The organism is Halogranum rubrum (assembly GCF_900114455.1).
Classification (GTDB): domain Archaea; phylum Halobacteriota; class Halobacteria; order Halobacteriales; family Haloferacaceae; genus Halogranum; species Halogranum rubrum.
Genome location: NZ_FOTC01000002.1, coordinates 447,166 through 503,725, shown reverse-complemented (window position 1 = coordinate 503,725; position 56,560 = coordinate 447,166). Strand labels below are relative to the sequence as shown.

55 protein-coding genes, 2 tRNA genes and 1 pseudogene (2 of these 58 running past the window's edge) are annotated in these 56,560 nt (G+C 62.4%); 25 read left to right on the top strand and 33 right to left on the bottom strand.

Going from position 1 to position 56,560, the window contains the following annotated elements; translation table 11 throughout:
- Nucleotides 1-1,047 carry the 5' portion of a bifunctional phosphoribosylaminoimidazolecarboxamide formyltransferase/IMP cyclohydrolase gene (gene purH, locus BM083_RS10835; RefSeq protein ID WP_089869340.1) on the bottom strand. Its footprint begins 531 nt before the window's first position, so 1,047 of the gene's 1,578 nt are visible here — the first part of the coding sequence; it begins with the start codon at nt 1,045-1,047; its stop codon lies off the left edge, out of view.
- A gap of 168 nt (nt 1,048-1,215) precedes the next feature.
- Here purH and purB point away from each other — a divergent pair, with 168 nt between their 5' ends.
- The 4 genes from purB to BM083_RS10815 all read left to right on the top strand — a co-directional run bounded on the left by purB (nt 1,216) and on the right by BM083_RS10815 (nt 5,210).
- Nucleotides 1,216-2,604 (top strand): adenylosuccinate lyase, encoded by a 1,389-nt coding sequence (gene purB / locus BM083_RS10830; RefSeq protein WP_089869337.1) that lies wholly within the window; start codon nt 1,216-1,218, stop codon nt 2,602-2,604.
- 111 nt (nt 2,605-2,715) lie between these two features.
- Nucleotides 2,716-3,864 carry a multicopper oxidase domain-containing protein gene (locus tag BM083_RS10825; protein ID WP_049893634.1) on the top strand — a complete coding sequence of 383 codons (1,149 nt, stop codon included), beginning with the start codon at nt 2,716-2,718 and terminating at the stop codon, nt 3,862-3,864.
- Nucleotides 3,861-4,922, top strand: coding sequence for a halocyanin domain-containing protein (locus BM083_RS10820; protein WP_089869335.1), 1,062 nt, complete (start codon nt 3,861-3,863; stop codon nt 4,920-4,922). The genes BM083_RS10825 and BM083_RS10820 overlap by 4 nt, the downstream gene beginning before the upstream one ends.
- 45 nt (nt 4,923-4,967) lie before the next feature.
- On the top strand, nt 4,968-5,210 hold the full coding sequence (locus BM083_RS10815; RefSeq protein ID WP_089869333.1) for a zinc ribbon domain-containing protein: 243 nt from the start codon (nt 4,968-4,970) through the stop codon (nt 5,208-5,210).
- A 51-nt stretch (nt 5,211-5,261) separates the two neighbouring features.
- Here BM083_RS10815 and BM083_RS10810 read toward each other — a convergent pair whose 3' ends face one another.
- The 7 genes from BM083_RS10810 to BM083_RS10780 all read right to left on the bottom strand — a co-directional run bounded on the left by BM083_RS10810 (nt 5,262) and on the right by BM083_RS10780 (nt 12,551).
- Nucleotides 5,262-6,359 (bottom strand): M20 family metallopeptidase, encoded by a 1,098-nt coding sequence (locus BM083_RS10810; protein WP_089869331.1) that lies wholly within the window; start codon nt 6,357-6,359, stop codon nt 5,262-5,264.
- Nucleotides 6,356-7,243, bottom strand: coding sequence for a diaminopimelate epimerase (gene dapF / locus BM083_RS10805; RefSeq protein ID WP_089869329.1), 888 nt, complete (start codon nt 7,241-7,243; stop codon nt 6,356-6,358). Before dapF ends, BM083_RS10810 begins: the two co-directional genes overlap by 4 nt.
- Nucleotides 7,240-8,487 carry a diaminopimelate decarboxylase gene (gene lysA, locus BM083_RS10800; RefSeq protein WP_089869326.1) on the bottom strand — a complete coding sequence of 416 codons (1,248 nt, stop codon included), beginning with the start codon at nt 8,485-8,487 and terminating at the stop codon, nt 7,240-7,242. Before lysA ends, dapF begins: the two co-directional genes overlap by 4 nt.
- Nucleotides 8,488-8,494: 7 nt before the next feature.
- Nucleotides 8,495-9,340 carry a 2,3,4,5-tetrahydropyridine-2,6-dicarboxylate N-succinyltransferase gene (locus BM083_RS10795; protein WP_009366126.1) on the bottom strand — a complete coding sequence of 282 codons (846 nt, stop codon included), beginning with the start codon at nt 9,338-9,340 and terminating at the stop codon, nt 8,495-8,497.
- Nucleotides 9,337-10,107, bottom strand: coding sequence for a 4-hydroxy-tetrahydrodipicolinate reductase (gene dapB / locus BM083_RS10790; RefSeq protein ID WP_089869324.1), 771 nt, complete (start codon nt 10,105-10,107; stop codon nt 9,337-9,339). Before dapB ends, BM083_RS10795 begins: the two co-directional genes overlap by 4 nt.
- Nucleotides 10,104-11,015: a 4-hydroxy-tetrahydrodipicolinate synthase gene (dapA, locus tag BM083_RS10785; RefSeq protein ID WP_089869322.1), complete on the bottom strand. Its 912-nt coding sequence runs from the start codon at nt 11,013-11,015 to the stop codon at nt 10,104-10,106. The genes dapB and dapA overlap by 4 nt, the downstream gene beginning before the upstream one ends.
- Before the next feature lie 318 nt (nt 11,016-11,333).
- Nucleotides 11,334-12,551 (bottom strand): PKD domain-containing protein, encoded by a 1,218-nt coding sequence (locus tag BM083_RS10780; protein ID WP_089869320.1) that lies wholly within the window; start codon nt 12,549-12,551, stop codon nt 11,334-11,336.
- Nucleotides 12,552-12,844: 293 nt separating this feature from the next.
- Here BM083_RS10780 and BM083_RS10775 point away from each other — a divergent pair, with 293 nt between their 5' ends.
- Nucleotides 12,845-13,342: a LabA-like NYN domain-containing protein gene (locus tag BM083_RS10775; protein WP_089869317.1), complete on the top strand. Its 498-nt coding sequence runs from the start codon at nt 12,845-12,847 to the stop codon at nt 13,340-13,342.
- A 52-nt stretch (nt 13,343-13,394) separates the two neighbouring features.
- On the top strand, nt 13,395-13,868 hold the full coding sequence (locus tag BM083_RS10770) for a PUA domain-containing protein (protein ID WP_089869315.1): 474 nt from the start codon (nt 13,395-13,397) through the stop codon (nt 13,866-13,868).
- Between the two features lie 24 nt (nt 13,869-13,892).
- On the opposite strand, the gene BM083_RS10765 is transcribed toward BM083_RS10770, so the two are convergent.
- The 5 genes from BM083_RS10765 to BM083_RS10745 form a co-directional block, all read right to left on the bottom strand.
- Nucleotides 13,893-14,897, bottom strand: a complete 1,005-nt coding sequence (locus BM083_RS10765; protein ID WP_089869313.1) for a presenilin family intramembrane aspartyl protease PSH — start codon at nt 14,895-14,897, stop codon at nt 13,893-13,895.
- Between the two features lie 74 nt (nt 14,898-14,971).
- Nucleotides 14,972-15,625 (bottom strand): helix-turn-helix domain-containing protein, encoded by a 654-nt coding sequence (locus BM083_RS10760; protein WP_089869311.1) that lies wholly within the window; start codon nt 15,623-15,625, stop codon nt 14,972-14,974.
- A 179-nt stretch (nt 15,626-15,804) separates the two neighbouring features.
- Nucleotides 15,805-16,032: an H/ACA ribonucleoprotein complex subunit GAR1 gene (locus tag BM083_RS10755; RefSeq protein ID WP_009366135.1), complete on the bottom strand. Its 228-nt coding sequence runs from the start codon at nt 16,030-16,032 to the stop codon at nt 15,805-15,807.
- The gene (srp19, locus tag BM083_RS10750) at nt 16,032-16,310 is read right to left on the bottom strand and encodes a signal recognition particle subunit SRP19 (protein WP_009366136.1); all 279 of its coding nucleotides are present in this window, start codon (nt 16,308-16,310) and stop codon (nt 16,032-16,034) included. Before srp19 ends, BM083_RS10755 begins: the two co-directional genes overlap by 1 nt.
- 184 nt (nt 16,311-16,494) lie before the next feature.
- The gene (locus BM083_RS10745) at nt 16,495-17,658 is read right to left on the bottom strand and encodes a PGF-CTERM-anchored ABC transporter substrate-binding protein (RefSeq protein ID WP_089869309.1); all 1,164 of its coding nucleotides are present in this window, start codon (nt 17,656-17,658) and stop codon (nt 16,495-16,497) included.
- 59 nt (nt 17,659-17,717) lie between these two features.
- Here BM083_RS10745 and btuC point away from each other — a divergent pair, with 59 nt between their 5' ends.
- The 6 genes from btuC (at nt 17,718) to BM083_RS10715 (ending at nt 23,728) form a co-directional block, all read left to right on the top strand.
- Entirely contained in the window at nt 17,718-18,824 is a 1,107-nt protein-coding gene (gene btuC, locus BM083_RS10740; RefSeq protein WP_089869307.1) for a vitamin B12 ABC transporter permease BtuC, read from the top strand.
- Entirely contained in the window at nt 18,821-20,098 is a 1,278-nt protein-coding gene (locus BM083_RS10735; protein WP_089869305.1) for a heme ABC transporter ATP-binding protein, read from the top strand. The genes btuC and BM083_RS10735 overlap by 4 nt, the downstream gene beginning before the upstream one ends.
- 336 nt (nt 20,099-20,434) lie before the next feature.
- Entirely contained in the window at nt 20,435-21,823 is a 1,389-nt protein-coding gene (locus BM083_RS10730; protein WP_089869303.1) for an FtsZ/tubulin family protein, read from the top strand.
- Between the two features lie 144 nt (nt 21,824-21,967).
- Nucleotides 21,968-22,507 (top strand): DUF7344 domain-containing protein, encoded by a 540-nt coding sequence (locus BM083_RS10725; protein ID WP_089869301.1) that lies wholly within the window; start codon nt 21,968-21,970, stop codon nt 22,505-22,507.
- Nucleotides 22,508-22,574: 67 nt separating this feature from the next.
- On the top strand, nt 22,575-23,561 hold the full coding sequence (locus tag BM083_RS10720; protein WP_089869299.1) for a class I SAM-dependent methyltransferase: 987 nt from the start codon (nt 22,575-22,577) through the stop codon (nt 23,559-23,561).
- Between the two features lie 94 nt (nt 23,562-23,655).
- Nucleotides 23,656-23,728 (top strand) — tRNA-Thr (locus BM083_RS10715).
- 52 nt (nt 23,729-23,780) lie between these two features.
- On the opposite strand, the gene BM083_RS10710 is transcribed toward BM083_RS10715, so the two are convergent.
- Nucleotides 23,781-24,839, bottom strand: a complete 1,059-nt coding sequence (locus BM083_RS10710) for a DNA-methyltransferase (protein WP_089869296.1) — start codon at nt 24,837-24,839, stop codon at nt 23,781-23,783.
- A gap of 196 nt (nt 24,840-25,035) precedes the next feature.
- Nucleotides 25,036-26,196: a glutamate-cysteine ligase family protein gene (locus tag BM083_RS10705; protein ID WP_177197604.1), complete on the bottom strand. Its 1,161-nt coding sequence runs from the start codon at nt 26,194-26,196 to the stop codon at nt 25,036-25,038.
- A gap of 653 nt (nt 26,197-26,849) precedes the next feature.
- On the opposite strand from BM083_RS10705, the gene BM083_RS10700 reads away from it, so the two are divergent.
- Nucleotides 26,850-27,101: a hypothetical protein gene (locus tag BM083_RS10700; RefSeq protein ID WP_089869292.1), complete on the top strand. Its 252-nt coding sequence runs from the start codon at nt 26,850-26,852 to the stop codon at nt 27,099-27,101.
- Nucleotides 27,102-27,508: 407 nt separating this feature from the next.
- Nucleotides 27,509-28,282, top strand: coding sequence for a diphthine synthase (gene dph5, locus BM083_RS10695; RefSeq protein ID WP_089869291.1), 774 nt, complete (start codon nt 27,509-27,511; stop codon nt 28,280-28,282).
- Between the two features lie 170 nt (nt 28,283-28,452).
- On the opposite strand, the gene artA is transcribed toward dph5, so the two are convergent.
- The 3 genes from artA to BM083_RS10680 form a co-directional block, all read right to left on the bottom strand.
- Entirely contained in the window at nt 28,453-29,406 is a 954-nt protein-coding gene (gene artA / locus BM083_RS10690; protein WP_089869289.1) for an archaeosortase A, read from the bottom strand.
- Between the two features lie 181 nt (nt 29,407-29,587).
- On the bottom strand, nt 29,588-31,774 hold the full coding sequence (locus BM083_RS10685) for a BGTF surface domain-containing protein (protein ID WP_089869287.1): 2,187 nt from the start codon (nt 31,772-31,774) through the stop codon (nt 29,588-29,590).
- A 1,080-nt stretch (nt 31,775-32,854) separates the two neighbouring features.
- Nucleotides 32,855-33,649 (bottom strand): VOC family protein, encoded by a 795-nt coding sequence (locus BM083_RS10680; protein WP_089869285.1) that lies wholly within the window; start codon nt 33,647-33,649, stop codon nt 32,855-32,857.
- A gap of 125 nt (nt 33,650-33,774) precedes the next feature.
- Between BM083_RS10680 and BM083_RS10675 the strand changes: the two genes are divergently transcribed.
- Complete coding sequence (locus BM083_RS10675; RefSeq protein ID WP_089869283.1) at nt 33,775-35,214, top strand: MATE family efflux transporter; 1,440 nt, start codon at nt 33,775-33,777, stop codon at nt 35,212-35,214.
- Between the two features lie 96 nt (nt 35,215-35,310).
- On the opposite strand, the gene BM083_RS10670 is transcribed toward BM083_RS10675, so the two are convergent.
- Entirely contained in the window at nt 35,311-35,820 is a 510-nt protein-coding gene (locus BM083_RS10670; RefSeq protein WP_089869281.1) for a TIGR04206 family protein, read from the bottom strand.
- Complete coding sequence (locus BM083_RS10665; RefSeq protein WP_089869279.1) at nt 35,817-36,926, bottom strand: OBG GTPase family GTP-binding protein; 1,110 nt, start codon at nt 36,924-36,926, stop codon at nt 35,817-35,819. Before BM083_RS10665 ends, BM083_RS10670 begins: the two co-directional genes overlap by 4 nt.
- A gap of 144 nt (nt 36,927-37,070) precedes the next feature.
- Here BM083_RS10665 and BM083_RS10660 point away from each other — a divergent pair, with 144 nt between their 5' ends.
- The 4 genes from BM083_RS10660 (at nt 37,071) to BM083_RS10645 (ending at nt 40,006) form a co-directional block, all read left to right on the top strand.
- On the top strand, nt 37,071-37,274 hold the full coding sequence (locus BM083_RS10660; protein WP_089869275.1) for a VNG_1110C family protein: 204 nt from the start codon (nt 37,071-37,073) through the stop codon (nt 37,272-37,274).
- 55 nt (nt 37,275-37,329) lie between these two features.
- Nucleotides 37,330-37,713, top strand: a complete 384-nt coding sequence (locus tag BM083_RS10655) for a DUF7541 family protein (protein ID WP_009366159.1) — start codon at nt 37,330-37,332, stop codon at nt 37,711-37,713.
- A gap of 85 nt (nt 37,714-37,798) precedes the next feature.
- Nucleotides 37,799-38,185, top strand: a complete 387-nt coding sequence (locus BM083_RS10650; RefSeq protein ID WP_089869272.1) for a DUF6684 family protein — start codon at nt 37,799-37,801, stop codon at nt 38,183-38,185.
- An 84-nt stretch (nt 38,186-38,269) separates the two neighbouring features.
- Nucleotides 38,270-40,006, top strand: a complete 1,737-nt coding sequence (locus BM083_RS10645) for a cbb3-type cytochrome c oxidase subunit I (RefSeq protein WP_089870060.1) — start codon at nt 38,270-38,272, stop codon at nt 40,004-40,006.
- 292 nt (nt 40,007-40,298) lie between these two features.
- Here BM083_RS10645 and BM083_RS23295 read toward each other — a convergent pair whose 3' ends face one another.
- Nucleotides 40,299-40,436: a hypothetical protein gene (locus BM083_RS23295; RefSeq protein WP_177197583.1), complete on the bottom strand. Its 138-nt coding sequence runs from the start codon at nt 40,434-40,436 to the stop codon at nt 40,299-40,301.
- 48 nt (nt 40,437-40,484) lie between these two features.
- Here BM083_RS23295 and BM083_RS10640 point away from each other — a divergent pair, with 48 nt between their 5' ends.
- A complete protein-coding gene (locus BM083_RS10640) occupies nt 40,485-40,760 on the top strand; it encodes a DUF7520 family protein (protein ID WP_089869270.1) in 276 nt (91 codons plus the stop codon).
- A gap of 171 nt (nt 40,761-40,931) precedes the next feature.
- Here BM083_RS10640 and BM083_RS10635 read toward each other — a convergent pair whose 3' ends face one another.
- Nucleotides 40,932-41,615 carry a thioredoxin family protein gene (locus BM083_RS10635; protein WP_089869268.1) on the bottom strand — a complete coding sequence of 228 codons (684 nt, stop codon included), beginning with the start codon at nt 41,613-41,615 and terminating at the stop codon, nt 40,932-40,934.
- 2 nt (nt 41,616-41,617) lie between these two features.
- Nucleotides 41,618-41,886 (bottom strand): annotated as a pseudogene (locus BM083_RS24130) (ABC transporter ATP-binding protein); the annotation flags it as partial.
- Nucleotides 41,887-42,035: 149 nt separating this feature from the next.
- On the opposite strand from BM083_RS24130, the gene BM083_RS10625 reads away from it, so the two are divergent.
- On the top strand, nt 42,036-42,788 hold the full coding sequence (locus BM083_RS10625) for a GNAT family N-acetyltransferase (RefSeq protein ID WP_089869264.1): 753 nt from the start codon (nt 42,036-42,038) through the stop codon (nt 42,786-42,788).
- A 70-nt stretch (nt 42,789-42,858) separates the two neighbouring features.
- A complete protein-coding gene (locus BM083_RS10620) occupies nt 42,859-43,848 on the top strand; it encodes an NAD-dependent epimerase/dehydratase family protein (protein WP_089869262.1) in 990 nt (329 codons plus the stop codon).
- Nucleotides 43,849-43,881: 33 nt separating this feature from the next.
- Here the strand turns inward: BM083_RS10620 and BM083_RS10615 are convergent, their stop codons facing one another.
- Nucleotides 43,882-44,571, bottom strand: coding sequence for an HD domain-containing protein (locus BM083_RS10615; protein WP_089869260.1), 690 nt, complete (start codon nt 44,569-44,571; stop codon nt 43,882-43,884).
- Nucleotides 44,572-44,805: 234 nt separating this feature from the next.
- On the opposite strand from BM083_RS10615, the gene BM083_RS10610 reads away from it, so the two are divergent.
- Entirely contained in the window at nt 44,806-45,552 is a 747-nt protein-coding gene (locus BM083_RS10610; protein ID WP_089869258.1) for an alanyl-tRNA editing protein, read from the top strand.
- Nucleotides 45,553-45,603: 51 nt separating this feature from the next.
- On the opposite strand, the gene BM083_RS10605 is transcribed toward BM083_RS10610, so the two are convergent.
- Entirely contained in the window at nt 45,604-46,434 is an 831-nt protein-coding gene (locus BM083_RS10605) for an FkbM family methyltransferase (protein ID WP_089869255.1), read from the bottom strand.
- 107 nt (nt 46,435-46,541) lie between these two features.
- Between BM083_RS10605 and BM083_RS10600 the strand changes: the two genes are divergently transcribed.
- Entirely contained in the window at nt 46,542-46,850 is a 309-nt protein-coding gene (locus BM083_RS10600; RefSeq protein WP_009366172.1) for a non-histone chromosomal MC1 family protein, read from the top strand.
- 76 nt (nt 46,851-46,926) lie between these two features.
- Here BM083_RS10600 and BM083_RS10595 read toward each other — a convergent pair.
- The 8 genes from BM083_RS10595 to BM083_RS10560 form a co-directional block, all read right to left on the bottom strand.
- Nucleotides 46,927-46,999: transfer RNA gene (locus BM083_RS10595), tRNA-Gln, on the bottom strand.
- 630 nt (nt 47,000-47,629) lie between these two features.
- Nucleotides 47,630-48,064, bottom strand: a complete 435-nt coding sequence (locus BM083_RS10590) for a metal-dependent transcriptional regulator (RefSeq protein WP_009366184.1) — start codon at nt 48,062-48,064, stop codon at nt 47,630-47,632.
- A gap of 13 nt (nt 48,065-48,077) precedes the next feature.
- Nucleotides 48,078-48,575 carry a rubrerythrin gene (locus BM083_RS10585; RefSeq protein WP_089869252.1) on the bottom strand — a complete coding sequence of 166 codons (498 nt, stop codon included), beginning with the start codon at nt 48,573-48,575 and terminating at the stop codon, nt 48,078-48,080.
- A 217-nt stretch (nt 48,576-48,792) separates the two neighbouring features.
- Nucleotides 48,793-49,557, bottom strand: coding sequence for a hypothetical protein (locus BM083_RS10580; protein ID WP_089869250.1), 765 nt, complete (start codon nt 49,555-49,557; stop codon nt 48,793-48,795).
- 102 nt (nt 49,558-49,659) lie between these two features.
- Nucleotides 49,660-50,874, bottom strand: coding sequence for a Fe-S cluster assembly protein SufD (sufD, locus tag BM083_RS10575; protein ID WP_089869248.1), 1,215 nt, complete (start codon nt 50,872-50,874; stop codon nt 49,660-49,662).
- Nucleotides 50,875-52,305, bottom strand: coding sequence for a Fe-S cluster assembly protein SufB (sufB, locus tag BM083_RS10570; RefSeq protein ID WP_089869246.1), 1,431 nt, complete (start codon nt 52,303-52,305; stop codon nt 50,875-50,877).
- Between the two features lie 26 nt (nt 52,306-52,331).
- A complete protein-coding gene (locus BM083_RS10565) occupies nt 52,332-53,243 on the bottom strand; it encodes an ABC transporter ATP-binding protein (protein WP_089869244.1) in 912 nt (303 codons plus the stop codon).
- 189 nt (nt 53,244-53,432) lie between these two features.
- A complete protein-coding gene (locus tag BM083_RS10560; RefSeq protein WP_089869241.1) occupies nt 53,433-56,117 on the bottom strand; it encodes a DNA-directed DNA polymerase in 2,685 nt (894 codons plus the stop codon).
- 111 nt (nt 56,118-56,228) lie between these two features.
- Between BM083_RS10560 and BM083_RS10555 the strand changes: the two genes are divergently transcribed.
- A protein-coding gene (locus BM083_RS10555; RefSeq protein ID WP_009366191.1) for a helix-turn-helix domain-containing protein crosses the window boundary here: on the top strand, nt 56,229-56,560 show its 5' portion. The gene runs 343 nt beyond the window's last position; only the first 332 of its 675 coding nucleotides appear in the window; the start codon lies at nt 56,229-56,231; its stop codon lies off the right edge, out of view.

The following is a 56,560-nucleotide window of genomic DNA, read 5'->3' as shown; positions in this document are numbered from 1 at the left end:
GAGGACGTCGAGCGCGGCGTCGGTGTAGCCTGGCGCGACGACGACTTCCTTGAACGAGTCGACGACTTGCTCGGCGGTGGCGGCGTCGCACTCGCGGTTGAGCGCGACGATGCCCCCGAATGCACTCATCGGGTCCGTCGAGAGTGCCTTCTCGTAGGCGTCGGCGAGACTGTCGGCCGTGGCACAGCCAGCAGGGTTGGTGTGTTTGATGACGGCGGCGGCCGGTTCGTCGAACTCCTTGATGAGGTTCAGTGCGCCGTCGGCGTCGTTGTAGTTGTTGTACGAGAGTGCCTTCGCGCCCTCGTTCAACTGGTCGGCGTGGACGACGCTCGCCTCGTCGCAGGCGGCGTCGACGTAGACGGCGGCGTCTTGATGCGGGTTCTCGCCGTAGCGGAGCGACGCTTCGAGGTCGTTCGAGACGAGTCGGCGGTCCGGGAAGTCGCCGCCCTCGTCGCCGTCGACGTGGACCGTGTCATCTTCGACGGTCACGCGGTCCTCGGCGAACCAACGAATCGCACGCGGGTAGGCGGTGAACTCCGCTTCGTTGAGGACGCGCTGTTTGAGGCTCTCTTCGTCGTCGTCTTCGTAGACTGGGACAGCCTCCTGCGTGACGATGGGACCGCCGTCGACTTCCTCGTCGACGACGTGGACCGTACAGCCAGTCATCCGTACGCCGGCGTCGAGCACCTGTTCGTGGGCGTCCATCCCGGGGAACGAAGGAAGGAGGGAAGGGTGGACGTTGAGCGTCGTCGGCGCGGTATCGACGAACTCCTCGGTGAGCACGCGCATGTAGCCGTCGAGACAGACGATGTCGAAGTCGTAGCTGTCGAGACGGTCGAGCACGCGTCGTTCGTGTTCCTCGCGGGACTCGTCGTCGCCGCGTGTCACGACCTCTGTCGGGATGCCGCGCTCTGAGGCACCTTCGAGGACCGGCGCGCCCTCCTCGTTCGCGAGGACGACACTCAGTTTCGCCCCACCGGGGGCGTGGTCGGCGATGTGCAGCAGGTTGCGGCCACGGTTGCTCGCGAGACCGGCGATCTTGAGCATGTGTGAGTGACCCGGCCGCGGGAGAAAAACAGTTGCGGTTGCGACAGCGGTTGTATACACTTTCGTGCCCACATACTCGGAAACAGTCGGCGGAAGACGGGTGAGATATACACAGAAGTGTCTTTCACCATCGACACGCTTTTGCGGTCACCGCCGGGAGCACTGGACATGACCGACCTGCCGCGGAACGACCCCCTCGCCGCCGTCTCGCCACTCGACGGTCGGTACGCCGGACGAACAGCACCGCTGAGTCCCTACGCCAGCGAGTCTGCGCTCATGCGCGCTCGCGTCCGCGTGGAAGTCGAGTATCTCGTCGCACTCGCCGACCTCGCCTCGACGCCGCTCACGCTCGACGAGGGCGAACGCGCCGACCTGCGAGCGCTCTACGACGAGTTCGACGCCGACGACGCACGTCTCGTGAAACAGATCGAAGTCGAGGGAACCGAGGAGTTCTCGGCGACGAACCACGACGTGAAAGCCGTCGAGTACTTCATCCGTACGGCCACCGACGAATCGGTCTATCCGTGGATTCACTTCGGCCTGACGAGCGAGGACGTGAACAACCTCGCACAGCGTCTGCTCGTCAAACCCGCCGTCGAGGAGGTGCTCGTCCCCGCGCTCGCCGAGGTCCGCGACGAACTCACCGCGCTGGCACAGGACAACCGCGACCTGCCGATGCTCGCGCGGACCCACGGTCAACCCGCGACGCCGACGACGTTCGGCAAGGAGATGGCCGTCTACGCCGCCCGGTTGGGGAAAGCGATTGCGCGAACGAGCGAAGCGGCCGAGGGTCTGTCAGGCAAACTCGCCGGGGCCTCGGGAACCTACGCCGCCCACGTCGCCGCCTACCCCGACGTCGACTGGCAAGCGTTCTCCCGCGAGTTCGTCACCTCGCTCGGACTCCAGCACACCGCGCTCACGACGCAGGTCAACCCCTGTGACGACCTCGCTGCACTCTTCGACGCGCTCCGCGGCGTCAACAACGTCCTCGTCGACTTGGACCGCGACATGTGGCTCTACATCTCCGACCGCTATCTCGGTCAGCGGACCGTCGACGGCGAGACGGGGAGTTCGACGATGCCGCACAAGGTCAACCCCATCGACTTCGAGAACTCTGAGGGGAACCTCTCGAAGGCCAACTCCGACCTGACGTTTCTCGCCGACTACGTCACCACCTCGCGCCTCCAGCGTGACCTCTCGGACTCGACGGTCAAGCGTAACATCGGCGCGGCGTTCGCCCACTGTCTCATCGGCTACGGAAAGACCACGAAGGGACTCGACAAAGTCGTCCCGAACGAACAGGTGATGCGCGACGAACTCGACTCGACGCCCGAAATCATCGGCGAGGCCGTCCAGACCATCCTCCGCCGCGAGGGCGACACCGACGCCTACGAACGCGTGAAAGACCTGACCCGCGGTCAACACGTCACGCTCGCGGACTTCCACGACCTCTTCGCCGACCTCGACGTCGACGAGAGCGTCCGCGAGGAGTTGCTCGCATTGACGCCGAGCGGATACACCGGCGTCGCAGACGAACTCGTCGACGAGTTAGACTAGCGCCTTCGGCGACACCAGATCACTGTCACGGGGTAAGCCGGCGCACGAGACGTTCTCATCCGTTGGGAATCGGCTTCTCGTTATATCGATATGCGGTTCTTCGGGACAACTATGAACAGTGACAGAATCGGCGCTCCCGGAACCGGCATCTCTCGACGTGACTTCCTCAAGGCGACCGGTGCGACCGGTGCCGTCGCCGTCGCTGGCTGTATGCAGGCCCCGATGGCGCAACAGGCTTCGTCGAACGGCGCGGCACTCTCGACACAGGCCGCAGACCTCCCGCTCACCGGCCCGCCGGAAGTCGTCGACCTCGACGAACTCGGCGGCGAAGTGACGCTTCGCACGGTCCACGCTCGCCACGAAGTCCACCCCGGCGAGGCGATGAACGGCCCCATCACGCTCCCCGTCGTGTGGGCGTTCCAAGCGAACGATGGGACGCCGTCCGTCCCCGGCCCGGTCCTCCGGTGCACCGAAGGGACTGAACTGAAGATTACGCTCGACAACTCCGACAGCATGCACCCGCACACGCTGCACTTCCACGGCGTGCGCAAGTCGTGGATGAACGACGGCGTCCCCACGACGACGGGCATCACAGTCATGCCGGGTGAGAAACACACCTACACGGTTCCCGCGAACGTCGCCGGAACGCACCTCTATCACTGCCACTTCAACACCCCGTTCCACATGGACATGGGGATGTACGGCATCCTCCGGGTCGACCCCGTAGGCTACGAAGAGGCCGACAAGGAGTACTTCATGACGGTCAAGGAGTGGGACTCCCGGCTCTCACGGCAGTACGGCGGCGAGAACGTGAAGTACTCGCTCACCGACCGCATGGGCGACGTGTTCACCATCAACGGCCGTTCGGCCCCGTACACACTACACCCCGAGATGGGGTCGCCGGTCATCGTCGACTCGGGTGACACGGTCCGCATCCACCTCGTCAACGCGGGGTTCATGAGCCACCCGATACACACGCACAACCACCGGTTCAAAATCGTCGAGAAAGATGGAAGCCCGATGCCCGAACCGCTCCAGTACCTGCAGGACGTGGTGAACATCGGTCCCGCCGAGCGCTACACCATCGAGTTCGTCGCCGACGCCGACCCGGGCATCTACCCGATGCACTGCCACAAGGTTGACCACGTCCGCAACGGCAACTCCTACCCCGGCGGGATGTTCACTGCCACCGTCTACACCGAGGCGATGGACTCCGACATCTTCCGGAAGGTGATGGACTACGCGGGGTACGAGCTATGAGCGACGTCAGTAGACGCAGTTTCCTCCGGGCGGGTGCGGCCGCCGGTCTCGCTGTCGCGGCGGGACCGACGGTCGGAACAGTTGCCGCGCAAGAGACAGGAACACAGACGTTCGACGGTTGGCTCGACACCGTCGACAACTACGACGGCGTCGTCGACGCCCGTGGGAAGGCCTCGGTGCTCGTCGAAGTCGGCACTAACGCCAACGGCGGCGCGTTCGGGTTCGGCCCGGCCGCGGTGCAGGTCGACCCTGGAACGACGGTCCGGTGGGTCTGGACCGGCGAGGGCGGCGTCCACAACGTCGCTGCGGCCGACGGCAGTTTCGCCAGCGAACTCCTGAGCGAGAAGGGTGAGACGTTCGAGTACGTCGCCGACACCGAGGGTGTCGTCAAGTACGCCTGCGAACCGCACGCCGCGATGGGGATGAAGGGCGTCGTCGTCGTGGGCGAGGTTCCCGGCGTCGAGGCCAGCACCGTCGCGGGGAGTACCGAGAACGACCCCGCCGCGGTCTACGACGACTGGTTCGACACCGTCGACAACTTCGCCGGAACCGTCGACAGACGCGGCGAGGACGTCGTGACCGTGGAAGTCGGTGCGACTGGCAACGGTGGGGCGTTCGGCTTCGAACCGGCCGCCGTGCAGGTCGACCCTGGGACGACGGTCCGCTGGGAGTGGACCGGACAGGGTGGCTACCACAACGTCGTCGCCAGCGACGGGTCCTTCGCCAGCGACATGAGCGGCGACGCCGGTTACGCCTTCGAGTACGTCGCCACCGAACGCGGCGTGGTCAAGTACGCCTGCGAACCGCACGCCGCGATGGGCATGAAGGGGGCACTCCTCGTCGGCGACGCCGCACCCGCGGGACTCCCACCCGTGAGCGGCGCACAACTGCTCGGCGGCGGCCTGTTGGCGGCAGCGTTCTCACCGCTCGCGCTGTGGGTCTTCTTGACGCTCCACGGGACGCGCGACGGCGGTAGCGACGGGCGCGTGTACTACCCGCACGGAGCGGATGGGTCGGCGTGGAACGACACGAGGCCGGACGACTCGCGGTCGATCTGACCGCGGCGATAGACTTTTTGACAGTTCGTACGTGTGTAAACCTGCATGTGCCCTCCAACCAACACTAACGGAACCGATAGCACTGACTTCGGCGACGAGCGTGGCTGTCCGAAGTGTGGACACACCGAGACAGAAGTCGACTCCATCGCGACGACGGGCGGCGGCCTCTCGAAGATGTTCGACATCCAGAACCGCAAGTTCACCGTCGTCTCCTGTACGAACTGTGGCTACTCGGAACTCTACCGTGGCCGCTCGACGAACGACGTCATCGACATCTTCCTCGGCTGACGGCCGCCTCGCCGTTCTCACCGGTCTTTTCGTTCTTCACCGGCCTTTCCGTTACCCGAGCAACTCGCCGAGCGTCGCTTCGAGCGCTCGCGCCGCCGCCCGGACCTCTGCGATGGGGACGTACTCGCGTTCGGAGTGAGCGACGGCACCCTCGCTGTCGGCGAGCGACCCCGGCCCGAAGACGACGGTGGGTGCGGGCGCGAAGTAGGACGCTTCGGTCGCCGCGGTGAACGGTCGGACCGCTCCACCGGAACCGCCACTGGCGTCCGTCGCCGCGGAGGCGAGCGTCTGCACCAGCGGGTCCGCTTCGTCCGTCGCGAACGCTTCGAGAAACGGCGTCTCGCGGTCGGTGAGTGCGAACGTGACGCCGACGTCGGCGGGAATCGCCTCGCGGAGCGCCCTCTCCAGCGACTCGCGGAACCCGTCGGCCGTCTCTGGTGGAATCGTTCGCCTGTCGACGACGAGTCGGCAGTCGGCGGGTATCTGGTTCGTCGCCGCGCCGCCCTCGATGGTCGTCGGGGTGAGCGTCGCCGCACCGAGCGTGGGGTGTGGGTCGCGCTCGGCGTCGAACGTCCGGAGCGTCGCCAACACCTGTTCGACGGCGGAGACAGCGTTGGCCCCGGACTCGGGTTCGGCGGCGTGGGCGCTGACGCCCGAGAGCGTTATCGTCCCCTGAAACCGGCCTTTCGCCGCGTTACAGACGTCGAGGCCGGTCGGCTCGCCGACGATGTAACAGTCGCCGTCGACGTCGAGGGCGGCCGCACCGGTCGACAACACCTCCTCGTCCGGCGTGACGGCGAGAGTCAGGGTTCCTTCGTCGGGGTCTGTCGCCAGAAACGCCGAGAGGAGTGCGGCGAGCGGCCCCTTCGCGTCGCAGGAGCCACGGCCGCGGACGACGCCCGCCTCGTCGTCGCGTTCGTAGGGAAGGTGCGGCGGGACGGTGTCGATGTGCGTGTTGAGCACGACGTGTGGCGACCCCGTCCCCTTGCTGGCGACGGTGTTGCCCGCGTCGTCGACAGTCGCCTCGATACCGTGGCTGGCGAGCGTATCGACGAGAAACTCCCGCATCTCTGCGACCGCTTCGGCCGTCGAGTCGATTCGGACGGCGTCGGCGAGGAACTCGACAGGGTCGAAACCGGTCGAACTCACAGCTCAGACGAGGGGTCGCGACCGAGTTCGCCCGCGAACTCGTGGTCGACCGGGCCGCGCAGCGTCGCGGGTGCGTCGTCCGGAACGGAGATTTCGAGGTCGCCACCCGGCGGGCTGACGGTGACGCTCTCGCAGTCGTCGAGGCGTCCGAGACGCTTCGCGACGGCGACGACGGCGACGGCACCCGTTCCACAGGACTGCGTCTCGCCTTCGACGCCGCGCTCGTAGGTCCGCTGGCGGAAGCCGTTCTCACTCGGAGACGCGAACGTGACGTTCGCGCCTTCGGGGAAGACGTCGGCGTAGCGGAGCGTCGGGCCGACGGTTTCGAGGTCGACGTCGTCGACGTCGTCGACGAAGATGACCGCGTGCGGGACGCCCGTGTTGACGGCAGTGACGGAGAAGCCTTCGAGTTCCTCCTCGATGAGTGGTCCGTCGTGCGTGAGCGGGACGTCGCGCGGGTCGAACGCGGGGACGCCCATCTCGATGGTGACGCTGCCGTCGTCGTGGACAGTCGCGTGGCGAGTGCCCGCCTGCGTGTCGACCATCACTTCGCTCGCGCCGGTCTGTTCTGCGGCCCACGCGGCGGCACAGCGTGCGCCGTTGCCGCACATCGCGGCCGTCGAGCCGTCGGGTTGCACGAGCGTCATGATGACGCGCGGTGGCGAGTACTTCTCCTCTAAGGCGAGAAAGAGCACGCCGTCTGCGCCGACGTGGTCGTCTTCGTCGATGTCGAGGTCGGTCCCCGCACCGTTCGTCCGGTCGCAGTAGGTCGTCGCAAACGAGTAGCGATTCGGGATGAACTCGTCGGCGTCGATGATGATGAAGTCGTTGCTCGTTCCGTGGTACTTCTCGTAGGATACGGTTCGGTCTGCGTGTAAACTCATACTTCGTCCTCCAGCTTGGTCAGGTCGCGTCGCTGCTCGCGTCGGCGAACCAATCGTGCGTCGCTCGATTCGGGAGACCCCGACGATTCGAGCGCGACTTCGGCCGGCCGTGGCCGCGAGTTGTAGGTGCTTGTCATCTCGTAGCCGTACGCACCGGCGTTGCCGATAGCGAGCAGGTCGCCACGTTCGGGACGCGGCAATGGTCGGTCTTCACACAGTACGTCTGCGCTTTCACAAATAGGGCCGGTGACCGTGACAGGTATTGCCACCCGGTCGCTTCCGGACAGATTCGCCAGCGCGTGATACGAGTCGTACATCGCCGGTCGGAGCAGGGTTGTCATCCCGGCGTCGACGCCGACGACGGTCGTTTCAGGTGCCTCTTTGACGGTGTTCACCCGCGTGAGCAAGACGCCCGCGTCGGCGACGACGTAGCGGCCGGGTTCGACGGCGAGCGTCGCGTCTATCTCACCGATTGCCTCGCGGGTCGCCTCGGCGACGGCGTCGAGGTCCAGCGGTGGTTCGTCCTCGTGGTACGGGACGCCGAACCCGCCGCCGACGTCGACGAACTCCAACTCGCCGACCTGCCGAGCCAACTCGCCCATCCGACGGACGAGTTCGCGGTGGTTCTCTAGGTCGTCACCGGAGATACCGCTCCCGGCGTGGGCGTGGATGCCGACGACGTCGAAGTCGTCTCGCGCGCGTTCGAGGAGGTCGGGAACGCGGTCGTAGGGGACGCCGAACTTCGCGTTCGCGCCAGTCTGGACCTTCTCGTGGTGGCCCGCCCCGACGCCCGGGTTCACCCGGACGCACAGTCGCCCGTCGAACCCGCGTTCGCGGAGGCGGTCGACGGTGTCCGCCGCGCCGACGGTGACGGTGAGGTCCGGATGGTCCTCCCGCCACGCGTCGACGACGTAATCGAGGTCTTCGGCAGGCGGGTTGACGGCGGTGTACTGCACCTCGTCACCCTCGTACCCAGCGTCGAACGCGCGCATCACCTCGCCCGCCGAGGCGCACTCGGCGGCGAGTCCCGCCTCACGAACGGTTTCGAGCACTGCGCGGCCGGTGTGGGCCTTCACCGCGTATCGCACGTCTTCGCTCGGGAAGGCGGCTTTCAGCCGTTCACAGTTCTCTCGAACCCGGTCGAGGTCGATTACGTATAGCGGCGTACCGTGTACGTCGGCTAGCGAGTCTAATCGCTCGGCGTCCCAGTCGGCCAGTCGTCGGATGTCGGGGTTGTCGGTCATCTCTGTCTCAGTCGCGGAGCGCCTCTTCGCGTCGCGTCGCGTCGATGGTGTCTTCCTCGACGTCGAGGGCGACGACGGCCGGTTTGTACGCGCCGCCGGCGAACAGTTCGTGGTCGCCGAGCGACGACTCCACGAACCGGGTGAACGCACGGCGGTTCGCCGGCAGGTGGCCGTAGAACACCTCTTCGTCGACGAGGTCGTAGACGGGAATCCGCGGCGTGAGAAGCGTGTTCTCGCCGACGATGGAGTTTTCGCCGACGACGAACCCCGACGTCACGCGACAGCCAGCACCCAGTGAGACGCCGTCCTCGACGATGACCGGGTTGTCCTCGACGGGTTCGAGCACGCCGCCGATGAGCGTGTTCGCGCCCAACTTGACGCCTTCGCCGATTTGGGCGCACGACCCGACGGTGTCACAGGAGTCGACGAGCGTCCCGTCGCCGACGTACGCGCCGACGTTGACGAACGAGGGACTCATCATGATGCAGTCCTCGCCGAGATAGGCACCGCGGCGAATCGTAGTGCCGTTCGGTGTGTTGCGTGTGCCGCGTGTCGCCAGGTCGTCGGTGTCGCGCAGCGGCAACACGTCGTGGTACATCACGTCGCCGTAGGCGCGCGGTTCGGTGTGGCGTAGGCCGAAGTTGAGCAGGATGCCCTGTTTGACCCACTCGTTGACCGACCACGCGTCGGGGCCGCTCCCGCCGTCGTTCTCGGCGGCGCGAATCTCACCGGTTTCCAGTGCGGCGAGGAACTCGTCGAGCGTGTCCAAGTCACTCGAGTGGGCGCTGTCGGCGTCGATGTCGTCGGTCTGATACTGGTTCCACAGGTCGTCGATGTCGGTCTGAAGGCTCATTGGTTCGCGTCGATTACGTCGAAGAAGTCGTAGCGGCCAGCGTCGCAGTCGGCCACCCATACTGCTGCGTCGAGTGCGCCTTCGGCGAAGACGCCCCGAGACTCTGCGCGGTGCGTGAGCGAGAGGAGTTCGTGGTTTCCGGCGACGAGCACCTCGTGTTCACCCGTGATGTCGCCCGCACGACGGGCGTGAACACCGATTTCGCCCTCCTCGCGCGGTTGGTCACCCTCGCGGCCGTGGGTTCGGTGCGTGAGGTCCGAGCGAACGTCCTCGATATCGTCGAGGATGCTGTTTGCGGTTCCGGAAGGCGCGTCTCGCTTCCCGTTGTGGTGGGTCTCCATCAGTTCGACGTCGTACCCCGGCAGCGCACCGACCGCCTCGCGGACGGCCTGTCGAAGCGCCGCCACGCCGCGGGCGAAGTTCGCGGCCTTGAGCAGCGGAATCTGCTCACTCGCGTCGTCGAGTGCGGCCTCACCGTCTTCGTCGAATCCAGTCGTGCCGACGACGACGGCGACGCCCGCCTCGGCGCACGCCGAGACGTACTCCGCGCTCGACTCGGGACCGGTGAAGTCGACGACGACGTCTGGGTCTCGTTCGGTGAGCAGGGTCGGAAAGTCGGCCGCGTCGTCGACAGCGACACCGGCGACCGAGTCTATCTCACTACGGTTCACTGCGAGGACGACGTCGACGTCTTCTCGCTTTCCGGCCGCTTCGATGACCTCACGGCCCATGCGCCCGCCTGCGCCGGTGACCGCGAGGCGCGTCACCGTTCGGCCTCCTGTTCGAGTTCGCGCCCTTCGAGTTCCGAGAGGAGTTCACGGAGTCGGTCACGGTGTTCCTCCGAGAGTCGAGAGAGTGGCGGGCGCATCCGCGCGGAGCCGTGACCGCGCATCTGCATCGCCTCCTTCACCGGAATCGGGTTCGTCTCGACGAACAGCTGTCGGGTCAGCGGGCCGAGTTCGTGGTGAATCGCGCGGGCACGCTCGAAGTCGCCGGAGAGTGCTGCACCGACGAGCGCGCAGGTGCGCTCGGGTTCGATGTTGGCGACGACACTTATCGTCCCCGTCCCGCCGACCGAGAGCACGGGAAGTGTGAGGCCGTCGTCGCCCGAGAGGACGTCGAACGCTTCGTCGCGCGTGCGCTCGACGACCTCCGAGACGCGGTTCAAGTCGCCGCTGGCGGCCTTGTAGCCCGCGATGTTCTCGTGGCTAGCGAGCGAGACGACGGTGTCGACGTCGATGTTTCGCCCCGTCCGCGAGGGGACGTTGTAGACGATCTGTGGCACGTCGACGGCGTCGGCGATAGTCCGGTAGTGCTCCTCCATCCCGGCCGGTTCGGGCTTGTTGTAGTACGGCGAGATGAGCAAGAGGCCATCCGCGCCGGCGTCGGCCGACCGCTTCGAGAGTTCGAGTGCCTCGCGCGTCGAGTTCGACCCCGACCCCGCGATGACGGGGACGTCGTCGACCGCCTCGATGACGGCTTCGACCACCTCGACGTGCTCGTCGTGGGTGAGTGTCGCGCTCTCGCCGGTCGACCCGACGGGGACGAGACCGTCGACACCCGCGTCGACGAGTCGTCGTGCGTCCGTCTGGAGTTGTTCGAAGTCGATGTCGCCTTCGGGGGTGAACGGCGTCGTCATCGCCGGATAGACCCCGCTGAAGTGTGTCTCTGTCATGTGTCCTGTGTCTGTGTGTCGCTGGTAGTCAATCGTCCGTACAGCCGTCGGGAGTTCACCCGAGACAGGGTCGCCACCCCTGCAACGAGCGATGTTACGGACGTTTTTTCAGAAGTTTCGGAAAAGCGACTGCGGCTGCTGTCGTGTCGGGCGTGCCCGTGGCAACAGCAGCGTGAATCACGATTGTACCACCGAGGTTCTGAATCTTATAGCTTACGTCGATAGCGAGTTCTGCCAGCCGAGACCGAACGGGAGTGAGGAGGGCGGGTGGGATGTCAGACTCTGTGGGTGGGGGGGACGTCGTCGCCGAGTACGCGACTACTCGGCTTTCGTCGAGACGGTGAGTCCAGTCTCTCGTGTCGCACCGTCGTTGTCGGTCACCCGGAGCGTCACCGGATAGTCTCCACAGGCGTCCAACGTCAGTTCCGCCGTGTCGCCCGTCAGTTCGAACGCACCGTCGCCGTCGAGGTCCCACTCGTAGGCGACGACTCGTCCGTCGGCGTCCATCGACGCTGCGGCCTCGAACGTCACCGTGTCGCCACGGCTCAGGTCGAGCGTCTCTGCCTTCTTCGGCGTTGTCTCGATCATCGGCGTCGGCTTCTCGTTCGGAGTTTCTTCGGGTGGTGCGTCTTCGTCGTCGGAGGGGATGTCTTCGTTCTCGTCTCCGTCGTCGCCTTCCGACGGCGTCTCCGTCTCGTCGTCTTCGGGTGGCTGCTCCGTCTCGCCGTCGTCTTCGGGTGCGCCACCGTCGCCAAACAGTTCGTCTTCGACGAGTTTGCGGACGACCGCCTTCTGCCACTCGACGCGCGTCTCGAGTGCTGGGCCGGTAGAGAGCGTCTCGACGAGGAAGCTAAGTGCGTCGAGGTCACGGGACGCCTTGTGCGCGATGAGTCCGTTCGGGTCGACGTTCGGCCCCGAGAAGTAGCCGATTTCGAACTTGTTCGTCCGGTTGCCGACGTAGTTCTCGTTGACGTGGCGGACGGCGCGTCCGGCCTTCGCGGCGGCGACCATGTCGTACGAGCGGAAGACGGCCTGACCGACGCCGTCGGTCGCATCGCCGTTGTAGAGTTCGGTCGACTCGTGAAGGTCGACGAAGACGTCCGGGTCGTACTGGACGACGACGCTCCAGATGGCCTGTGCCAACTCGTACGTCGGGTCTCGACCGACCGGGAACTCGCGGTTCAGGTCGACGCCGTCGGCGGCGGTTCGCGTCCCACGCTCGATGGCACGGGTGTTCACCTCCGGAATCACGACGAGTTGCCCCGACTCGATGTCCCACTCGCTGATGTCGCCGGCCGCACGGTAGCCCGCGACTTCGTCACCGTGCAGACCGCCGACGACCATCACCGTCGGCCCGTCAGCGTCTGCCGTCGTGACCTCGACTGTCGTCTCCGAGGGTGTGCCTTCGAGAATCTCGTACGACCCGTTAGTGAGCGGGTCGGACCCGCGTGCGACGGTGCTCGCGCCGATACCTGCTAGTGCGACGGTTCCTGTTGCGGCGAGGAACGACCGCCGCGTCGGTCTGTGACCTTCCATTTCAATCGCTCCTTGTAGAATGTCTGTATTTGCTATACGTCTCGTAAGGTTAGCATGCTAACGCGTCTGCAACGGTTCAACAATGTACAACAGACAAGATTATACGGCCGAGTTGTGCACTCAGTGAGGGAGTTAACGGCGTCTCCGAATATATTCGATGATTTATAAATATTGGGTAGAGAGTGGCAAACGTCGGCGGCATTGGCCGCCGGTGACGACGGGCGGTCGACAGTCAGTGGAGCGGTGACCCGCCGGACGAAGCTTCTATGACGCTCCGGCCGGACTCCCCGATAATGGTCGACATTCACCCGAGTCAGCGCGTCGCCGTGCTGGCGGACGCGCAGAACCTCTATCACACCTCCCAGAGTCTCTACTCTCGTAACATCGACTACTCTTCGCTCCTCGAAAAGGCCGTTCAGGGGCGTCAACTGGTCCGTGCAATCGCCTACGTCATCCGTGCGGAGTCACCCGACGAAGACCGCTTTTTCGACGCACTCGTCGATATCGGCTTCGAGACGAAGATAAAGGACATCAAGACCTTCGGCGACGGGTCGAAGAAAGCCGACTGGGACCTCGGTATCGCTCTCGACGCCGTCACGCTCGCCAACCACGTCGATACGGTCGTCCTCTGCTCGGGCGACGGCGACTTCGCCCGTCTCTGCTCGCATCTCCGTCACGAAGGCGTCCGTATCGAAGTCCTCTCGTTCGGTAACTCCACCGCAGACGAACTCGTCGAAGCCGCAGACTCCTTCATCGACATGACCGAGCGCGAAGAGACATTCCTGCTGTAACGGTCCGACGCCATCCGAAGCCGCTTTCCCGACGCATCAGCAACGGCCACCTATGAGTGACGCGGAGGATTTGGCGGACCTGCGGATTATCGCGGACTACCAGTTCGGTGCGGACGCTGGCGACGTGCTGTTTCCGGCCGACGAAGAGCTACGAGTCTCTCGGTCGACGAGCGGTCGCCCGCGGCAGATTCACGCCGGCGACGACAGACTCGTCTCCTACGGAACCGACGGGCGGTTTACGCTCGGTCTCGCCGGTGGCTCTCGTCTCGTCGCTGCGGGGGAGTCTCCGGCGAACCGTGTCGTCGTCGGCGACGAGAGCGAACCGTTCGTCCGTGACGGGAAGAACGTCTTCGCGAAGTTCGTCGACACCGTCGACCCTGCAGTGCGCCCCGGTGACGAAGTTGCCATCGTCCACGAGAACGGCGACGTCCTCGGCGTCGGCCGTGCGGAACTCTCGGCGGACGCTATCGTCGACTTCCAGTCGGGAATGGCCGTGAAGGTCCGCGAAGGTGCAGGCGAGAAGTAGCGGCTGAGAAGTAGCGCCGAGTACTCAGAGATACGGACCGAGACCGAGCGCCTGTACCAGCGAGACACCCGAGAGCACTGCACCGAGCAGATAGCCGCCGATTGCGCCACCGTTGAGGAGTGGCAGTCCGGCGTGAGCGCGACCTTTCATCACCATCCACAGCAGGACGCCGAGTCCCAGGAACGTCCCGACCATCGAGAGCAACGCGGCCAGGTTCAGCGCCGGCAGAAGAGAGAACCCGAGGTTCCCCGCGTCGAGGAAGAACGCACCACTCGCGACCATCACCGTCGGCATGACGGCGTCGCCGAGACCGATGAAGAAGACGTCTCGTTCGCTGGCCTCGGGTGAAACGGCTTCGCCGCGGGACTCGGATTCAGTTTCAGCGTCACTTTCGGCCGCCTCGTCTACGCCCTCCGGCCCACCGTCGGCGGCGGCCGTCTCCGCTTCCTTCTGGTCTTTCAGCAGCGAGTACGAGAGCGTCAGCGGGATGACGAGCACGACAGGGATGTTGAGGTCCATCACCCCTTCCGCGAGGTCGAGCATGTGCTCGGTACCGTAGACGCTGATGGCGTCGTAGACGGCGAGCAAGGTGAGAAGCACGATGGTCGGCAGTACGTCGAAACTGATGCCGAACAACCCGGCCGCACCCGCACCCATCACGACACCTGCCGTGTCGATGACGTACCACTCTGGATAGAGGAGCAGCGACAGCGAGACGAGAGCGGCGAGGCCGATAGCGACCACCGAGGGGACGGCGACGCTGAAGACGTACCACGCGAGCATCCCGCTCGTGAGGATGATGATGCCGCGAATCAGTTGGTCGAGGTTGTACTTGAACGCCGCCAGCATCAGCGCCGTCATCACGAGGATAGCGCCGATGTAGAGCAGACTGTTCGTCGGGTCGGAGGTGTCTTCGATGGTCTGGTAGCCGGCGGCGTCGAACGTCGGTACGAGCGCCAACGCCCCCAGTTGGACGAGGAGGAAGATGAGTGCCGCGAGGGCGACACCCCGGTACGCGCGGGAGTTCATGCTCGGACTTCCGAGGTGCGGAGGCTTTGCAGTTGTGGAAGTAGAGCGCCCCGCTCTCTCTCGGTCGCCCGTGCTCACTCGCTCTTTATCGCCAGCCCCGACCCGTCGATGACCGACGTCAACCCGCGTCGGAGTCGTTCGGAGAGTGACTGCGAAGAGATGCCGAGGTCGTCGGCGACGGCCGAACAGGTCGTCGACCGAGGTACCTCGAAGTAGCCGTCTCGGTAGCAGTATTGAATTGCCTCTAACTGCGCCTCGGTGAGTCCGTACGGCGTCTCCGAGTCGGTCAACTCGTCGTTGTAAATCTTCTCGACGTCGAAGGACCGACCGCGGTCTTGAGACCACTCTCGAATCCGTCTGAGCGAGTCGCGGTCGGGAAACCAGACGCGAACCCAGAAGCCGTCGTCAGTGACGGTTGCTTCACTGAGCATGGCGTCTTCGGCGGTCACGACGGGCGTGATGCTCTCTTCGACGCCACGTTCGCTGTAGTTGACGCGAATGAGCCGCCTCGACGCGGTTTCGTCGAGTTTTCGAGCGTCCGCAATCGTCGGGTCGAGCCCGAGTCCTCGCTCGAACGCGTCCAAGTCGTCTCCTTCTGCTCGAAAGATGAGTTTCATCGCGCCGTTGGGAGGCATGCGGTCGTCGACGACGGTCACCCTCGTCGACGGTGCGACATCTATCGCCCGACGAAGGATTGGTGTCTCTGATCGAAATTCGGCGATGGGCATATTGTCACCGACCACTCTTCGCCGCCCGCAAAGAGCTGTTGGCTTTCGATAAAGAAACTCCTTATTACGGCACTGTCCTGCCTCTCAAGGTGTCGCCAGCGGCCGTACCACCCGGAGAGTCGCTATCTACGGGACGAAAAGAGACTCGGGGCAACAGACGTTGCCAGCACTCACAGCGCTTACCGGGCGTACAGTTTCTGTCCGACGAGTTCGGCGAGACGGATGTCTCGGTCGGTGGCGATGGCGACGTAGGGCCGTTCGACCGGTCCGAACACGTCGACGATGCGGCCGACCCGCGAGAGCGACTCGTCGATGACGGCCGTGCCGATGTCGGGGTGACTGTCGTCGTCGCAGTGGACGATAGCGAGGTTCTGTGCCGTCCGGGAGACGGTGCCAACGCGCTGCATCAGTCGCGGAGGATGCCGACGTAGGCCGCGACGGCGGCGACGAGGTCGTTCTTACTCGAATCGTCGGCTCCCTGTACCAACACGCGACCACGCTCTTCGAACTCACGTGAGTAGGTCTTGTCGCGTTCGACGACGGCGTCGTAGCCGACCTGCTGGACGGCCTTCGCAATCTCCTCGACGGTCGGGTCTTCGACGGCGTCCTTCAAGGCGACGCGTCGCCCCTCCGACCGCGTCTTCGCGGCGTCGATGTACGCGGGGTAGATGACGTTCTCGACCATACTCCGAAGGCCGCGGTCCGGCCGTAATACGGTTGTGGTCCTCGGGTGGTGTCGCTCTGCTCGTCAATGAGTCATCCGAGACCATCGTGGAGACCACCTCGGAAGTCCCACCCGTGGTGGGCTGTACGGGTCGTCCAAATGGCTGAAACTGGCTGGTCGTCGAAGAGAAGAGTTGAAACAGTCGTTACCGGCGGCGACGCGCGAGCAGTGCCGTCGCAGCGAGTGCGGCGAGGGCCGCGGTGACACCGAAACCGGGACTACTGGTCTCTGTCTCGGTCGATGGTGCCGTCGTCTGGTCGTCCACGGCTTCGCCGTCGGTGTCCGTGGCTGTCGAATCAGCCGTCTCGTTCGTCGTCGTCCCGTTCGCCTGCGACGCTTCCACCTCGGACTTCGTCACGAACTGGTCTTCGCTGTAGGCGTCGGGGTAGAAGCCGGCAGTCATGTTGCTGACCGTGTAGGCGACGCTTCGGGGTGCGGGTTGGTTGAGGTAGTTCACCTCGACCATCACCGTCCGGTTGTTCTCGCCTGCGGGTGTACTCGCGTATGGCTCCGAGTCGAGAATCGACGCACCCTGTGGTGAGGTGATGAGGACGACTTCGGGGGCGAATTCGATGACCTTCTCGTCGCTGAGTTGCGGGTAGCCGTTCTGTCCGGCCTCGGCGACGACGTTGGTACCGCCGGCGGCCGTCATCATCGCGTCGATGAACGTGTCGCCGCCAGCGACGTAGGCGTCACCGAGCGGGTAGATGACTCTCGGTTGTTCACTACTCTCGACGGCGGACTGTGCTGCTTCGACGTTCTGGTTCATCCACGCGTTCGCCGTCGCTGCGCCCTCACAGTTCCCGGTGAGTTGGCCCATGAGTGTCGTCTTCGCTTCGATGTCCTCGATGGACGTCGACGCCTCGAAGCGGAAGACGGTGATACCGGCGTCACGGAGTTTCGTCACCGTCTCGTTGCTGATGGCGTTCGGCGCGAGCACGAGGTCTGGTTCCGTGCCGACGACTTTCTCGATGTCGACACCGAACCCCGCCGCGGAGACGTTCGTCCGCGAGTCCGCGCCGTCGAGGTAACTCGCGAACTGCGAGAGACCGACGACTTGCTCTTTCCCACCGATTTCCCACATCGTCTGGGCCGCGCTCGGATTGAGCGTCGTCACCCGTTCGGGGCGTTCCTCGATGGTGACCTCTGTTCCTGTGGCGTCCGTCGCGGAGAACGGGAAGCTACACTGCGTCTGTGTCTGTGCGACTCCCGACCCTGTCGCGGCGACCGGCGTGACGCCGGCACCGACGATGGAGAGTGTCACGAGGAGGACGACGAGCATCGACCGAATCGACCGAGTGGTTCGCATTGTCCAGTCGAACTCGCTAATCCAATAAGTATTTACCTAATGCAAGTGGGTTTTCATTCATGCAGACGACGACGAAGACCGCTGTCTGGTCTGCCGCACTCTGTGGACTCCTCTTAGTCGTCGTCCTCGTCAGCGCCGGTATCGGTCCAGTGTCGATTCCGGCGACGACCGTCGCCAAGACGATGTTGAACGCCATCGCCGTGCCGACGTCGTTCAGTGTCTCGCTCGGTCACTTCTCTCTCGTCGGTATCACGGTTCCACTCCCGGCCCCCGAAATCGGGACCGTCCACCCCTTCGCCTTCGACGTGAGAGACAGTCACGCGACCATCGTCACGAACATTCGACTCCCCCGCATCGTCCTCGGTGCCGTCGTAGGGTTCTCGCTCGCCGCCGCGGGCGTCGTGATGCAAGGGTTCTTCCGTAACCCGATGGCCGACCCCTCTATCATCGGCGTCTCGTCGGGAGCGGCCGTGGGTGCGGTGCTCGCGATTATCGCACCGTTTGCGCTCCCCTTCGGTCTCCAACTGCAGGGAGCAGCGTTTCTCGGTGCGATTCTGACGGCGTTCGGCGTCTACCTCATCGCCACCGAAGGCGGGAAGACGCCCGTGGCGACGCTGTTGCTCGCGGGCGTCGCCGTCCAGACGCTCCTCGGTGCCCTCACTTCGTTCATGCTCCTCCACAGCGGTGAGAGCCTTCGGCAGGTCGTCTACTGGCTGATGGGCCACCTCGACAACACGAGTTGGAACGAGGTGCTCGTCGCCGCGGCCATCGTCCCGCCGCTCTTCGCCATCTTGGTCCTTCACACACGCGACCTGAACGTCCTCCTGCTGGGTGAAGAGGACGCCCACAGCCTCGGTATCGAAGTCGCCCGCACGAAGAAACTGCTTCTCGCGGTGGCGAGCGTCATGACCGCAGCGGCCGTCTCCGTCTCCGGCGTCATCGGTTTCGTCGGTCTCATCGTCCCGCACATCCTCCGACTCCTCGTCGGCCCGGACCACCGAATTTTGCTTCCGACGTCTGCGCTCGCGGGCGCATCGTTCCTCGTCGCCACCGACACCATCGCTCGCTCGGGAACCGCCGAACTCCCCGTGGGCATCGTCACGGCGGCGCTCGGCGCACCCTTTTTCCTCTATCTCCTTCGTCGGCAAGAGGTGCACAAACTGTGACCGAGGCTGTCCTCGATATCGACGACGTCGCCGTCTCGCTCGGTGATGTGCGCGTCCTCGACGGTGTGAGCGCGGCAGTCGACCGAGGGACGTTCGTCGGTCTCGTCGGCCCGAACGGTGCGGGCAAGACGACGCTCCTCCGCACGCTGAACGCGGCACTCAGACCCGACGAAGGGACAGTTCGGGTTACGGGACAGAACGTCGCGGAACTGTCGGCCAAGGAAGTCGGTCGACTCGTGGCGACGGTTCCGCAAGACACCAGCCTCTCGTTCGACTTCAGCGTCCGCCAGACCGTCGAGATGGGTCGCACGCCGTATCTCTCCCGGTTCGGTGGGATGCGACCCGAGGACCACGAGCTAGTCGACCGAGCGATGAAGCAGACTGCCGTCGACGAGTTCGCAGACAGAGCGATCACCGCCATCTCGGGCGGCGAACGCCAGCGCGTGTTGCTGGCGCGGGCACTCGCACAAGACACGCCGCTCGTCCTCCTCGACGAACCGACGGCGAGTCTCGACATCAACCACCAGGTGCGGACGCTCGAACTCGTCCGCGAACTCGTCGACGACGGCAAGACCGTCGTCGCGGCGATCCACGACCTGAACCTCGCGGCGCACTACTGCGACGAACTCCTCTTACTCGGTGAGGGTCGAATCCTCGCCTCGGGTCCGCCGGAGTCGGTACTGACGGAGTCGACGCTCGAACGGGCCTTCGGCGCGAACGCCGTCGTCTCTCGGCATCCAGTGACAGGGTCGGTGTACGTGACTGCCCTGCCGGACCAACGAACGCACGGCGAGGCAGACGGGCGAGTTCACGTCGTCGGCGGCGGTGGTAGTGCGGCGCGCCACCTCTATCTCCTCTCGGCGGCAGGCTACGACGTCTCGGTGGGTGCGCTCAACGAGGGCGACTCGGATACGGAGACTGCGCGGCAACTCGGTCTCGATACAGTAACCGTAAACCCGTTCGCTCCCGTCGACGCAGCAGCACGGAAGACGGTCACCGAGTACGTCGAACGCGCCGACGTGACGCTCGTCGTCGACATCGAAATCGGCGAGGGGAACCTCGCGAATCTGGAAGCCGCCCGAGCGGCCGACGAACTGGTACTCGTCGAGACTCGCCCGTTCGCCGAGCGCAACTACGCGGGAGAATCTGCGGCCCGAACGTACGAGACACTTCGCTCGCGGGCCACCGTCGTCACCCCCGACGAGGTACTCGGTGCGGTCACGGCAGCCATCGAGCGAGCACGCACGCCAACCCCAGCACAACACGACTATTGACATCCTCCCGCGCCTGAAGACGCGGGAATCCCACGGTACCGCACCGCTGAGTTGGGATATTAGGGTTTGCAGTCCACCACCTCTGCCCGAGGTTGGAATCCTCGGGAGAGGTCATAATGTGCCATTATCGCGTGACTGCGCGCTGTTTTCTGGCTGGTTCAGACGCCGTTTACAGCCACCGTTCCATGTCGAGTATGCACGAATACGCACCGAATACACGTCGAATAGAGAGTCACAGACTCGAACGAACGTGGAGAACGCTGTGAGTAACGTCCAGGCAGTGCGACGCGAACGAGAGACCACTCAGTGCTCGCTGAGAACAGTTCGGACTAGTGTGTGTATAAAGAAAGCACGTTCGAAGTAGGTGGCAAGTACTCATCGGCGTTCTTCCCCTCTGTCTCTACTGAGGCCACCCGATTGCAACTCGCACTCATCGGCGTCGGGCGAATTGGCGGAGCTATCGTCGACACGGTCACGTCCTGTGACCGACTCCTCGGCGGTGGACTCGTCGCCGGTTCCGTCGCCGTCGACACCGCACCAGCAGACCTGGCGAGCCTTCGCGCTGTTCCTCGTTCGAATCGTGTGGCAATCGGTGGCGCGTACCCGTGTCGTGACGGTGTCGACGGCGACAACGAGTTCGGTGCGAGTATCGCCACCGAAGATATCGACGCGATTCTCGCCGGCGTCGACGGGATTCCTTCTCACCACGCAGACGCGTTCCTCGTCGTCGCGGCGCTCGGCGGTGGAACCGGCGGCGGCGGTGCCCCAGTCGTCGCTCGAGAACTCAGACGACTCTTCTCTCGGCCCGTCTACGGTCTCGGTGTGCTCCCGAGTCGTGACACCGACACCGCGACGGCCCAGCGGACCGTCCGGTCGCTCGTCACCTTCGTCCGCGAAGTAGACAACCTCCTCCTCGTCGACGGGACGAACGGACGACGACACGCCGACGTGAGCGAACTCGCCCACCAAATCGCGGCCGTGTTTGGCTCCGCTGGAGCCACCGAGGTCGACGAAGCTATCGAGACGAACGAGAGCTACGAAAGTCACACAGGTGGCGAAAGCTACGAATTCGACGGAGACAGCGAGATACCGGCACGTGCTGACGATGGTGACTCGCTGCCAGTCGACAGCGACCCTGTCGGACTCGAATCGGTGCTCGAAGCCGGTGGGGTTTCGCTTCTCGGACACGCTGCTGCCACGTCACCGCAGCGCGGATTGATCGAACGTGTCTGGAACCCAACGGCACAGACACCGAAGCCGGACGACGAAGAGACGCTCCGTCTCGTCCAAGCGGCGGCGCACGGCGGTATCCGGACGGGGCGACGCACGCAGACGCAGAACCGCAACTCGGCCGACACGGCGACCGAATCGCCGCCAGTCCCGCAGGCTCAGAGCGCGTGGGTCGTCACGACCGGTCTCCAACAGCAGGAGTCGCAGGAATCAGAAGGGTCGCGAGAATCACCGGGAACTCTCGTCGACGAGCGAAGTCGTCGGTGGCTCTGTGACGAGACTAACGTCCGTACGGTCGGTGGACGGAGAGTAACTGCAACTGACGGCTCACACTCGGTGACCCTGCTCCTCGCAGGCGTCCGTGACGCTCCGCGCTTGACTGACCTCTGGGAACGGGCCGTCCACGAAGGGTGCGGTGACCCCTGCGACGACCCCACGCGCACCAGCCCCGAGACGGCGACTGAGCGAGACAAGGCGTTCGAGCCGTTATTCTGACTGTTTCACACATCTGGCCGACCCATCGCCGAAAAACGCACGACGTGAACGATGTGGTACGGTCGCACTAACACTCAGTTAACCGACCGGTACTGATTTTCAACGCCCCCATACATAATGTACCGTAGGCAGAATGTATGTTGTATGAGTACGTCCACTCTGGTCCGTCCCCGTGCACAGTCGACGACGAACGAACTCTCGCGTGACGTGATGTTTTCGGTCCTGTCCAACCCGCGGCGTAGGGACGTCTTACGCCTCCTGCGTGAGAGCGACGAGCCCTCGGGCATCAGCGACCTCGCAGAGCAGATTGCCGCGTGGGAGAACGACACGACGATGGCGGAGATTACCTACAAAGAACGCAAGCGCGTCTACACCTCGCTGCACCAGACGCACCTCCCCGCGCTCGAAGATGCCGGTCTCATCGAGGCCGTCCGCTCGTGGGAAGGCATCACGCTCACCCCGCGTGCAGAAGAACTCGAAGCCTACCTCGACGACACGGAGTCCGTCTCCGAATCGCCGTGGTCGACCTACTACTTCGGCTTTGCGAGCATCGGTCTCGCGATGACCAGTATCGCCTGGCTCGGCGTCTACCCCTTCTCGCAGTTCTCGGGGCTGGCGTACGCGACCCTCCTCTCGCTCGCGCTGTTCGTCACGGCGCTCGTCCACGCGGCGAACGTTCGGTAGTCGCTTCGACTCCGAACGAACTCACCGAAAACGTCACCCTTACTCGGGGTGACGGCGTGGCTGCGGTATGAACGTCCCCTGCGTGCGTGTTCCGCGCGAAGCGGGAGAGGCGACTCGGCGGGCCCTCGCCGACTCGAATCTCCTCGACCACGACCACGACATCGTCGTCGACGCGGGCGTGCTCTACATTCCAGTTGCCGCCCCCGAATCGGTCCCCGACGACTACGACGTCGTCGACTACGACGTCCCCGAACGAGAGTCCCGACAACTCCCCGAAGACAGCCTCGGCTACGAACCGAGCTACGAACGCCTCGGCGACATCGTCATCATCGACGAAGACGACGCCGAGCGTGCCCGCACTATCGCCGACGCCCTCGTCGAGTCCGATATCCGCGCCGAGACGGTAGTCAACCGCGCCTCGAAGATACAGGGTGAACTCCGTGTCCGCGACTGGGACGTCCTCGTCGGCGACGACACCGAGACGGTCCACCGCGAGTACGGCTTCGAGTTCCTCCTCGACATCGCGACGGTCTACTTCTCGCCCCGCCTCGCTACCGAGCGCCATCGCGTCGTCGAGCAGGTACAAGACGGTGAACACGTCTTCGATATGTTCGCCGGCGTCGGCCCGTTCGTCATTCCCTGTGCCGCCCGCGGAGCAGACGTCGTCGGCGTCGACCTGAACGAGGCGGCCGTCGACTACCTCAGACAGAACGCCGAGCGCAACAAGGTCGTGGACCGCGTGACTGCCATCCACGGCGACGTACGCGACGTCGCCGCCGACTACACCGACTGGGCCGACCGCATCGTGATGAACCTCCCACACAGCGCCGACGACTTTCTCGACACCGCCGTCGCCGTCGCGGGCGACGACTGTGTGATTCACCTCTACGACATCCAACACGAGGACGACCCGTTCGGTCCGGGACTGGCGGCAGTTCGCGCCGCAGCAGAACCCGAGTACGACGTCGAAGTCCTCACCGAACGGACCGTCCGCTCCTACGCGCCACACGAGGACAACGTCTGTCTCGACGTTCGCCTGACGCGGCGCGAGTGACATGGCTCACCGGGGCACGGTGGTCAGATTCCGGAACCCTTATTGAGGTATTGGCGGTAGATAGGAGTACGTCAGACCGACTGACGATGTACGCGCCGGTGTAGCTCAGCTGGCAGAGCGATTCCTTCGTAAGGAATAGGCCGAGGGTTCAAATCCCTCCACCGGCTTACTTCTGCGACGAACTCCGCGAATCGAGAGTCGTCTCTCCTCTCCATCTCTTCACCGTCGTACCGCGTCGCCCTCGAACGGTTCGTGGACGGCGCGATACCCCTCGTCGGTCCGTTCGACCGATTCGACCGCGTAGAACTGTATCGGGCGCTCCTGTTTGGTCGTGACGGGGAACTCGTAGTTCTCGGCGTCGTAGTTGAACTCCGTTCCCGATTCGATTTTCTCTTCGACGAACGCGTGGTGGGCGTCGAGACGCTCTCGAATCACCGTCTGGGTGAGTTCGGCGACGTCGCTCACGCGCTCGTCGAACACGTGCGTGAACTGTTCGTCGAGTTCGTAGCCGATAGAGCTCCGTCCTGCGGTCATCGCGGCGAGACTCGTCGTTCCCGTCCCCCAGAACGGGTCGAGTACCGTGTCGCCGTAGACGCTGTACATGTTGACGAGGCGGTACGGTATCTCGAACGGATACGCTGCAGAGCGGTCTCGAAGGTCGTCGTGCGTGAGAGACTGGTGTTCACCTCTGACGTCCGTCCAGACGTCCGAAAACCACTGGTTTCGCTCCTCCCAGAAGTACGCCGAGTTGTATCGTCGCTCGGAACCGGGTTCGAACTTCCGTTGTGTCTTCCCGTTTCGGAAGTTCAAGATGTACTCGTGTTCGAGGGTGACGTACGCGTTCGGTGGGAGCATCCCCGACCCCATGAACTTCGCGCCCGAGTTGACCGGCTTTCGCCAGAGAACTTCGGGGAGCGGCTCGAATCCTCGGTCTTCGAAGGCGTTGATGATACGCGAGTGGTTCTGATAGACGCGGAAACTCCCGTCGAGCTTTCGTGTCGCGTCGCCGACGTTGATACACGCAATCCCTCCGTCGACGAGGACGCGCGCTACTTCTGACCACACCTCGTCTAACTCGCTGTGCATCAGCTCGAAGGCGGCCTGTCCGTTCTCTGCATCGAGTTCGTCTCGAACCGCGGGGTTGAGCTCCGAGAACAGGCCGTCCCACATCTCTATCATCGGATACGGGGGAGACGTGACGACCAACTCGACGGCGTCGTCCTCTATTCGACTGAGTTGCCGGGAGTCTTCGACGACGACGCGATGGTCAGTCTCCATTATCGGTCATTCTCTGCCCAGGTTTAATAGGCACTTTGCATAGGGGACTTTCTCGTGGTACCGACGCCCCACGTCTGGACGCAGTAGCTCGCTCGGCAACTTCGCTCGATTTGGAAATTATCGCGGCGGTATGTTGTCCATACGTCACGTTAATACGGCAAAAGAGAGCTGGTCTACACAGACTGCGGTCGTCGCTTCAGTCGGCGAGCATCGGCTGTGTAATCTGGACGTCTTCTTTCAGTCGCTCGGCGTACTCTAGTCGAAGCTCCCGTGCCTCTTCGACACTCAGACTCTCTGCGTCCATCTCCTTCGAGAGCGGCTCGAACGCCGAGACGTCGAATCCCATTCGGTCGAGGTACGACCGGACCTCCTCCGAGGAGAGGCCGTCTCGAATGCTCGCTTCGACGTACTCTTCGACGGCGTCGAACCGCGGCAGGACGATGGCGTCGTCCGTCACACGACCTTCGTCGCCTTCGATGCGCACCTCGTTCTCGTTCAGTCGCTCGACGACGTCTGTAATCTCGTCAGCGAGGCGGATGATCTCACTCGGGAGCGCCGTGTCGGGCGAGCGCCACTCGACCGTCGAGAACCGTTCTCGAAGTTGGACTGGTGTCCAGACGGCACCCTCCGGGTCGAACGACGCCTCGATGTTCGCTCGGTCGAAGCCGGCGAAGACGGCTCGTGTCACGAACTCGCCGTAGCGACGTTCGATGCGTCTTGCCCAGTCCTCGTTGTCGTCGACGTAGGGCCACAGTCGACCCTGTCTGGGGAGATGCTCGTACGCCATCCACCGATAGAGCTGTGACCGTGCACCGGCGGCTAACTGTGTCCCTTTGAAGTACGGCGAGGAGTTGACGAGTGCCAACGCGGGGTCGAGCGCGATGAACGTGTTCAGTTGGTCGATTTTACGTCCGGGCTGTTGTTCGACGTGGATATGCGTCCCGGCGCAGTGACGGACGTACTCGAACTGCTCGCCGAGGACACGGTCTTGGACTCGCGTCCGCTCACTCGGACGGTCTTCGATAGGCCCGTGTTCGGCTGGCGTCGCGAGCGGAACGAGTCCTTTGTTGGCTTTCTCGGCCTCCCGAAGGACGCTCCTGAGACGGCTGAACAGCTCCTCTCGGAGTTCGGCCGTCGTCTCGCAGGGTGTCGTCTTGATCTCTAACAGTGGTGCCGTGAACTCACGTTCGACACCCGGTGCAGCCTCGACGAGGTCACCCGGTTCGGTCAGTCGTCCGTCTTCGTCGATGACCCAGTACTCAACTTCGATGCTCCGTCGGATCGGATCGGAGCTCGTCGACCGACTTACTGGTTCTGTGCGATTCGGCGAGCGATTGTCGTGCGGATGTTCAGACATACGGTGGAGTCCTCCCGCTTGTGCATCTGCTTTCAGCACTCCCGCTCGTCGTCCAGATGCGTGCCGTGTCGTGGAGCGACCAGCGCACTACCGCGTTCCGAGACAGTCACCGCCGCACTGGATTCCGGTCCGCGGTTGGTCGTGCTTGCGTGTTCGACCACGCTGGAGTCGTCCACGGTGGCCGCACACACCGTGGCATGGCCGATTCACCCACATAAACGCTGTGTGCGGATGTCCTAGATGTTCCTTATACGGTTAGCTAACGTCACAAAATCCGTAGTGAATGTAGACAAATGGTGATGGTCTGGGTTCAGTTATCTTCATCCGAGATTTCCGAAGATTCGAAGAGCGGCCCGACGACGGGCGCGGGTATTGGTCTCACTCCCCGTGGTGTTCATATGTCTTCGTCCCCACCGTTCAGACGATGAAATCCTGCTCGAAATGTGGTAACCAAGTTCGACGAACCGAACTCGCCGAGTCCGAGTTTGGATTGCCCGCGTTCGACGGGCGAAAGTACCCCGACGACTGTCCAAAGTGTGGGACCACGTTCGCGTGACGAATCCCGGCGTCGGCGACGCGTGAATTCGACTTCTCGCAGACGAACGATTCACAACCGTTTTACTCGTCAATCTCTTTCGCCCAGCGAAGAGTAGATGTTACAGTGCTCACGACCTGGATGCGGGTGGCAAGCGTTCGCACCGTCGGCAGCGGCGGCGCAAGAGCAGTATCTCGTTCATCTCGTCGAAGCACACGCTACCGACGTCGACGCCGAGATTCCCGACGGAATGGTGCAAGTCCACGTGGGAGACGACGAATGGATGACGGTCTCTTTCGACGAAGCCACAGAACTCCACGAACTGAAGCAGTCGACGGACGTCTCGACTCGCCAGCGTGAGCGTGACTGAGTCCGAACTGCTCGACCCGACCGAATAGCACACGGAGAGCGAGCACTGTCGGCAGCGCTCGAAGGAGTTGGTGGTGGCGGCCGAAGTCACGATCAGTTGGCACCCCGATGTGACACACGGCCGCACTTCCGGCAGGGTCAAATGGGGATGACAGACTGCCCGACGGAAGCAGTTACAACAACACCTCGTTAGTTGAATATCGTTTCCGCCGTGTCAGATATTGCGTGCCACGCGTTTCACCGGAAATCTCGTGTCCAGTCTATAGCGGTATAGACGACTGTCGAGACTGTAGAGACGTTGCCGTCGAAGAGTCGTACGAGAGTTGTACGAGAGTCGTTAGCCGAGACGGAGGCCGAGTCGTCGTCGCCGAACACGCCGCTTATGCACTCCCCCCGACGACTGTTCGTATGCTCACGTTCATCGGACTCGGACTCTACGACGAACGCTCTATCACCGTCGAAGGCCGAGATGCGCTTCGAGATGCAGACCGCGCCTTCGCGGAGTTCTACACCAGCAAACTCATCGGGACGACCGTCGAGGACCTCTCGGCGCACCACGGTCTCGATATCGAAGTGCGTGACCGTGCTGGCACCGAACAGGACCCGACACCCATCCTCGACGCCGCCGAAGAAGAGGACGTCGTCTTTCTCACCGCCGGCGACACGATGATTTCGACGACACACGTCGACTTGCGCCTCCGAGCAGTCGAGCGCGATATCGAGACGAGAGTCATCCACGGCGTGACTGCCCAGTCGGCCGCCTCCGGTCTGACGGGACTACAGAACTACCGCTTCGGCAAGGCCGTCACGCTCCCGTTTCCCTACGCTCACGGCGGCGACGACGTCCCGAAGAGCGTCGTCGACAGTATCGAGGCGAATCTCGAACGCGGCCTCCACACACTCGTCTATCTCGACATCAAAGCCCACCGCGACGAGTACATGACCGCGTCGACGGCCGCGGAGATGTTCGCCGACGGGTGGGAAGACAGACTCGCCGTCGTCGTGGCCCGCGCCGGCAGTCCTGAGCCACTCGTCGCCGCCGACCGCTTTTCGGCACTCGCCGAGCGAGAGTTCGGCGACCCGCTCCACATGCTCGTGATTCCGGGTGACCTCCACCACGTCGAAGCCGAGGCGCTGGAGACGCTCGGTGGTTGCCCCTCGGAGTTACTCGACCCGCTGTAGGCCTCAGAATCGGAACGAAACGGGGGATGGCCGGGAATCACGGACCCCACGAACACCAGTGGTCGGCTTCTTCACTAGTGCGACCGGTCGACGAATCACGAACGAATCACGACGACTGCGGTGAACTGAACTCGTCGAGTCAGAAGAGTCGAATGTGGACAGCGACCGCCTTACCGCTCGACTCGCTCGCCGCCGTCGGCGCGCGGCACGCGGATGTCGAGCGATTCGTGGAGGTCGTACTCCTCTTTCGTCACCATGTAGAGGACGTCCTCGATGACCGTCAGCAGTTCGGGGAGTTCGCGCACGACGGCGTAGGTCAACCCGACGAGGACGAACACGGCCAAGAGTTGGCTGATAATGCGGTCGGAGATGAACCACGAGACCATGTACGGGTCCGACGACCCGAACATGAACAGCACCTCGTCGACGAAGAACTGCAGATACTGGTTCCCGAAGGTGATCCCGATGAACGTCGTGCGCGCGAGGTTCAGTGCGTAGATCGTCGGAATCGAGATGGCCAGCGCACGGAGTTTGCGGTCGAGGGGCGCTTTCACCGCACCGATGAGACCCGCGAAGATAGCGATGCTCCCGAGGCCGGTACACGCGAGGACGATTTCGAAGTGCAGCCGGTGACCCTCCGGCGTCGTGAAGAGGAACGCACTCGGATACCCGCTCTCGTTACCCATCACCACCTCGGGGTGGTAGCCGAACAGCCCCATCAGGAACCCCGTCTGGTCGGCGACGGCCTGGATGAGGAACTGTCGCGGCGCGGGAATCGTCAGTCCGCCGACGACGATGGCCGGGATGGTCTCGAACGGCAGATAGACCAGTCCCATCACGGCGACGGCGCGCGAGAGGATCATCAGCGTGTCGCGGCCGCGGTAGAGCAACCACCCGGCGTAGACGCTCGCCGGGACGGCCACGATGGTCAGAAAGCCTTCGATGTAGCTCTTGTGCTCGAATATAAAGTGGGGAATCAACTGTAACCAAAAGAGGGCGAACAGCACCCACGCGCCGGCGGTCGTGGTCCGTGCGACCCGCTCGTCGTAGCGTTCGAGCAGGACGCCCGCACCGAACAGCGCGATGACCGCCCACGCGAGGGCGTCGGAGAGGGGGCCGGGCATAGACGATGTAAGGGTTTGGCAGAATAAATCCCTTGTCGTTAGTGGTACGTGACGTGCGGAAACGCGTCGAGTAGCTGGCGTCGTATGAGTGGTAAGACACTACCGACAGCCGTCGCTGGCTGGTGTAGCGTCCCAAAGAAAGAATGCTGCAAAGGGCCGGTGTGAGCCGGTGGTTCAGTCGTTAGTTGTCGCGGCGGACTGCGAGGAGTGCAGCGCCTGCGAGTGCGACGAGGGCAACAGCGATACCGAAGCCGGGCGACGTGGATTCCGTGGTGGTTTCCGTGCCGTCAGGCGTCGTGTCGGTCTCGTCAGTCGAGCCACCGTCGGAGGCCGTGGTGGTCTCGTCCGTGCCAGGCGTCTCGTCGGTTGCCGTCGTGGTGTCGGCCGTGCCGTTGTCGGTCGTCGTCTCAGTCTCTTCGCTCGGCTGACCTTCGACGATCACTGCGTCGTAGTCGTCGGTCGAGTCGCTCTCGAGCTGCGGCGTCGCGGAGAGCGATGCCGTGAAGTTCGTACCGACTTCGAGGTCTGCCGTGTTGAACTCAGCCTCGAACGTACCGTCGTCCGAGACGTTGACGTCCTGTCGCTGGACGAACGGGTTGTCAGCGCCGGACTCGGACTGGATCGTGACCGTGATCTCCGAGCCAGGTGCGATGGCCGTCTCGCCCGTGATCGTTGCGTTCTCGTTCGCGAACACTTCGACCTGGTCGTCGTTGTTCGTGTCGAGCTCTGCCGTACGCTCAACAACTTCGAACTCGGTGGAGACCGTCTCCTCTTCGTCGTCGTCGTCAGGGTCGACGATCTCGTTACCGATGGTCAGCGTCGCGTTCCACTCGCCTTCGAGGTCCTCAGAGTTGAGTTCCTCGTCGAGCGTTTCGCCGTCCTGGGTCGCTTCCAGGCCGTCGGCGCCCGTGTTGATGAGAACGAACAGGTTGTTCGTCTCGTCCGACTCAACTACGTAGATTGCGTTTTCGTTGTTCTCGCCGCGGATCGTGATCGGCTCCTGGTTCTGGCCAGGGTCTGCTTCTTCGAGCGTGAAGTCGAGACCCTCACCGTCGAAGCCGTTCTCAGCGTAGTAGCCGTAGATACCGCTCGTTTCGGTGAACTGGACGACTGCCCAGTCCTGGCTCGCGATGTCGGAGTCCTGCGTGATGACGCCGTCCTCGACTGCTTCGAGAACGTCCTCATCGTCGAGGTCTTCCGGTTCGTCGAGTGCGTCTGCGTTACCGGGTGCCGTCCACGACTGGGCGGAGCCGGTGCTGCGTTCGTTCACCGAGAGGGTGCCGACGTCGTCGGGCGTGTCAACAACCTCTTCTGCGTCGGTGTCGACTGCGAGGTCGTAGCTACCCGTGTCGAGGGCTGCGCTGACGCCTTGGTACTCGAAGTCGTCGACGAGTTCGAGTTCACCGTCGTCGCTGTCGACACTGAGGCCGTAGTTGTTCGCTTCGTTCGGGTTGTAGGTGTTGATCGTGACGTTCACGACACCGTCTTCCTCATCTGCGCCGTCTTCCGTGATCCGTGCGAGGGCTTCGTAGCCTGCGTCCTCGCCACCGACCAGGAGGTAAGCGACGTCAGAGTTGCGGAGGTTGACCTGTGCGTCGACGGAGTCACCGGTGGTCACCGAGAGACTACCGTCCTCGAGGGAGGCGCGCTCGGAGCCCGAGTCCTCGACGGTGATCGTGTCGGAGGCTTCTGCCGTCGTGTCCGTGACGGAGAAGTTGAACTCGTAGTCACCCTCGTCGATGTCGTTGAAGTCCACCGTGTTCTCGGCGTTCTTGTTGAGGGTCACCGTGATGATGTCGTCCTCGTCGTCTTCGTCGTCAGCGGTTGCTTCGAAGCCACTGGCGTCGAAGATCTCGAGGAGTTCTTCCTCGTCGAGACCGTCGGCGGAGACTTCAACCGTGAAGTCGCCCGCGCGGTTGTTCGAGGTAACTTCGAGGTCCGTCGTGGAGTCAGCACCGTTCGTCACGCTGCTGTCGTCGAAGTTGACGTCGAAGTTCTGTTGAACGACGGAGAACTCGATGTCGTCCGCTGCGTTACCGCTCGGTGCTTCGAGGCGGTACTCTTCGCCTGCCTCAAGGTCACCGGTGTCGACGACGATGTCTCCTTCTTCGTCAGCGCTCACTTGCGTGGCGATGACGGAGCGGTCGCCGTCGTCAGTTGCGAATACGTCGACTTGTTCGTCTACGTTGTAGCCTGTGAAGATGACTTCCTGCCCTTGGTAGAAGGCATTCTGATCGCTGTATTCAACGTCAGCGTCATCAGGGACGTTTGCTGCGGAAGCTGCTCCGGCGAACGCGATGGTGCCTGCGAAAACAGACGTAACCATCAGCGCTGCGAGAAGCAGGCCGCGAATTTTTTGGTTTGTCATGGTTTGGTTGGTTGTCGAGTCGGCGGATGCACCTTTCTCCCACCCTAGAGACCGAAATCGCCCAGCGACACCACGTCGGTGCGCCGGACTTGGGCTGGGATACTCGCTACGTCCACCATGGGTAGGGGTACATTGCAAAGGTAAGCCTCTCGTTATAAATGCTTTGTGGTCAACAGTGTATTACGTCAACGCTTCTCACGCCCGAATTCGGGGGGTAGAAGCCATCTCGCCAAATTCGAGTCTTAAATATTTTGTGTAAAAACACGTTGTCCGTCCGTCTCGTGTCTGCCTCGTGTCAGACAGTGGTCCGACAGATGGTCTGGTGGCTCTGTCTGAGGTTACGTCTCGTTACTCACGCGACAACGGACCGTTTCGCCGTAATGGTCTGTGCAAGATGGCCCTCGCAAACTGGGTAGTCACAACAACTAAAATGTGTTAAGAGAATTCGAGAAAGCCTCTATCGTTCAGTGTAAGCGAGTTTCTGGATTCACAAGTCCGTCTCACCTCCGGAGGAGGTGGAGAACAAGCGACGAATAGAAGACCGTTTTCCGACCCACGTAGGAAGTAGTTCAACAGACGGTGTGAGTAGAAACTCTGATTCGTGCGTCGCCGTGGTTTCTCCCACTGTCTGTGCGACTCATCAACTCCAGCCGCACATAGACGATATCCAGTTACAGCCGTCATACTACGTCGACGGTTTTCACAACCCCTTCCCGTCTATCGATTTGCTGTCTTTGTGAATCGCGAGGAGATTGAATCGGGCTCTGATGCATCCGCCCTATTGGTACGAATTCGGCGACAGAACCTACACAACGCTCTATTTCGAGCAGCTGTGTTCATTCCTCTCTTTGCTTCATCTCCTCAAATCCACCACTCGATTTTCACAACCCCCGCTGAGGACACGAGTTCTTTCGGAAATTAGAGGACGTTGTGAACAAGGTAGTATGTGTTTAGAACACGTAATTTGCCCTCTAGAGAGACCTCCCGCTTTGAGAAGTGGTTGTGAATTCACTTCCAGCGCATTCGTCCCTCTTCCAATAACGAATACCGAAAAAGCCGGAGCGGTTGGTGTGAACTGAGCTAATTCGGGAACAGCGAACCGTCGAAATCGCGTTCCAGCACTTCGATTTCGTGGCCGTCCTGGTCTTTCGTGAACGCGTAGTTGTTGTCGCACTCCTCGGGTGTGCGGTACTCTTCGGCCTCGCGCTCTTCCAGGGTCTCCCAGTAGTCGTTCAGGTCGTCGGCGCGCACGGCGAGGTGGCCCCACGCGTCGCCCATCTCGTAGGAGCGCCCGTCGTAGTTGTAGGTCAACTCGACGGCCATCGCTTCTTCGGATGCTCCCTCGGGCTTCATGAAGTAGTTCGCGAAGGAGTCGGACTCCCAGCGACCCGTGTGTTCGTACTCGAACTTGCGGGTCCAGAAGCCGAGTGCCTCGTCGGCGTCCTCGACGCGAATCATCGTGTGGTCGATGCTCCACTTCGCGCCCTGCTCTGGGTCGCGCTTGACGATCTCGATCTCGTGGCCGTCCGGGTCTTTCACGAACGCGTAGCGCCCGTTACAGGATTCGGGGTCGCGATAGTCCTCGACGCCGTCGTCCATCAACTGCTGGTAGGACTCTTCGAGGTCACCTTCGGGCACGCGGACGGCGATGTGTCCCCACGCGTCGCCGACGTCGTAGCTGTCTTGGTCGTGATTGTGGGTGAGTTCCAGCATCGCACCCTCCTCGTGCATGTCCTCGGGGCCGAGATAGACGTTGGTGAACGTGTCGGCCTCCCAGCGGTCTTTCTCCTCGTAGTTCAGATGCGTGGTGTACCAGTCGAGCGATTCTTCGAGGTCACCGACGCGCATCATGACGTGGTCGAGTGTTCCGGACATGTTCGCTAACTCGGCCGCTGCGTCAAAAAGCGTGGCGGAGGCGGAACTGCTGGGGGAAGTTCACACGCGCCGCAGCGACGTCAGGGCGACGGTCGTTTATACACTGCGCTCGAACGCTCGGTATCGTGTCCTCGCTGCCGAACCCGTTTCGCCGCCTCATCGTCTCCATCGGACTCGTTTTGGCTCACTTCGGACTCGTCGACCGCGAACGGGCGATTCGCACGGCCGACCTCTCGTGGCCCCGTATCGTCACCGGTATCGCTCGCATGTCGAAGAACGCCGTCGACGTCGCGATGGTCGGTATCGTGGCTGGTGTGCCTGCCATCACCGGCGTGGGTATCGCCGGTCCCTATTGGGGACTCGCCTTCTCACTCGGCGGTGGCGTCGCGGGCGGAACGATTGCACTGGTCTCGCAGCGCTTCGGGGCAGACGACTCGGGCGGAATCGACCGTGCCGTCCGCGGGAGTGTCGTCCTCGTCGTCGCCGCCAGCCTCCCCGTCACACTCGCCTTCTGGGCGTTTCCGACCGAACTCATTTCGCTCATCTCCGACGATGCGGCGGCCGTCGGGTTCGGCGCGACCTACCTCGGTATCGTCGGCTTCGGCGTCCCGTTCGCTGGGCTGAACCTCGTCGGGAGCAGAGTGCTCGTCGGGTCCGACGACGCCTACACCGCGATGATACTCCGTGCGAGCGGCGCACTCATCAACATCGGTCTCAACGCACTGTTCATCTTCGGACTCGGATGGGGTATCGCTGGGGCCGCCGCCGGAACCGTCCTCTCGAACGTGATTGTGACGTGCGCGTTCGCGTTCGGTCTCGTCCGCGGACGACTCCCCGGTGTCGGTGCGTTGCCCGTCCAAATCGACCCCGTCGGTTCTTACTTCCACCTCGATACCCTGCGAGACCTCGTCTCTATCGGCCTTCCGGTGATGGGCCGAAACCTCGTCTGGACCATCGCAGAGTTTCCGATGCTCGCGATTCTCTCGACGATGGGGTCGGCCGTCGTCGCGGCGTTCGTCGTCACCCGTCGTATCTGGGGCATCATGAACACGCCCGGGTGGGGGTTCGGGCTCGCTTCGTCCAGTCTCGTCGGCCAAGCGCTCGGAACGGGTGACGAAGAGATTGCTGAAACTTACGGCCACGAGGTTATCCGGTTCGCGGTGGCGACGTACCTCGTCTCTGCCGTCGTCGTCGCTACCTTCGCCCGACCCATCGTCTCGGCGTTCAACCCGTCACCGGAGGCGTTCCCCATCGCCGTCTCACTGGTGTACGTCGCTTGTATCGCCGTCGTCTTCCAAGGCGTGTCGGGCGGTGCGGCCGGGCCGCTCGACGCGAGCGGCGACACGCGCTGGGCGTTCGCCAGCCAGTTCGTCGGGATGCTCTGTTCGATTCTCTTTGCGTTCCTCGGTGCCTCCGTGTCCGCAGTTGGCCTCGTCGGCTTGTACTTCGCGTTCCTCGCCGAGACGTCGATTCCGGCGGCGCTCAACTACTACCGCTTCCGAACGGGCGCGTGGAAAGTAGTTAGTCGGAACTACAGACCCGGTGCGACGGCCGCCGACGACTGAGGACACCAGCCGTCCGGCGAACCGGCCTTGGCTGTTCGTGCAACCAGCACTGCAGTTCTTCGTCCGCGGTCGTAGCTGTGCACGATCGCAGATTCGTTACTTGTGAGCGTCGTCCGCATCGCCCGCGCCGTCCAGTGACCAGTACACGTATCCAGCGACTGCCCAGAGGGCCACGGTCCCGAGTGGCCACGCCACGCGACCGGGTTGCACCGAAAACCCGCGGGCGAGTTCGACCTGCGTGAGGCCCGCGAGAACGAGTGCGGCGACCGTCACTCGGTCGTCGCCGTGTCTCGTCACCGCCCCGACGACGGCGCTCGCGACGGCAACCAGATAACAGCCGACGCCGACGGGCCACGCGAGGATGTAGTCCGGAAGCCCCTGTGTGTAGCGAACCAAGAAGTCGAGGAGCGTCGTGACGTTCGTCGGATTCGTGTTGAGTAACCCCCACGCGAAGACGAACGTGACGTCACCACCGGTGAACTGTTGAACCGACCACGGAACGAACGCGAGAAGGGAGACAGCGAGGAGTCGGCGACGGCGGGAACGGAGACGACTCGTCTCCGTCGAATCAGCGACGTGTTCGGGAGTCGAGCCGGTGTCGGTCACCGCTCTGCGGTGATTCGGAGGACGTCTTCGTCGGCCAGGACGTGGTCTTTGCCGACCTGTTGGTCGTCGTGTTTCGCACTCGGACCGGAGACGCGAGCAAAGCGGAATCGGTCTTCGAACTTCTTCCCCAGTTTCTTACACGCGGTGCCGACGGTGTCGCCCTCCATGAGTACGAGTGGTTCCTCGTAGTCGACGCCGCGTCCTGGCTTGTCCATGTAGATGCGGATGAGACCGAGCGCGTCCCAAATCTTGTCTTTCAGCGCGTCGAGCCCTTTCTCTTCGACGGCGCTGATGAACACGACCTCTTCGGGGTCGAGACCGACCTCTCGGAGGTTGTCTTCGACCGTCGGGAGATAGTCAGGATCGATGAGGTCGGCCTTGTTGGCGGCGACGATAGAGGGGAGGTAGATACGGTTGTCCATGATGCCGTCGATGAGTTCGTCGACGGTGATGTCGCCGCGGACGGTCACCTCTGCGTTGACGTAGCCGTGTTCGCGGAGGATGCCCTTGATAGTCTCCTCGTCTAACTGGACGTCGTCGGTCTTCGTCACGCGGATGCCACCGCGACCTTTCTTGTTGATGAAGACGCTCGGCCGTTCGGTGTCGAGTCGAATCTTGTTGTGGTACAGTTCCTCGCTCAGTCGGTCGTACTTCTCGATTTCGAAGACGGAGAGCATGAACACGACGAGGTCTGCCGTCCGAACGACAGAGAGCACTTCCTTGCCGCCACCGCGGCCACCCGCTGCGCCTTCGATGAGACCCGGCACGTCGAGCACCTGAATGTTTGCACCGCGATACTGTAGCATCCCGGGGTTGACGTTCAGCGTCGTGAACTCGTACTCGCCGGTCTCGCTGTCGGCGTTGGTGATAGCGTTGATGAGCGTCGACTTGCCGACGCTCGGGAAGCCGACGAGCGCGATAGTCGCGTCGCCAGTCTTCTCGACGGCGTAGCCGACGCCACCGCCGGCGGAGGACTGGTTCTCCAGTTTCTCCTTTTTCTCCGCGAGTTTTGCCTTGAGACGCCCGATATGTGCCTCGGTGGACTTGTTGTAGGGCGTGCTTTGAATCTCCTCGCGGAGTTCGTCTATTTCCTCCTCGAGACCCATTACCTACAGTTCCGCCGCGTTACTCGAAAAACCCTTTCCTTCGTCGTTTCGCTTCCACCGCACTACGCGCGCCAATCAAGTTATTTGCGCAGGTCTCGTCTTCGATACGATTATACGGTAGCGGAAATTCAGGAAAAATATCACATGTCCGACCCATCGCAACTCCGGGACAGCACCGAGATCGTGCTCCCGTGTGCGACCCTCGGGGAACTTCGAGACGACATCGAATCGCAGTTCACGGTGTCTGTCGTCGCAGGGACGGAGGCGTGCTGTCGCATCATCGGCAGTCCCGTCGAAATCAAAGCGGTCAGCGATTATCTCGCACGACACGGTGTCTCGCTCCCGTAGTCGCCTCGTCGCGAGCTTCCGAAGCGCTTTGTAGGCTCGGGCCACTATCTCCGATATGGACGAGAACCCCGGATTGAGCGACCAATACCGGATGGCAAGCCCGTGGCCACTGTTCATCGCACTCGGAATCCCGATTGCAGAACTCGGTATCCTCTTCGACCTCCCTGCCCTCGCTGTGGGCGGACTGTTGTTGCTCTGTGGGAGTATCGCAGGAATGGCCAAAGAGGCGGGCTACGCGAAGACACCGTGGCGTGCACTCGCCGTCTGTTCGGTTCTCCTGTTCGGACTCGGCGGCCTCTTGCTGTACGCCGACACCGCAGTTGCAGCCGAGGGGGTTCGATTCGTCGCCCGTGGGTACGCCGTCATCGCTGCTGGCGGTCTCCTCCTCCTCGGAAGTCTCTTGGGCACGGCGTTCGTCAAAGAGTCACAACCGATCTAACGCGTTCGGTGTCGCCACCGACGCTCTACTGTCTCACCGGCCGCGAACCAACAATCTATTTGATGGGCGTCCGTAAGAGCCACGTATGGCAGCCAAAATCTTCGACAAGGAGACCATCCTCGACCTGACGGTGAACATTATTCCGCTCGGAATCATCGGGTTCTTCGTCGTCGTCTTCGCTGTCTACGACCCCTTCGGATACGACCCCCTGGCGTCGGCGATTTCGTTCGGTCTGCTCCTCGTTCCGTTGGTCGCATTGGCGGCGTTGACGTACATCTCCGGAAAGGCCATCGCGGGCGACGAGAAGCGTTCTGAAGTCTTCCTCGCAGGACAGGCGACGGTCCCCGGTTCGCAGACGCTCGAAGAGTACGAAGCGCAGGCCGAACCCGACCACGAACCAGCCGAACTCACCGACGACGAATCGGCAGAGGACGCTGAGACAGAACCCACCGCGCAGAACACCGACGACTGACGGCTGTCACCCGAATCTTTCTTTACCTTCCACTACTCAGTCCCTGCCATGGAGATTAACGGACAGTTAGCACTGACGGTCCTCATGGGGGTTTTCCTCGTGGCCGTCGCCGCCTGGCTCACCCGGGTGGAGAACTGGCGCTCCTACACACCACTGGCCAGTGGTGGGGGCGCCTACGGACAGGAGAGTGGTCACGCACACGAGAAGCCAGGCGGACTCATCCGCTGGTTCACGACTGTCGACCACAAGGACATCGGGATGTTGTACGGGCTGTACGGCGTCATCGCGTTCCTCGTCGGCGGTGCGATGGTCATGATCATGCGGGTCGAACTCGCCGACCCCGGCATGACCCTCATCTCGAACACCTTCTACAACTCGCTCTTGACGAGTCACGGTATCACGATGCTGTTCCTCTTCGGGACGCCCATCATCGCGGCGTTCTCGAACTACTTCATCCCGCTCGTCATCGGTGCCGACGACATGGCGTTCCCGCGAATCAACGCCATCGCCTTCTGGCTACTTCCACCTGCTGCACTCCTCATCTGGGCAGGCTTCCTCATCCCGACTGGCGACATCATCCCCGCACAGACCGCGTGGACGATGTACACGCCTCTGTCGGCCGGGGTCGGAAACGGTAACCAAGCGAACGCCGGTGTCGACCTCATGCTCCTCGGTCTGCACCTCTCGGGCGTCTCGGCGACGATGGGTTCGATCAACTTCATCGCGACCATCTTCACCGAGCGTGCCGAGGAGGTAACCTGGGCCAACCTCGACATCTTCTCGTGGACCATCCTGACCCAGTCGGGACTCATCCTCTTCGCGTTCCCGCTTCTGGGCAGCGCGATGGTCATGCTGCTCGCAGACCGTAACTTCGGGACGGTGTTCTTCGCCGGTGAAGGCGGCGCTATCCTCTGGCAACACCTCTTCTGGTTCTTCGGACATCCCGAGGTCTACATCCTCGTGCTTCCGCCGATGGGAATCGTCAGCTACGTGCTGCCGCGGTTCTCCGGCCGGCGGCTGTTCGGGTTCAAGTTCGTCGTCTACTCGACGCTCGCAATCGGTGTGCTCTCGTTCGGTGTCTGGGCGCACCACATGTTCGCGACGGGTATCGACCCACGCCTCCGCGCCTCCTTCATGGCGGTGTCGATGGCGATTGCGATTCCCTCTGCGGTCAAGACGTTCAACTGGATTACGACGATGTGGAACGGGCGAATCAGACTGACGACGCCGATGCTGTTCTGTATCGGCTTCGTCAGCAACTTCATCATCGGCGGCGTGACGGGCGTCTTCCTCGCCTCCATCCCCATCGACCTCGTGCTCCACGACACCTACTACGTCGTCGGGCACTTCCACTACATCGTGATGGGCGCCATCGCGTTCGCAGGCTTTGCCGGTCTCTACTACTGGTACCCCATCTTCACCGGTCGGATGTACCAGCGTAAACTCGGCAAGTGGCACTTCTGGCTCTGGATGGTCGGGACGAACATCACGTTCTTCGCGATGATTCTCCTCGGCTACGGCGGAATGCCGCGTCGCTACGCGACCTACCTGCCGCAGTTCATCACGCTCCACCAGATTGCGACCCTCGGCGCGCTACTGTTGCTCGTCGGCGGGTTCATCTGGCTGTACAACTTCATCATCTCGTGGCTCGAAGGGCCAGTCATCGAGAGCGGCGACCCGTGGAACCTCAAAGAAGACGGTCTCTACACGGCCGAGTGGGAGTGGTTCGACCGTAAACTGCAGACGAAGATTACCGACGGTGGGGAACAACAGGACGTCGCCACCGACGGCGGTCACGAGTCGGACGAGTCCGACTCGTAAGCGACCTAGAACTCTCCGAGTTCTGGTGACGGACTGATTGACTTCGACAACTGACCGAACTCTTTTTCGGCCCGCGCTTTCCGTTTCAGCGTTTCACTCTCGGACGATAGAGTCGTCTCTCGTTCGCTGGTTCACGAATTCACTATCCGACTCTCTCCACTCAGAGCGCTTCAGCTATCGCGTCTCGGATAGCCACTATAGACTAGAGAAGCCACACACGGGCGAGCGAATCGCTCGCCGGTCACCAACAGTACGGAGCGAACGTGCATCGAGTGGTCTGTTCGACCTCACCTCAGATGGCGAGGATGAGACCCGTCGCGAACATCAACATGGCGACGCCCGCGAGCACGATGCCGAGGAGGTCCTTGTCGGACATACCGGCACTCGGGACTGCGGAGACAAAGACCCGTCGATACGTGTGGTTTCCCACCCACTCCGTCCCGAAAGGGCTAATCGGTCGCAGGCCCGCGTTTCGACCGTGCCACAACGAGGCTTCCGCGGTCGCCGATTCGTGTTGTTCCTCTATCTGGCGCTCGTCGGCGTCGGGGGCGCTGCAGGCTTCCTGACGGCGACGTTCGTCGACAATCTCGAACCACCGGCGTATCTCTTTCTCGTCGAGTTCCCGGCCACACAGTTCGGCTTCACCGCCTACGGTGCGCTCACCATCGCCACGGTTCTCGGTGTTCCCCTTCTCCTCGTCGTCTACGTCTCTCGCTACGTCGACGACCCCGACGCCGTCTCCCCAAAAGACTGAGCTGTGTGACCGGGTGCACGTGTGTCGGTACTACGTGGCCTTCGGGAGTGTGACACAGACAGTGATTCTGCGTGCGGGTCGGCCAGTGACGGTGACGGGGATGACGAAAGAGGTCTGAGACAGCGAGTGAGAACGCAGCCAACGAATCGACGACTGACGTCGTCGACTGCGCTACCGATACACCGCCTCGAACGCGTCTGCGAGTGTGGCCGGCGACTTCCGCCCCGTGAACGTCTCTCGTAACTGTCCGTCGCGGAACAACAGCACCGCTGGTGCGACAGCGACGTCGAACGCTCGGCGGAACGCAGGCACGTCTGCCCCGTCGACGCCCGCGATGGCGACACCGTCGGGGACCGAAGCGACTATCTCGTCGATATCTTCTTTCATCGCCTCACAGGGGTCACAGCCGTGTTTCCACACCGTGACGACCGCGTCCGGTTCGTCGGCGAGGAACTGCTCGTACTCCTCGTCGCAGAGTTCCTCGACGGCCAGCGGGACGGGTGACCCCGGACCGATTTGAACGACGATACCGGCCATCACGGCGAGCGTCTCTTGCTCGGGTGGGTCGTCGAGGAACGACCGGACCGACAGGTAGGCGACCAGTTCGTCGCGCGTCATGCCGGTCGCGTCGATGTGTGCACCGACCTCGTCGCGGTCGATATCGAAGAGGTCTGCGACCGTGCTGTGGAACCCTTTGTCGGCCATGTGGGCGTACGTGTCGTGGTAGACACGGCGCGTGTCTTCGAACGCGGCCGTCGTGGTGAGTGCGCCGTCGTCTGCTTCGTCGACGACGCCGGTGTCGATGAGACGGTCCAGTGCGGGTTCGACGTCGACGTCAGGTGGTTCGGCGGCCATCGTTACACTCCGAGATAGCGTTCGCGGGTCTCTTCATCGTCACGGAGTTCGGTTGTCGTCCCGTCGGACCGGATGCGCTCGGCGGCCCGTTCGACATCTTCGATGATTTCGGCACGAGTCTCTCGTGGTTCGTCGAGCATGCGAAGTCGGTGCGCTGTTTCAATGCACGGACGATGGCGAGCAGCTGCCGTTCGTCGCCCGAGAGCGTTCCGACTTTCTGCGTCTGTCGCTCTTCGAGTCGTGGGAACTCGGCGTACACCTCTTCAGTGGTGCCTCTTCGTGGTGGTGCTATCGAAAACGGTACGTGTGTTTTTCGCTCTGGGCCAACTATCGTGGAGTCACCTATCAGTTTCACCTAGTTTACTCCCACGCGAAAAATCGCCGAGAGTATTTTATGTTACGCAGTCGCACTGGTGGGGTATGGAACTCCGTGAGGCGACAGCCGCAGATATCGAGCAGATTCGACAGGTTGCACGCGACTCGCTGATGGAGTCGTACAGCCACGCCCTCGACGAATCGGTCATCGACGAGTCGGTAGACGAGTGGTACGGCGACGACCTCACCGACGAACTCGACCGCGACGACGTCGTCTATCTCGTCGCCGACGACGATGGCACCGTCACGGGATTCTCCCAGAGCTACCTCGTCGGGAGAGATGGGACGAACGGACAGATTAGCTGGCTCCACGTCTCGCCCGATGCCCGTGGCAGTGGTCTCGGTTCCCGACTCCTCACGCGTACCGAGGAGGTCCTCGTCGACCACGGTGCGACGAGACTCTCCGGGAAGGTGCTCACGGTGAACAAAGCCGGTGCGGAGTTCTACGAGGGCCACGGCTACGAGGAGGGCGACACGCGCAAAATCGACCTCGGTGCGGAGTCGTTCACGGAGCGAACCTACCTGAAGTTCCCCGGTACGGAGGGCGAACAACAGGCACCGCTCGACCCTCGACAAGTCGACGACACCACCGTCTACGTCGCCTTCGACGAAAGTGACCGCGGGTCGACTGCCCCGCTCTACGTCGCCTACCTCGACGAGGGCCGCGAGGAACGCTACGGCTACTTCTGTGGCCACTGTGAGAGTTTCGAGGTCTCGATGGACGCGATGGGTCGCGTCGTCTGCAGCGACTGTGGGAACAAACGTCGCCCGTCGCGGTGGGACGCGTCGTATCTCTGAGATCGAGGCAGTTCCTATTTCGTCGACGCGAGACTGACACACTTTTTTCCGCACGGTCACACTATCCGGTATGACTCACGCGCTCGTCATCGGCGGCACGCGCTTCATCGGTCGCCACACCGTCGAAGAGTTCCTCGCCCACGACTACGACGTCACCATCTTCAACCGCGGTAATCACGACAACCCCTTCGCCGACGACGAACGCGTCGACCACGTTCAGGGAGACCGGACCGACGACATGGACCTCCAAACGGCGTCGCTCGCCGCGAAACCCGACGTCGTCGTCGACTGCGTCGCCTACAAACCCGCGGAAGTCGAGCGCGCAGTCGAGGTGTTCTCGGACGTCGACGCCTACGTCTACATCTCTAGCGGCGACGCCTATGGCCGCGAGGAGATTCCCAAGCGAGAGGGTGAGACGCCGATGCGACCCTGCACGCCCGACCAAGCCGAGGACGACTCGGGAGAGACCTACGGGAACCGGAAAGCCGAGGGGGACCGCGTCGTCTTCGAGGCGGCCGAGTCGGGTGTCAACGCGATGAGCGTCCGCCCCTGTATCGTCTACGGGCCGCACGACTACACCGAGCGGATGGACTACTGGCTGAACCGCGTCGAGAACTACGACCGAATCGTCGTCCCCGGCGACGGACAGAACGTCTGGCATCGCGCGTACGTCGAGGACGTCGCCAGCGCTCTCCGTGTCGTCGCCGAGGAGGGCGAAGCGGGCGAAGTCTACAACGTCGGCGACCGCCGTCTGGTCACCTTAGAAGAGATGCTCGACCTCGCTGCCGACGCGATGGATACTGACGTCGACGTGGTCCACGCCGGCGAGCGCGAACTCGCTGTCGGCGGACTCGACACCTCGAAGTTCGTCCTCTATCGCGACTACCCGCACGTCCTGGACACGAACAAACTCGCCAGTCTCGGGTGGGAGTCGACGTCGCTGGAGACGGCGATGGCTCGAACGGTCGAGGAACACCGCGAGAGCGAGCGCGACGGGGCAGAGTACGACCCGGGCCGTGAGGCCGAAGAGCGGGTGCTCGGCGTGCTCGATACACTCTGAACGCGAAGTTACGAAAGCGGCGACGTCTGCGCGTTACAGGTCGCTGCCGAACCGGTTCATCTCGGCGACTTCCTCTTCGAGCCACTCGCGGAACCACTTGACTCGCTTGAGTCGCTGGTAGGCGATGCTCTCGGCGGTGTCGCTGACGATGCGCGTCGAGTGGTCCTTCCCGCGTTCGAGGACGCGCTGGACCATCTCGGCGGCGTCCATGTGTGTTCGAGCCTCGTAGCCCATCCGGAGGAGCATCAGGGCAGTCCCGTTGGCACCGACCTTGTCGAGGATGTCCGCCTCGATGAGACACCGCGTCTCCAGTGAGACGTCGGTGAGCGGCCCCTGATACGAGTGGTCGGTGATGGACTGACACACCTGGTCGATGAAAGACTCGGGGAAGGTACCGCGCGCCGAGAGATACTCGCGGGCGACGCGGGCACCCTCTTCGGCGTGGACGTCTTGGTCGGCGTCGAGTTTAGCGATGTCGTGAAACACCGCGGCCACGCGGACGACGTCGACGTCCGCACCTTCGCGCTTGCCGATGTAGCTCGCGATGTCGACGACGTTCATGATGTGGTTGAACCGGTAGTCGGCGCTGTGCCACGGGTACCACCGCATCCGTCCGCCGTCGTCTTCGTTCTCGACGCTCGCAGCGAGATAGTCGTACACAAATCGCTTCATATCCGCGAACTCGTCGTCGGAGACGGAGGACTCCTTGATCTCAACGCCCACGGGAGTACCCCCGGAGGCAACGTTCCATACTCATTGTTACCCAAGAGAAGGGTCGTTCCGGTCTTAGGCGTTACGACAGATTTTTGTTCTCTGGCCGAATCCCGGTTTGAACAATCGAGCGAGCGTTTCCCACCAACACGGACGGGTCGGCACCGGGCGACTCACGACAGTTCTAACAGAACACGGTGCCAACCCAGCCGACAGCATAAGTACGTCCGCAGAGTTCCTCACTGCATGACCGATGCACTGTATCTCGACGACACCGCGGCGAAGACGTTCGAGGCGACGGTCGAACGCGTCGCTGGCGACCGAATCGTCCTCGACCAGACTTGCTTCTATCCGACCGGCGGCGGACAACCACACGACACGGGTCGGCTCGTCGCCGCCGATGACGGCGGTGAGAAGGGTGATGACGGTAGTGACGAGTGGACCGTGACCGACGTCCAGAAGAAAGAAACTATCTACCACACCGTCGGCGACGACGCCCCGACCGCCGGTTCGACCGTGACCGGCCACGTCGACTGGGAGCGGCGCTTCGCGCACATGCGCTATCACACGGCCCAACACCTTCTCTCGGCGTTCCTCCTCGACGAGTACGACGCCGAGACGACGGGTAACCAACTGTACGACGACCACGCGCATCTCGACTGCGCCTACGACCGGTTCACCGACGACGACCTCGACGACATCGAGACGGGGTTGAACGACCTCGTCGACGACGCGCTTCCGGTCCGGTGGTACGAACTGACCCGAGACGAGGCCGAGTCGACGCTCGACCCCGAACGCACGCGTATCCACCTCCTCCCGGACTCCATCACGGAGATCAGAATCGTCGAAATCGGCCCCGAGTCCGGCCCTTACGACCGAACCGCCTGTGCGGGGACACACGTCTCGGACACTGCCGCCATCGGGACTGTCGACGTGACGGGACGGAAGACACAGGGGAGCGAACACGAACGCATCCACTTCACACTGCGGTGACCGCCCGGTAGTTCAGTAGTTCGGTAGCTCTCTCGAACGCTCCGAGACAGTCTACGAGTTCGACCGAGTCGGTTCAGTCGACCCGTCTGGTTCACGCGACTCGGGTTCACAGACCCACGCGCTCTCTCTCCCGTCGCGTGTTCGAATTCGATAGTCTAGCGAGCGTAAGAACCCAGCGACCGCGTCGGTGTCACGCTCCTCGTCGTCGACGGCGTGTGGCTCGAAGTAGACGACCGGTCGATGGCGTCGAAGCGTCTCTTCGGCACCACGGAGGACGTCGTAGCCGAACCCTTCGACGTCGACTTTCAGGTGGTTCGGCGGGGCGACGTCGCCGGCGGCGACCAAGTCGTCGAGACGGGCGATAGGGACCTCGACCGTGTCACGAACCCGTGCTTCCCACGCACTCGCGTTGGCGGCGGCGAACGACCCCAACTCGTCGTACGTCGACCGATAGAACCGACGCGTACCCGTGTCGTCTCCGAGACCGACCGCTCTGACGTCGACGCGTGTCTCGAACTCGTTACGCCGGACGTTCGTTCGTAACTGCGCACAGACGGCAGGGTTGGCCTCGAAGGCGACGACCCGTGCAGTCGGTTCGGCCGCCGCGACGGCGAGCGAGTAGACGCCTGTGTTCGCGCCGACGTCCACGACTACGTCGCCGGGTCCGCATCGCGCGAGTAACTGGCGAAGGAGGACGTCTCGGCCGTGTTTGTTCACGAGTTCGTAGCTTCGAAAGGTCGCGTCGCCGACTCGTTTCGTCGGTGCGTACAGTTCGTGGCGGTGGTTCACCGCGATGGCGCTGTAGTACGTCGCAAAGACGAGAAAGCGGCCGGTCCGAAAGCCCAGTCTGGCCAGTTGGTGGAGTCGACGCGGGACGGACATGGGTGGATGTTAGCCGGGGGTGACTTGGTCGTTCTGGGGGTTTGACCCCCGTTCCGTGTGGTGGTTATTTAGTGGTTGGCCGAGTGACGATAATCGAGGGTAGACCAATGGTACGACAAGACGGCAAACGAAACTTCGTTCTCCGCGACGAGAACGGTGACGAGGATAGCGTCTTCAGCGGTAGCACGCCTCGACAGGCGGCACTGAAAGCGGCACGCCGACTCTCTCCCGCACCGAGCGAGGAGGAAATCGACGGACACGCCGAACTCTGTCTCCGGGAGAAGGGAACCGACAAAGTCCACATCTATCACGGCTGGGCGTGGAAAGAGGAGAAACCGAGCGACGGCCCCGAGTGGATGCCGGAAGTCCTCACGCGGGCGAACGTCTCGAAACAAGGTATCGAGCACCTCGACTAACCTGCCTCCGTTTTTCGGGGTGGCCCACGAGTCGAGAGTGGCGACGCTCGCCGAAATCGAAAGAAAGTCGAGAGAATAGTCCCGAGCGGATTCGAACCGCTGTCCTAGGCTCCAAAGGCCCAGATGATTGGCCGCTACACCACGGGACTTCGCACGTAGTGCTCCGTCGGACTCCGTGGAAAAGCTTCGGATTTTCTCTCGTGCTGGTCGAGACACACGTTCTCTCGTCGCCGAGACGAGTTCGTCACTCACTGGTCGATTGGTGAAAGAACACGATGACGCTCGTGGATTCGGCGGTTCAAGGCTGCATCGCTTCGACGTCGATTCGTCCCATCGGTGACCGACACGCGGGGCAGTACAGACTGTCGATGCGCCTGTCCCGTTTCGTAGTTAACCCTCGGACGATGGGCCAACTCAACGTTGCACTGCACGATTCACACGTGAGACTCTGGTTGTTCTCCCCAATTGCCATGACATCTACTAACACGTCATTCGATATAGCTTTTACTAACAGTATGGAAAACTTACATTATACACAGAACGGCAGTGTTCCCTCGTTCGCTACTCTCGAACCGGTTCGACCGAGTAGCCACCGCAGTCGGGACAGACGTGGTATTGCACGTCGAATCCCGTACGGCAACCGTGACAGCGATACGCTGGCACTGGTTCGTGGGCGAACCCCACAAATCGTCTGAGACGGCCAAATCGTCTGCTTGTCCCATCCATGCTCGGGGCGTCACGGTCCACTCATATAACGATAGGGGGATTCACGCCGTGACTCAGTCGGCGGGCTTCTCGTGTTCGACTTCGAGATACTCACAGGCGTCCGTCTCCGGGTCGAAACAGTCCGGACACTCCGCGTTCCTGTCGATGATGGTGTCGAGGCGCTCGGCGACCGTCTCGTCGATGACACTCTCAAGTTCGCGGGCCTCGGCGCGGAACTCCTCTACGTCGAGGACGTTCGCGAGGAATCGCTCGATGATACAGTACGTCTGGATGGCGTCGCGTGCGCGGACGATTCCGTCGTCGCTCAGCGTGACTCCTTTGTACTTCTCGTGTTCGGCGAGTCCTCGGTCTTCGAGTTTACCGATCATTTCGTTGGCGCTCGCCGGACTCACGTCGAGCATATCCGCGAGTGCGCCTGTCGATGCTGGTCCGTCCTCCATCTGTTGGAGGAGGTAGATCGCCTTGACGTACTGATCTGCCGTGTTCATTGGTTCTCCTCGCTCATTCTCGTGTCTCCATGATTTTCGTGACCGCTTCGACGCCGTCTGCCTCCTCCTCGCGAATCGTCCGGAGGGCGACCAAGAGCTGTTCGCGGTCGATCGAGAACTCCGCGTCACTCGCTTCGATACCGTCGATGAGGTCGTCGTAGAACTTGTAAGCTGTCTCCTCGTTACACAGTTGGTCGTAGAGAATCCCGTCGAAATCTTCGGGTTTGGTCTGTCCGTACTTCGCTTCGACCAACGTCTCGATGTCCTCGAACGGGATGCTCTCGGCGTCGAGACCGGCGATGAGTCCCTCTAGCTGTTCGCGGTGTTCTGCGGACTCTTCGGCGGCGTGTTCGAGCAACTCCTCTAGCTCCGCGTCGAGGTGGCGGTCCTCCTCGGCGAGCGACTGGTAGTGGTGGTACGCGCGCGCCTCCACGACTTCCTCCAGTACGATGCCGATTTGGAGGAGGCGAGCGAGTTGGTGGTCGGACGTAACCTGGTTGCCGACGCTCACGCGAGACACCTCTTGTTCGAGCGCGATACCTCGTTCATGACAGGAGGTGTGTAGGGGATTGACTTAACACCTCCACCTTTTACTCTGCGGGTCGCCTCCGGCGACCCTCGGTAAAAGCTGGACCAAAAGCACTCCTCCCTTGCTTCAGGCGACTTTGTCGCCTTCCGCTCGGTCGTCGGCCCGCTCACTCCCTGCGGTCGCTCGCGGTACGAAACAGTTACTCTCCGCAGTACTGAAAGCCGGTCAAGTCATCATCCCGCAAGTTCGCTGCGAGTTGGTAGACGTCTCGGAACGACTCCTCGTCGAATTTGATTGCCGTTCCGCTGTCCGAGAGCAATGACTGACGGTCGAGTACACCACGGGTTGCATGCCAAACTGGCTGGTCAGTGTTTCGAACGGCGAAAAAGACTGCTTGACTCGTCTTTGGTCGCCACGCTTGAAACTGGTATCTCAACGTCTGCGAATGAACATTCGTAAGAACTTCGCAAACTGAACTCTTCGGCCCAGTATTGTGGTCGACAATCGAATTCACGTCTGAAACGGTGATTTCCTCGGTCTGGTGTGCAGGATACTGCAAGTGATGGGTGTACAGTCCATCGGCAAACGTGGTCCAGAATAGTTTATCTCGCCAGTCTGGACCAATGTCGACGAACGAGTAGGTGCGTCCCTCGTATTCGACCGTATTCATGCCGAACCAGACGCGCTTTGCGTGGCCGTCGAAGACGCCGTAGTGCCCGGTCTGGTCATCAACTCGCCACGCGATGTAGGCTGCTGCACTGCTCACGGGTTTTTCAACGTCAATATCGGCCCGCTGTGGCCACCAGTATTGTAGCTCGACAGTTACCTCGTGGCCGTCGCTCTGTGTTAGTAACTCGGCTACATTCCCATACTGGATTTCGTCGCCTCTTGGCGCGGGTCCGTCGTCTATCGGCTTGTCGCTGTAGTCGACCGCATCGATGTGAATCTCGTCGCGCCACGGCATCTTTCGTCAACTCTCTCGAACCGATAATAATCCTTTCTCTGACAAAAGCAAAGCGACCGCTCACGACCACTGAAAGAGAGAAAGAACCGCAGAGGGTGCGTCTTAGTCCAGACGCGCGCTGATGAGTTCCTGGAGGTCCTCGCGGAACTCGTCAACCTCGATTTCGTCGAGGACGGGCACGAAGAAGCCCTCCACGAGCATGTTGCGTGCGGTCCGCTCCGGGATGGAGCGAGACAGCATGTAGAACAGGTCCTCCTTGTCGACCTGTCCGACCGTCGCCGCGTGCGACGCTTCGGTGTCGTGGTTGTTGATGATGAGCTTCGGAGAGGCGTCGGCCTCGGACTCATCAGAGAGCATCAGCGTGTTCTCACGCTGGTAGGAGTTCGTGTCCCAGGCGTCGCGACCGACGTCCTGGACACCCTCGTAGACCGAGCGTGCCTCGTCGTCGAGGACGCCGCGAGTCACGAGGTCCGCCGTCGTGTGCTCGGCTTTGTGCCAGACACGCGCGTTGACGTCGAGATGCTGGTCGTTGTGACCGAAGAACGCGCCGACGATCTTCGTCTCCGAAGAGTCGCCGTTGAGTTCCGTCTCGATGTCGCTGCGCGTGAGGCGCGAACCGAGGTTCCCCTCGATCCAGTTGATCGTCGAGTAGACACCGGCGTCGCCGCGCTTCAGCGAGTAGGTGTACGTGTTCTCGTCCAGGTTCTGCAACGAACCGTACTGGACGTAGGAGTTCTCACCGGCGACGATTTCGACGAGGTTCGAGAAGTATCGCTCGCCCTCGACGTCGCTCTCGCCGCTCTCGATGGCTTCGAGAATCGTCACCGAGGAGGATTTCTCGGTGACGACGAGCGTGTGGCTGAACAGCGACTTCGAGTTCATCTCGGCACGAATCTTCACGTCTTCGGCGTCGACGTCCTCGGGGACGTAGATGAGCGTGCCAGTGGTGAACAGCGCCGCCGACAGCGCGGTCAGGTAGTTCGTGTCGGGCGCGATGGTCGACCCGAACGCCTCCTCGACGACCTCCTCGTGACTGTCGAGCGCTTCCGTGAACGAGAGCACCTCGACACCCTCGGCGGTGACACGTTCGGTCGTGTCGGCCGCGTTCAGCGGGTCGACGAGTTCCTCGAAGTCGAGCGCTTCGAGGTTCGTCCAGCGCCGACCGGGCGTCTGGATGACGTCCGGCAGGTCGAGCGATTCGAGCGATTCGAGCGCGTCGAGACGCGCTTCGAGGAGCCACTCGGGTTCGTCTCGCTCGTCGGAGATCGTGCGAACCGTCTCCTCGGAGAGGTTCGCGGGAAGTGCCTTACTCGACATCTATCCGAGGCTCCCCTCCATCTCGAGTTCGACGAGGCGGTTGAGTTCCACCGCGTACTCGATGGGCAGTTCTTCCGTGATAGGCTCGATGAAGCCCGAGACGATCATCTGCTTGGCGTCGTCGTCGTCGAGACCACGCGACTGGAGGTAGAAGACGTCCTCGTCGCCGATCTTCCCGACGGTCGCCTCGTGGGCGACGTCGACGGTGGACTCGTTGATCTCCATGTACGGCATCGTGTCCGAGGTGGACTCGTTGTCGAACATGAGCGCGTCACACTCGACGGACGTCGAGGAGTTCGTCGCGCCGTTGGCGATGTGGACGAGACCACGGTAGTTCGTCCGGCCACCGTCCTTACTGATACTCTTGGACTCGATGGTCGACTTCGTGTTCGGCGCGTTGTGGTAGACTTTCGCGCCGGTGTCGATGTTCTGTCCCTCGCCCGCGAAGGCGATGGTGATGTGGTTGTCCGAGGCACCGCGACCCTTCAGGATGGAGGCCGGGTAGAGCATGGTCGCTTTCGAACCCATGCTGCCCGAAATCCACTCCATGCGGCCGTTCTTCTCGACGATGGCGCGCTTGGTGTTGAGGTTGTAGGTGTTCTTCGACCAGTTCTGAACGGTCGAGTACTGGACGTGTGCGTCCTCACCCACGAAGACTTCGACACCGCCGGAGTGCAGGTTGAACGCCGAGTACTTCGGCGCACTGCAGCCTTCGATGTAGTGGACTTCGCTGCCTTCCTCCGCGATGATGAGCGTGTGCTCGAACTGGCCCATCCCTTCGGAGTTCATGCGGAAGTACGCCTGAATCGGCATCTCGACCGTCACGTCCTCGGGGACGTAGACGAACGACCCGCCGGACCAGATGGCGCCGTGGAGTGCGGCGAACTTGTTGTCGCTCGGGGGGACGCACTTCGTCATGAAGTACTCCTTGACGAGGTCTTCGTGCTCCTGGACGGCCTTGTCCATGTTGCAGAAGACGACGCCCTTCTCCTCCCACTGTTCCTGCATGTTCTGGTAGACGACTTCGGACTCGTACTGCGCGCCGACACCAGAGAGTGCGTTCTTCTCGGCTTCCGGGATGCCGAGTTTGTCGAACGTGTCTTTGATGTCGTCCGGCAGGTCCGTCCAGTCGTCGACGCCGCCGCGCGTCTCGACGTCGGGGCGGATGTACGGGACGATTTCGTCGACGTCGACCTCCGAGAGGTCCGGCTGGCCGGGCCAGTCGGTCGGCATCGGCATCTTCTGATACTGCTTCAACGCACGGAGACGGCGCTGGAGCATCCATTCGGGTTCGTCTTTGTCCTCGGAGATGACCCGGATGGTCTCTTCGGTGAGGCCTTTGTCGGCCTGGAACGACGACTTCTGCTCCTTCTTGAACTCGAAGCGAGCTTCCGTGTCGGTCTCTTTGAGGTGGTCTTGATCTGAGCTCATGATGTGTGCTTGTGGTTGCAGCCGTATTACGCTGTCTCGTAGACTTCCTGGCGGACCCAGTCGTACCCTTTGTCCTCGAGCTCCTCGGCGAGGCTCGCGTCACCGCTCTTGACGACCTTACCGTCGAGCATGATGTGGACGTGGTCGGGTTCGACGTATTCGAGGATCCGCTGGTAGTGCGTGATCTGAAGGATGCCCGTGCCCTGCTCGTCGCGGAGCGCGTTGATACCCTTCGAGACGTCCTGCAGGCGGTCGATGTCCAGCCCGGAGTCGATCTCGTCGAGAACTGCGATCGAGGGTTCGAGGATGGCGGCCTGCAGCACTTCGTTCTGCTTCTTCTCGCCGCCCGAGAAGCCCGCGTTCAGGTAGCGCTGGGCGAACTTCTCGTCCATGTCGAGCAGCTGCATCTTCTCTTTGAGAATCTGCTGGAACTCGGCGACGCCGACGTCGCCGTCGTCGACGTTGCCCTCCATCGGGGAGGTGTCGTAGCCGGGTTCCTCCTCTTCTTTCTCTTCGCCGTCGTCGTCCTCGAAGAGCTCTTCGCGCTCTTCGAGTTTGGCGTTGAGCGCCGTGCGGAGGAAGTTGGTCATGGTGACGCCCTCGATCTCGGCGGGGTACTGGAACGCAAGGAAGATACCCAGTGCCGCTCGCTCGTTAGGTTCGAGTTCGAGAAGGTTCCACGACAGCTTGTCCTCCGGAATCTCGAAGTCGTCGCCGAAGTCGCCGTCTTCGAGGTGGAGCAGTACTTCGCCCTCCGTGACCCTGTAGGCCGGGTGGCCGGCGATGACTTTCGACGTCGTCGACTTCCCGGACCCGTTTGGACCCATGAGAGCGTGGATTTCGCCGGAGTTGACCGTCAAATCGACGCCCCGGAGAATCTGTTCACCGTCCTCCTCTGCGACCTCTGCGTGGAGGTTTTTAATTTCGAGTGTTGCCATTGTTGGTTCGTTGCCTCGTGTGCGAACGGTGGGGAGTCCGACGCATAATGCTTACGCATTCACCCCCTGCGCGTTTTGTGCCGGGTAAATTTATTTTCCGAATGAGAAAAGATCACACCGGTGTCGAACGGGTGTTTCGACCCTGTGGTGTGTGCGCATCTGGCTAGAACGTCGGTCGTTCGGCCCGGCTCACATGAAGCTCCCGAGACCGGTCTGTTCCTGCCCTGACTTCACTTCGTCCCACGACATCCCGAGTGCCTCGATGACCCGCTCGATAGGCCCTTTCAGCGTCTTGTCGAGCATCTTGTCCCAGTCGACGTCGAACTCCTCCGGCACCTGGTCTGCGTACTCGAAGCAGATGACGTCCGGGTTTCGCTTGAACTCGGCGTACTGATAGTCTCGCTGTGGGTCGAACCCTTCTTCGTCCTCCATCCGACGGAAGAACGAAGGGTGGACCTTCTTCAAGTAGAGTCGCTTCGGTTTCGACCCTCGCTGGAAGTTCGTCCCGAGCATGAGGTTCGCGTACTTCGCGCCACGTACCTGTGCCGTGTCGGTGTCGTAGTTCTCCAGTCGCTTTCCGATGCCGCCGGGGATGCCGATTCGGTCGTACTCCATGTTGCCTTCGAGGAAGTCCGTGATGACGTCGTGGACGTAGTCTTTCACGACGTCAACGTCCTCTCCGTAGACGATCATCTCCAAGACGTCCTTCTGCACCTCTTTCGTGATGGGCGCGATGTCCGAGCGTTTGTACTCGAAGCCGGTGATGTCGATGTCGTCGACGTCTTTGCCCTCTTTCCAGACGATGTGTCCGGCGTAGCGTTTCTTCTTGCCCGCTTGGAAGAACCGCCGGTAGAGTTTCTCGAACTCGATCTGGAAGCGGTGTTCGTCGGCCCCGAGTTCGTCGCGCGCGAACTGGTCGTACGCGGCGTTGATGTGCTCCTCTATCTCGAAGGACTGCTCGATGGCCTCTTCTTTAGAGACGTCCGAACCGAGCGCCAGCATGATGGAGTCGGTGTCCCCGTACGCCACCTCGTAGCCGATCTCTTTGGCCGCTTTCTCGGTGAAGTTGATGACCTCTCGACCGGTGGCCGTCACTGCCGCACCCATCTCCTTGTCGTAGAGACGGAAACGGTCCCACCCCAGCACGCCGTACAACGAGTTCATGATGACCTTCACTGCCGCCTGCTGACGGTCGAACTGTTCGTACGCGGAACTCGACGGGTCGTGTTCGTTCCGGAGCGACTTCTTCTCCTCACGCTCGGTGAGTAGTTCGTCGACCATCGACCGGATGATGCCGTCCGGTTCCTTTCGGAAGTGCGTCCCGTTGGGCGCACGGAACGTCTCGCCGTCGTACGTGTCGGGGTCGACCTTCGTCTCTGGCGATGCGTTCGTCGTCACCATACACATCGGGTACAGCGACTTCAAGTCGAGGACGGTGACGTTCTCTTTGACGCCCGTGATGGGGTCGAAGACGGCCCCACCTTCGTAGTCTTCGGACTCGGCTTGTCCCTTCGAGGGAAGTGCGAACTTCCCGTGGACCTTGTGGAGTACGTAGATGTCGACGGCGTCGCCAGGCGTCGGCGCGTCTTCGAGCAGACACCCGACGAAGGTTCGCACCTCGTCCCAGAAGGGAACGACCTCCTGTTTGCGGTCGATTTCGACGCAGAGTTCCACGTCCCGAACGTTGTACTCCAGCAGTTTCGCGGGGTTCTGTTCCCACAAGTCACCGATGTCGCCCGAGTAGCGTTCTTTTCCGACGTCGAGTTCTAGTTCGCCGACGGCGTCGAGGCGGTAGGACTCCAACTCGGTGAACTGCGTCCGCTTGTATGCGTACAGCAGGTCGAAGACGACGCGACCTTTGATGTCCGGACCGCCCCAGTTGCTCCGCCACACTTCGCCGACGCGGGAGAGTCGCTCGATGTCGAGGTCGTAGTCGCTCGTCGGGTTCAGTACGTCGAGGCGGTCGAGGAAGTACGGCGCGTCGAAGTCTTCGAAGTTCCACCCGGTCAGGACGTCGGGGTCGGTCTCGCGGATGTACTCGACGAACGCGTCGAGCATCGCGTCCTCGGCGTCGAACGTCCGGACCTGCACGTCCGTGTCCTCTTCCAGTGGGTCGTAGTTGGGGAGCGAGTCCGGTCGCTTCCCCTCGCCGTCGGGGGCGACGAAGTGCCACGCGATGTACTCGTCGCGGTAGGAGTCGTGGCTGGTGAGACAGATAATCGGTTCCTCACCCTCTTCCGGGAACCCGCTGCGGTCGTCGACTTCGATGTCGAAGGTGTTGACGCGGAGGTCGGCGTCGACGTCGTGCGCTTCGACTTCGTCGTGCGGGACTTGAATCGTCCCGTCGTCGAGACGGCGTTCGGCGACGCGGACCCCGCTGCCGATGTCTTTGTCGATGAGAAAGCGGTTGGGAAAGAGAATGTCCGCCTCGTAGTGGTCGAACTCGTCTCGCATCTGTCCGACGTCGCGCGGGGTTCGGCCGAACACCTTGGTCAGCGCGTCGCCACGGATACTCTCGAACCCGTCTTCGGTTCCGGTGATGGTGTCTCGGTCGAGTTTCTCGTCGGTCAGCGAGTCGGTCGGTGCGTAGAAGTACGGTCGAAAGCCGAGGACGCGAACGTGTTCGGCGACGTCGTCGGCGGTCCGGCCGAAGAGATGGATGACGGGGTATTCGTCGCTCCCAGACCCTTCGATGGTGTAGTCCACCTGTGTGACGGAGAGGTCGATAGTTCCGTCGGCGTCGGGGAACTTCACGTCGGCGGTGTCGACGACGTCGCTGACGGCTTGGCCGCCGTTGCCCGCGATGGCCGCAGCCTCCGCGCTGGGTCGGTCGTCGTCACCTCCGGCGAAGTCCACGAGTCCGCTCTGTTTCATGTTGCTGGTGGTTTGGGTGCGTGGATAAAAACCCTCGCGGTGTCGACGACGAGAGAACGAGAGACCCGCCACAGCGGCTATATCCGTGGACGAAGTTCCCACACGTAGGCGATGAGTACAATAGCAGAACTAGAAGTTCCTGCAGCCGAGTTCGCACTCTCTTCGACGTTCGACGCTATCCCCGACGCGGAGTTCGAAGTCGAGCGTGTTGTCGCGTACGACCGTGACAAACTGCTCCCGTTCGTGTGGATAACCGCACCGGAGAGCGGTCACGACGCCCTCGACGACGCGCTTCGCTCGGATTCGAGCGTCGAAGGCATCGAACTTCTGACCGACCTCGGCGACGAGTGGCTCTACCGAATGGACTGGACACAGGCTATCGACCTCGTCGTCCACCTCCTCCACGAGGAGCACGCGACGGTGTTGACGGCGTTCGGTGAACG

Excerpts from the sequence above, each read along its gene's own strand:
- purB (WP_089869337.1), top strand. The coding sequence starts at position 1,216 with ATGACCGACCTGCCGCGGAACGACCCCCTCGCCGCCGTCTCGCCACTC.
- BM083_RS10825 (WP_049893634.1), top strand. The coding sequence starts at position 2,716 with ATGAACAGTGACAGAATCGGCGCTCCCGGAACCGGCATCTCTCGACGT.
- BM083_RS10820 (WP_089869335.1), top strand. The coding sequence starts at position 3,861 with ATGAGCGACGTCAGTAGACGCAGTTTCCTCCGGGCGGGTGCGGCCGCC.
- BM083_RS10815 (WP_089869333.1), top strand. The coding sequence starts at position 4,968 with ATGTGCCCTCCAACCAACACTAACGGAACCGATAGCACTGACTTCGGC.
- dapF (WP_089869329.1), bottom strand. The coding sequence starts at position 7,243 with ATGAGTTTACACGCAGACCGAACCGTATCCTACGAGAAGTACCACGGA.
- lysA (WP_089869326.1), bottom strand. The coding sequence starts at position 8,487 with ATGACCGACAACCCCGACATCCGACGACTGGCCGACTGGGACGCCGAG.
- BM083_RS10795 (WP_009366126.1), bottom strand. The coding sequence starts at position 9,340 with ATGAGCCTTCAGACCGACATCGACGACCTGTGGAACCAGTATCAGACC.
- dapA (WP_089869322.1), bottom strand. The coding sequence starts at position 11,015 with ATGACAGAGACACACTTCAGCGGGGTCTATCCGGCGATGACGACGCCG.
- BM083_RS10780 (WP_089869320.1), bottom strand. The coding sequence starts at position 12,551 with ATGGAAGGTCACAGACCGACGCGGCGGTCGTTCCTCGCCGCAACAGGA.
- BM083_RS10775 (WP_089869317.1), top strand. The coding sequence starts at position 12,845 with ATGGTCGACATTCACCCGAGTCAGCGCGTCGCCGTGCTGGCGGACGCG.
- BM083_RS10770 (WP_089869315.1), top strand. The coding sequence starts at position 13,395 with ATGAGTGACGCGGAGGATTTGGCGGACCTGCGGATTATCGCGGACTAC.
- BM083_RS10765 (WP_089869313.1), bottom strand. The coding sequence starts at position 14,897 with ATGAACTCCCGCGCGTACCGGGGTGTCGCCCTCGCGGCACTCATCTTC.
- BM083_RS10760 (WP_089869311.1), bottom strand. The coding sequence starts at position 15,625 with ATGCCCATCGCCGAATTTCGATCAGAGACACCAATCCTTCGTCGGGCG.
- BM083_RS10755 (WP_009366135.1), bottom strand. The coding sequence starts at position 16,032 with ATGCAGCGCGTTGGCACCGTCTCCCGGACGGCACAGAACCTCGCTATC.
- srp19 (WP_009366136.1), bottom strand. The coding sequence starts at position 16,310 with ATGGTCGAGAACGTCATCTACCCCGCGTACATCGACGCCGCGAAGACG.
- BM083_RS10745 (WP_089869309.1), bottom strand. The coding sequence starts at position 17,658 with ATGCGAACCACTCGGTCGATTCGGTCGATGCTCGTCGTCCTCCTCGTG.
- btuC (WP_089869307.1), top strand. The coding sequence starts at position 17,718 with ATGCAGACGACGACGAAGACCGCTGTCTGGTCTGCCGCACTCTGTGGA.
- BM083_RS10725 (WP_089869301.1), top strand. The coding sequence starts at position 21,968 with ATGAGTACGTCCACTCTGGTCCGTCCCCGTGCACAGTCGACGACGAAC.
- BM083_RS10720 (WP_089869299.1), top strand. The coding sequence starts at position 22,575 with ATGAACGTCCCCTGCGTGCGTGTTCCGCGCGAAGCGGGAGAGGCGACT.
- BM083_RS10710 (WP_089869296.1), bottom strand. The coding sequence starts at position 24,839 with ATGGAGACTGACCATCGCGTCGTCGTCGAAGACTCCCGGCAACTCAGT.
- BM083_RS10705 (WP_177197604.1), bottom strand. The coding sequence starts at position 26,196 with ATGTCTGAACATCCGCACGACAATCGCTCGCCGAATCGCACAGAACCA.
- BM083_RS10700 (WP_089869292.1), top strand. The coding sequence starts at position 26,850 with ATGTTACAGTGCTCACGACCTGGATGCGGGTGGCAAGCGTTCGCACCG.
- dph5 (WP_089869291.1), top strand. The coding sequence starts at position 27,509 with ATGCTCACGTTCATCGGACTCGGACTCTACGACGAACGCTCTATCACC.
- artA (WP_089869289.1), bottom strand. The coding sequence starts at position 29,406 with ATGCCCGGCCCCCTCTCCGACGCCCTCGCGTGGGCGGTCATCGCGCTG.
- BM083_RS10685 (WP_089869287.1), bottom strand. The coding sequence starts at position 31,774 with ATGACAAACCAAAAAATTCGCGGCCTGCTTCTCGCAGCGCTGATGGTT.
- BM083_RS10680 (WP_089869285.1), bottom strand. The coding sequence starts at position 33,649 with ATGTCCGGAACACTCGACCACGTCATGATGCGCGTCGGTGACCTCGAA.
- BM083_RS10665 (WP_089869279.1), bottom strand. The coding sequence starts at position 36,926 with ATGGGTCTCGAGGAGGAAATAGACGAACTCCGCGAGGAGATTCAAAGC.
- BM083_RS10660 (WP_089869275.1), top strand. The coding sequence starts at position 37,071 with ATGTCCGACCCATCGCAACTCCGGGACAGCACCGAGATCGTGCTCCCG.
- BM083_RS10655 (WP_009366159.1), top strand. The coding sequence starts at position 37,330 with ATGGACGAGAACCCCGGATTGAGCGACCAATACCGGATGGCAAGCCCG.
- BM083_RS10650 (WP_089869272.1), top strand. The coding sequence starts at position 37,799 with ATGGCAGCCAAAATCTTCGACAAGGAGACCATCCTCGACCTGACGGTG.
- BM083_RS10645 (WP_089870060.1), top strand. The coding sequence starts at position 38,270 with ATGGGGGTTTTCCTCGTGGCCGTCGCCGCCTGGCTCACCCGGGTGGAG.
- BM083_RS10635 (WP_089869268.1), bottom strand. The coding sequence starts at position 41,615 with ATGGCCGCCGAACCACCTGACGTCGACGTCGAACCCGCACTGGACCGT.
- BM083_RS10625 (WP_089869264.1), top strand. The coding sequence starts at position 42,036 with ATGGAACTCCGTGAGGCGACAGCCGCAGATATCGAGCAGATTCGACAG.
- BM083_RS10620 (WP_089869262.1), top strand. The coding sequence starts at position 42,859 with ATGACTCACGCGCTCGTCATCGGCGGCACGCGCTTCATCGGTCGCCAC.
- BM083_RS10610 (WP_089869258.1), top strand. The coding sequence starts at position 44,806 with ATGACCGATGCACTGTATCTCGACGACACCGCGGCGAAGACGTTCGAG.
- BM083_RS10605 (WP_089869255.1), bottom strand. The coding sequence starts at position 46,434 with ATGTCCGTCCCGCGTCGACTCCACCAACTGGCCAGACTGGGCTTTCGG.
- BM083_RS10600 (WP_009366172.1), top strand. The coding sequence starts at position 46,542 with ATGGTACGACAAGACGGCAAACGAAACTTCGTTCTCCGCGACGAGAAC.
- BM083_RS10590 (WP_009366184.1), bottom strand. The coding sequence starts at position 48,064 with ATGAACACGGCAGATCAGTACGTCAAGGCGATCTACCTCCTCCAACAG.
- BM083_RS10580 (WP_089869250.1), bottom strand. The coding sequence starts at position 49,557 with ATGCCGTGGCGCGACGAGATTCACATCGATGCGGTCGACTACAGCGAC.
- sufD (WP_089869248.1), bottom strand. The coding sequence starts at position 50,874 with ATGTCGAGTAAGGCACTTCCCGCGAACCTCTCCGAGGAGACGGTTCGC.
- sufB (WP_089869246.1), bottom strand. The coding sequence starts at position 52,305 with ATGAGCTCAGATCAAGACCACCTCAAAGAGACCGACACGGAAGCTCGC.
- BM083_RS10565 (WP_089869244.1), bottom strand. The coding sequence starts at position 53,243 with ATGGCAACACTCGAAATTAAAAACCTCCACGCAGAGGTCGCAGAGGAG.
- BM083_RS10560 (WP_089869241.1), bottom strand. The coding sequence starts at position 56,117 with ATGAAACAGAGCGGACTCGTGGACTTCGCCGGAGGTGACGACGACCGA.